Genomic DNA, 57,311 nt, shown 5'->3' with positions numbered 1-57,311 from the left:
TCTGTTTTTCCTGTCGATGCGATGACGTGATAGCCGAGTTTATGAAGTAAAACGATTGAAAAACTGCCAACTCCTCCAGTCGCACCTGTTACGAGTACTTCTTCTCCTGGTCGAACGCCGGCGGACTCGAGCGCATCGATTGAAAGCATCGCTGTCAGTCCAGGTGTCCCGATTGCGATGGCGTCGCGCATTTCCATACCTTTAGGCAGTTTGACCAACCAATTTCCGGGAACTTGTGCAACTTGGCTGAAACCGCCGAAATGTCGTTCACCGATACCGAAACCGGTCGCGATGACCTCGTCGCCGGCTTTGAAATCGAGATGGTCGGATTCGATGACTTTTCCGACGAACTCACAGCCCGGGATGAACGGGAACTCGTTAATGATCGCCCCCGCTCCGGTCAGTCCGAGCGCATCTTTATAGTTGAGCGCGGAGTAATGGACTTCGACTAGTACGTTCCCATCTTCTTCTCGCGGTAGTGCGTCGCGTTTCACTTCGGTCACTTCGGCATGAAGCCGGTTTTCTTCTCTGTTTAAAACGAGCGCTTGAAACGTGTCATGCATCGTCATTTCCCCTTTCGAATCGTAAGGTTTCATCCTCTACTATGATTCCCGTTCGTAGAAAATATATACACAAATGTTTCGTTCTCACGTGGAGTGGAATGGTATAATGGAATAGATTCAACTAGAGTGAGGAGGAATGTAGCATGCGGCACGATGACTACGAGTTTGACGAAGAAGTAGAAGGCGAACTATTTAACGTATACGACATTCTACCGCCCGATGGTACGATTCTCGAGATGGCGACTGCCGAAGAGATGGTCCGAGCGGCGGAGCTTGAAGCGAAGCATCACGCGCTTCAACGCATCCAAGACTCAAACTTTCAGTTATCCGGCGTGACGTTCAAAGAGTTACTCACAGAATTCGAACGATATGAACAAGAATCGATGGAATTCTGGACGGGCGTATATAGCCGATTGCGCATTCCATGGGCATGGACGATTCGAATCGACGTGGCCAACGGTCCGATTCACGTCGTCAATGACCGTGATATTTTTATTGATGAAGAAGATTTTGAAGAATACGACTTCGACGATTTCATCGATGACGAAGACGAAGATTGAATCGAAAACGTCTTTCCCTCATTCAGTAGGGAAAGACGTTTCAGAGTGTAGACAAAGTCATGTTTCAGTTGAACTGAAACATGACTTTGTCGTTTTCTTCAATAGCGCCATCGCAGAAAATCGCTATTTCAAGCGGTTCTATAGTTTGCTTAGATCATGGCTTTAAACAAAAAAGCTGCAGACAAGTAATTTGTCTACAGCCTGAAACGTCTTTCCCTCATTCAGTAGGGAAAGACGTTTTTTTCATGGAGCGGACGTCCGAGCGCATGCGCACGACTTCCGTCGCACCGAACCATAGTCCGACGCTCGAGAGGATGGACACGCCGCTCACCAACGCGCCGACGATAGCTGTGTCGCCAATCATCGTGGACGAGAGAACAAGGCTGAATAAGCCGAAAAACAATAACCCTCCTGCAATCGTCTTCATGACACCATCATCCTTTCTGCTTTTGTCTGACTTCAGTGTAGACGCTTAAGAACAGAAGGGGTGGGTGAATTTTGACCCGGGTTAAAAATTAGACGAGGTCGTAAATCGAATACGTCTTCCCGTTCTCAAACGGCGTATCAATCATATACTCGATCAAGACACGGGCCACGGTTTCCGGAGAACGGAGCCGGCCTTCCGCGACGTATGCCTGAAACTGTTCGACATCTTGGAAAGCGTCTTTTGACGAGGCTCGAATCGTCGCTTGCATCGATGTGTCCATCACGCCCGGATTGAACAAGGCGGCCCGGTGGTGCGTGTCGGTCAGCTCGAGGGCGAGTGTCTCCGTGAAGTGATCGAGACCGGCTTTCGTCGCGCAATACGCGCTCCAACCAGAAATCGGCCGTTTGGCGGCGCCCGACGTCACGTGAATGAACGAGACCGGTAACGTATAACGGAGCACATGGTTGGCGAGGAGCATCGGTGCGAGCAAATTCGCTTGGACGTGTGACATCAATTGGTTGGAGTCTAACTGTCCGACCTGATGAATCGGGTCAATCAGCGCCGCGTTTTGAACGACGAGGAGCGAATCGGCGCGTTCGATGAGCGGACGCATTTGTTCGAGCGCGTGGAGTAGACTCACAGAATCGGAGAGGTCGACGCTCACATGGCGGAACGGGGCATCGCCTTGCGTGCGTGAGAAGTTGACGACCTCGTAATCCCGTTTCGATAGTTCTTCGGCAATGGCGCGGCCGAGGCCGCGTGAGGCACCGGTGACTATGGCAAGTTTCATCATTTTTCCTCCTATTCATGTATCGTTTTACGATAACCGTAAAACGGACGGAAGTTCAATTTCTCATAGTACGTCTGCGATGAGGCGCTCGCAAGCATCTCGAGGCGTGTCGTCGGATAGCGTGAATGCACGTACGTCAAAAGTTGCTCCCCGAGTCCGAGTCGACGATGTGAGGCGGCGACAAGCAGTTCACAGATGTACAGGCTCACGGCCGTGTCGGTCATCCCCCGGACATACGCGACGATTAATCCGTCGACCTCGATGACATAGGCCACGTTTGAATGGTCCCAAGCCTGCCTCGTCTCATCCGAACGTACGACGAGCTGTGTCCAGCCTCCTGTCTCGTTTAATGTTTGGATTTGTTCAAAGTCCTTCTCAGTGTAGGGACGAATAAAGTAGCTCACTATAGAAACCTCCAAATGAACTGACGTGGCACATTGATGACAAGATCTAAAAAAATCATTCCCCTAAATAACGGAGGACGCAAGAGGCATAGGCGTGCTCCATGATACGATAGATGAAGATTTTTTAAGACAGGGGTGTACGTCGTGGTCGAGTTTATTTTAGGGATCCTTATCGGGTTAAGTGTAGCATTCATTGTCTATAAAATCCGTCGTCAAGTGAATCAGGCGGATGAACCGATGACCCGATTCACCGACCAAATGAAAGATGTCATTTACGTCTTTGACGTAAAACCGGTCTTTCGGTTTCGTTATATCAGTCCGTCACTTGATGACTATCTAGGAGAAGGGACGGTTGCGAAAAACTATGACGACCCGAATGACTGTTTTCATCGCATTCATCCAGATGATTATGAGCTACTTGTCCAGAAAGTGACAGGGCAGGTTAACTATGAAGAACCGATTTTGCAGCGGTGGCAAACGAATGATGGCCGTTATTTATGGTTTGAGGAGTATGCGACACCAATCTATGAAGGCGAGGAACTCGTCGCTGTGCAAGGTGTCATCCGGAATGTCGAGGCGGCCGTCACGGAACGAGAAGCGCTTGTGTATGAGAGTCGGCATGATAGTCTAACCGGTGTGTGGAATCGACGGGCGTTCGAAGAGACCGTCGATCGCTTACCGATTGCTTCCACATGCGGCGTCATTGTAATCGATTTAAACGATTTAAAGCAGGTGAATGATACGTACGGGCACTCCGCTGGCGATATGTTGCTCCAACGAGCGGCACACGTGTTGACACGAAAAAGTCCAAAAGTGTACCGGCTCGGTGGAGACGAGTTCGTCGTATTGATGACCGGTTCGGACCAGGAGTTGTCGGAACTTGTTACGGCGATTCATTTCGCATTTAAAGAAGCGGGTATATCGGCTGCGATTGGTTCTTCTTTTACAGAGGACCATACCGATTTCGTCGCCTTATACGATGAGGCGGACCAAGCCATGTATGAACGAAAACGCCGTATGAAACAAAACAACCTCACCGATCCGTTAATGGATCGGTGAGGTTGTTGTTAACTACCGCTTGCTTCTTCTTCAGTCTCTTCACTCGTCCCAAGGTTGTTCAAATACGCTTCATAGCGCGGGAGCCAGTAGCGATACGAGACAAAGACGAGCCCGGCCGTCACGGTGAACAACCCAAGCGTTGCCGGGAAGAACCAGCCTGAGACGATTCCGTCCGCGTAGGCGAGTCCAATCGGTGAGAAGACGAAGTAGACAAAAATCATCGATGCGACAAGAAGAATTGACGTCGAGATGGCGTGACGCCACGGCTTGACACGACCGAGTTCGATGCGAATCGGATTCGCCGTCGTCATCGGACGAACTTTCGCGAACAGGAGCATAATCGATGTCTCGATGACGAACAAGATGCCATAAATATGAATAAAGTTAATCCCAAGGTCAAAGCCAAACCACTGCTCGGTCCCCCAGACAAAAAAATAGTACGTGATGACATGGAACACGATAACAATTTTCGCGGCAATCGGCGGGACACGCTTCACGAGCATCCCAATCAAGACAATGACGAGAATCGGGATGTTGAAGAAGCCGGTGAAGCGACGAATCAAGTCCCAAAGCCCGTCTGGTGCATACATCAAGTTCGGGGCGACGAAGAACGAGATGAGGGCGACGAACGTCCCAAACCATTTACTGACGCGAATCAAATCTTTGTCTGATGCGTTTGGTTTAAACTTCGGTTTATAAATATCGAGCACGAACAACGTGGCGATACTGTTTAACAAGGAGTTAAACGAACTGAACACGGCCCCGAGCAAGACAGCAAGGAAGAAGCCCATCAGCCACATCGGTAACAAGTCGGCAATCAAACTCGGATAGGCGAGGTCGGCCTTGTCGACGTTTGAACCGTACAAGTGAAACGCGATAATCCCTGGAAGTAACATGAAAATCGGAACGAGCAATTTCAAGTAACCGGTGAACAAGACCCCTTTTTGTCCCTCGGCCAAGTTCTTGGCGCCGAGCGCACGTTGAATGACGTATTGATTAAGCGCCCAATAAAACAAGTTGGCGAAGATCATGCCGGTAAAGATAGACAAGAACGGAACCGAGTCGTTACTCGAACCGATAGCATTCAATTTTTCCGGATTCGACGTCGCGATTGTCTTCATTCCATCGACAAGATTGCCATCGCCGAGTGCGATGAAACCGAGTGTCGGGACGAGGAATCCGATGATGATGAGTCCAATCCCGTTCAACGTATCCGATACAGCCACGGCACGTAGTCCGCCGAAGATTGCGTAGATGGCTCCGATAATCCCGATGAACCAGATGACCATCCAGAGCGCCTGTTCGAAACTGACGCCGAGTAGTTCCGGCACATCGAATAGCTGTAAGACGGCAAGGCCGCCGGAATAGAGCATTGACGGAATGGTGACGCACATATAACCGAACAAGAACAAAAGAACCGTCAGACGGCGGACGTCCTCGTCATACCGTTGGCTCAAAAATTCAGGGATGGTCGAAATGCCGATTCCGAGGAAGCGCGGTAGTAAAAAGAGCGCCATAATAATGGCGGCGATCCCGGCTGTGACTTCCCACGCCATGGCGGACATATTGCCGGCGAACGACTGACCGTTCAAACCGATTAATTGTTCGGCGGAAAGATTTGTCAGTAATAACGAACCGGCGATGAACAGGCTGGTCAACCCACGACCCGCAAGGAAATAGTCATCGGCGCTGTCGACTTTGCCACGCGTCATGCGATACGACACGTACGCCACGAGTCCCATAAAGATGGCACCAGTAATCAATATGTAAGCGACTTGCTGAATGGTCATACGAGAGACCTCCTTCGGTTTCTTCTTATTTATAAGTATCTTCATGTAATACCCATTAAAAGTAGGTAATCATTTCCCGTTTTCTCGTCTGTAAACAAAACGTAACAAAAAAAGCCATGTGTACGAGGACACATGGCTTAAAGAAATTGAAGCATGGATGTAGCGACGGTGAAGTAAATGATTAACCCAAGATTGTCCATCAGCGTCGTGATGAACGGCCCCGAAGCGACAGCCGGGTCAAGTTTTAATCGATTAATGAGAAGTGGGATGAGCGTCCCGACAATCGTCGCCACGCTCAGTGCCGCGAAAATGGAAATCCCGACAATGATACCAATTAAGGCGTTGTCATATAGGAACGTGATGACACCGAAGATGACAATCATGCAGACGACCCCGAGGATGACCCCGGTCCCGAACTCGCGTCGCACCATCTTCATGACGTTCTTTCGATTGATCGTGCCGAGTGCAATCGAGCGGACGGCGACGACGAGTGATTGGGTCGCGGCGTTTCCAGCTGAGCCCATGACGAGTGGCATGAAGACGGCGAGGAGCACGATTGTCTCAAGCGTTTCTTCAAATCCGCCAATCGTCGAGGCGGTGATCATACCAAGGAACATCAGGCTGATAATCCAAGGCGCGCGTTTTTTGGCCGCCTCGACCGGTCCCATGTTGATGTCAGATGAACCTTTCGTCGCAGATAGTTCTTCAAAGTCTTCGGTCGTCTCGCGCTCGATCACGTCCATGACATCATCGACCGTGATGATTCCGAGTAGTTTCTCTTCATCGTCGACGACGGGAAGGGCAAGCAAGTCGTACTTTTGCACGGTCCGGGCCAAGTCTTCTTGGTCGGTGAGCACGTTCGCAGAGACGACACGTCGTCCCATAATATCGGCGATCCGAGCATCGAGCCGTGACACGATCAAATCGCGGAGCGAGACGACACCGACGAGGCGACCGGATGCATCGATCACGTACAAATAATAAATCGTTTCGGCGTCCGGTCCGAGGTCACGTAGCTCTTCGAGTGTTTCGCCGACGGTCTTATCTGCCTTTAAGACGACGAACTCCGTCGTCATGACGGCTCCGGCCGTGTCGTCCGGATAGCGCATCAAGTCTTTGACTTCTGTGGCCTCGGTCTCGTCCATCTGTTCGAACAACTCGTTCATAAAGTCGTCAGGCAATTCGTTCATCAAGTCAGCCGCATTGTCCGAGAACATGTCGTTCAAGACACGGACCGCATAAGGCCGCGGCATCTCTTGGATGAATTGCTCCTGGTCTTCGAGTTCCAACTTCTCAAATAAATCCGTGAACGCTTCCGGTGTGAGTGCTCGATAGACGAACTGGCGCTCAGGCTGCTCGAGCTCGATAAATAAATCCGCCTGTTCACCAGGGTGAAGGGTAAGGAACAAGTCGCGGAAATCGACCGGGTCCCCCTTTTGAATGAGCGCGGTCACTTGAGCTTGGTGACGCGCATGTTCTGTACGTTCGATTGCCATCGACTCACTTCCTTTTCCGTAGTAGATTCAGGTACGTCCCTATCATACAGGAAAGGAACACAAAAAAAATAATGAATTTATTTCACAATGTATACAGCGATTATACAGAGGTAAGTGATTGTGTATACTTGTGTAATGATTCACAATTGTTTTTTTCATTCAGTTTTATCGATCGTTCATTCATCTCGATGTGGAATTCGCCACGGTCCCACCGTCGGACTTACCCGTCGCGATATTGGGTAAGTTGATAATGTAAGGGTAGCAACACACCCGAAACACTAGGAGGAAGCGAGATGATAACGATGATGGATCAACAGACCTCACGGGATACTACGCTCAAACATCCAATCCACGTGTATTCAGAAATCGGTGAACTCAGGACGGTGCTGCTGAAACGTCCGGGCCGTGAACTTGAAAATTTGACCCCCGAATATTTAGAACGACTCCTCTTCGATGACATCCCACATTTGCCGGTCATCCAAAAAGAACATGACTACTTTGCGAGCGCCCTGCAAAACCGTGGCGTCGAAGTGCTGTATTTAGAAAAATTGATGGCCGAGACGTTATCGCTTCCGGGCGTAAGGGAACGGTTCGTCGCCGACATCTTGTCCGAGTCAAAGTCGAACATCAACGGATCGTATGAGACGTTGAAAGAATATTTGCTCGCCTATGACAATGAACAGTTAATCGAGACGGTCATGGCTGGGATTCGCAAGTCGGAAATCAAGCCGGAGAAACGACGTCACTTGCATGAGATGATTGAAGACACGTATCCGTTCTACCTGGATCCGATGCCGAACCTATACTTCACCCGCGACCCGGCAGCGGCCATCGGCAATGGCTTATCAATCAACCGTATGAAAGAGCCGGCGCGGCGGCGCGAATCGTTATTCACGCAATATATCATGAAGTACCATCCACGATTCGCCAAACATGACGTCCCGATTTGGTCAGACCGTGACTACCGGTTCGCGATGGAAGGCGGGGACGAACTCGTCTTGTCTAAAGAAGTCGTCGCCATCGGGATTTCCGAGCGGACGACAGCGCAAGGCATCGAGCGGGTCGCCCTTAATCTGCTCAAGCATGGCGGGACGTTTAAAAAAGTGATTGCCATCGAAATCCCCAAATCGCGAGCCTTCATGCACCTCGATACCGTCTTCACGATGGTCGACCACGACAAGTTCACGATTCATCCGTTCATCCAAGGACCGGAAGGAAAGATGAACATCTTCGAGCTGTCACTGAATCAAGACGGAGAACTTCATATCACGCAACATAGCGATTTGTTACAAGTGCTAAAAGCCGCACTCAATCTCGATGACATCGTTCTCATCCCGTGTGGCGGCGGCGATCCGATCGCGGCGGCACGGGAGCAGTGGAACGACGGATCGAACACGCTCGCCATCGCACCAGGGGTCGTCGTCACGTACGACCGAAACTATGTCTCGAACGAGCTCTTGCGTTCGGAAGGTGTCGAAGTCATCGAAATCATGTCAAGCGAGTTGTCACGCGGCCGTGGGGGCCCACGTTGCATGAGTTGCCCGATTATTCGTGAAGATATTTGACGAGGAGGAACCTGAACATGTCCACAACGTACAATGTTGATTTGGTAGGCCGTCATTTTTTATCACTCAATGCGTTTTCTCCGGACGAACTGAACTACTTGATTGATTTGTCGGCCGCGTTCAAGCGACAAAAGAAACAAGGCATCCCACATCGCGTCTGTGAAGGGAAGAATGTGGCTCTCTTGTTTGAAAAGCCGTCGACGCGGACACGGTGTGCATTCACGGTCGCAGCCGTCGACCTCGGCATGCATCCGGAATATCTCGGAAAGTCGGACATTCAGTTTGGTAAGAAAGAATCCGTTCGTGATACGGCCATCGTGCTCGGTCGCATGTTCGATGGCATCCAGTTCCGAGGCTTCGCGCATGCGACGGTCGAAGGACTCGCACGTGACGCGGGCGTCCCGGTCTGGAACGGGTTGACCGATTTGTATCACCCGACGCAAATTTTAGCCGATTTCTTGACGGTGAAAGAGCAAAAAGGCGACCTTGCCGGCATTCGGTTCGTTTACGTCGGGGACGGGCGCAATAACATGGGTAACACGTTGTTGATCGGCGGTGCAAAAGTCGGAATGGATATCCGGATTTGTGCCCCGAAATCACTCTGGCCGTCAGACGAGGTCGTCGATTACGCCCGCTCGGTCGCACAAGAGACGGGCGCGCTCATCACCCTCACAGAAAGCGTCGACGAGGCGGTCGCGAACGCGGACGTCATCTATACGGACGTCTGGGTATCGATGGGTGAAGAGGCCGAGTTCGCAGAGCGGATTCAACTGCTCCGACCGTATCAAGTGAACATGGAGATGCTCGAGAAGACAGGGAACGCAGATGTCATGTTCCTCCACTGCCTCCCGGCGTTCCACGATTTAGAGACAGAGGTGGGCCGGGCCATTTATGAAGAGTACGGCTTGGCCGAGATGGAAGTGACCGATGAAGTATTCCGGAGCCGTCATTCGTTCGTGTTTGACGAGGCCGAGAATCGGATGCACACGATTAAAGCAGTCATGGCGGCGACGCTTGTCGATACAGCGGAATGGCTCGAACGTTGAGGAGAGGGGGGGGATTTGTCCCCTTTAATGAAGCGAAAGGGATGAGTTAAATGTCTACGAAATTAGATCATGACTCAAGCGGTTCAGCTGGCGCAAATCCTAGTCCTAAAGACAAACGGTTGGGGCTCGGGGCCCTGACGGCACTCGTCGTCGGTTCGATGATCGGGGGCGGGGCGTTCAACTTGGCGGCCGACTTGGCCCAAGGTGCGAACGCGGGTGCGATTCTCATCGGCTGGGTCATCACCGGCATCGGGATCATCACACTCGGATTAAGTTTCCAAAACTTAACGATGCGGCGACCGGACCTCGACGGCGGGGTGTATAGTTATGCGCGGGCTGGCTTCGGACAGTTCGTCGGATTCAACTCGGCTTGGGGCTACTGGCTCTCCGCCTGGCTCGGAAACGTCGCGTACGCGACACTATTGTTCAGTTCGATCGGCTATTTCTTTCCAATCTTCGAAGGCGGTCAAAACATCGCCTCCATCATCGGTGCGTCCATCATGCTATGGCTCGTCCACTCCCTCATTTTGCGTGGGATTCACGAGGCGTCGATGATCAACATCATCACGACCATCGCGAAACTCGTTCCGATTTTTGCCTTCATCACCATCACGTTATTCTTCTTCAATCTCGACAACTTCACGTTCGACTTCTGGGGACAGGGCGGCTTCTCATGGAGTAGCATCCGCGATCAAGTCGTCTCGACGATGCTCGTCACGCTCTGGGTCTTTATCGGTGTCGAAGGGGCAGTCGTCTTGTCAGGACGGGCCCGGAAGCGCTCGGACGTCGGGAAGGCGACTGTCATCGGTCTACTCGGGACGCTCATCATTTACTTGCTCATCTCGATTATGTCGCTCGGTTTGTTGAATCCAGAGAACGTGGCGAACGCCACGCAACCGGCGATGGCGTACTTGCTCGAGTCGGCAGTCGGTCCTTGGGGGGCGATGCTCATCAACGGTGGGCTCGTCATCTCGGTGCTCGGGGCGTGGCTCGGTTGGACGCTCCTTGCGGCAGAGATTCCGTACGTGGCAGGGAAAGACGGTGTCTTCCCGCGTTGGTTCACGAAAGAGAATAAAAACAACGCTCCGGCGAACGCACTTTGGCTCACGAATGGTTTAATTCAACTGTTCCTGTTCACGTTTCTATTCTCGGACGCAGCGTATAACTTCGCCTTCTCGCTCGCATCGAGCGCCATCTTGATTCCATACGCGTTCTCGGCCTTCTATCAAGTGAAAGTCGCAAAAAATGGCATCGGCTACAACGCCGGTGAACGTCGGACGCGCGATCTCGTCATTGGGGCGGTCGCTTCCATCTATGGGATTTGGCTCATCTATGCGGCAGGCGTCGATTACTTGTTATTGACGACGCTCCTCTACGCACCAGGGACGTTGCTCTACGTGAAAGCGCAACGTGAGAACGGGATCAAGTCGTTGACGAAGACAGAATGGACTGTCGCCGGTATGTTGACCGTCCTCGCCATTTTAGCGATCGTCCGCATCGTCTCAGGCAACATCACAGTCTTTTGATCGGGGGAATGGACATGAAGAAACGACGCGTCGTCATCGCGCTCGGTGGCAATGCAATCCAACAAGGGAAGGATGCGACCGCGAACGCCCAAATGCGCGCGGTCGAGACGACCGCCGACGCGTTGGCGGGTCTAATTGCAGAAGGAATCGAGGTCATCATCACGCACGGCAACGGGCCCCAAGTCGGAAATTTGATGTTGCAACAAGCAGCTTCCGATAGCGAGGCGACACCGGCGATGCCCTTAGACGTCTGTGGCGCGATGACACAAGGGATGATTGGGTATTGGTTTGAGAACGCGCTGACGAAAGCGCTCCGGAAACATGGACTCGAACGGTCGGTCGCGCCACTCGTCACACGGGCCGAAGTCGATCCGAACGATAGCGCCTTCAGTCACCCGACGAAGCCGATCGGTCCGTTTTATTCGGAGCAAGAAGCGATTCGACTCGAGCGAGAGACTGGCTTCCTGTTTAAAGAGGACGCTGGCCGCGGTTATCGTCGTGTCGTCCCGAGCCCGTTCCCGATTGCGATTTGCGAACATGCCGTCATTCGTGACCTCATCGACAACGGACACGTCGTCATCGCCTCTGGCGGGGGCGGCATTCCGGTCATCGATACACCGGACGGTTATGTCGGTGTCGAGGCCGTCATCGATAAAGACTTTGCCGCCGCAAAATTGGCCGAGCTCGTCGAGGCCGACATGCTCCTCATCTTGACAGCGGTGGATCACGTCTATGTCCATTTTGGGACGCCGGACCAAACGGCGCTCGAAGAGACGACGAAACAACAACTCGAGACGTATATCGCGGAAGGGCAGTTCGCGCCCGGTAGCATGTTGCCAAAAGTTCGCGCCGCCCTCCAATTCGCGGAGACGGGGGAAGGGCGCCTTGCCGTCATCACATCGCTCGATCAGGTCAATGAGGCGGTGCGAGGCCGAATCGGGACGCGTGTTCGCATGGCGGCGACGCTAAAACAATAATCGATTAACCGTGGCCGACCCGGGTCACGGTTTTTTGTGCACCCACATCCTGTCGTTTTCGAAACAGAGACATCGGGAAGGAAGATTGTATGTCGAAACTGACATTGGTATCATTTTTGGTGTAAACGTTTGCACAAACAGAGAGGGAGTGACGAAGAGCGGCAACGCTCGAACCTATGCGCTTATTTGAACAGGATCACGTCTATTCGAAGCAGATGAAACCGAAAGCGGATGAACGAGCCGTCGTGCAGGGAAGCTGTTATCGCTTCACCGTGCTCACGAGCCAATTGATTCGTATGGAGTACGCGGCAGATGGTGTTTTTGAGGACCGACCGACCCAAGTCGTCTGGAATCGCGACTTCGACGTCCCAGATTTTCGGGTCATCGAAGACGAGCACGAACTGCAAATCATCACCGACCACGTCCACTTGTACTATACGAAAGGCCCGTTCGCACCAAACACACTCTATGTCGATGTGAAAGGGAACTTCAGTACGTATTACAGTCGCTACACGTTCAACGGGCCAAAACGGACGCTCAAAGGGACGGCCCGGACGCTCGACCATGTCGACGGCGCGGTCGAACTCGATGAAGGGATCGTCTCAAAACAAGGCTACGCCGTTATTGACGATTCGACATCATTCATCATGACGGACGACCGCTTCGTCGAGCCACGCCGTAAAGACGTCCATGACTTGTATTATTTCGGTTACGGTCACGAGTATCGGCGTGCGCTCCGAGATTTTTATCAGCTGACCGGTCCGACCCCGTTGCTGCCGAGAAAAGCGCTAGGGAACTGGTGGAGCCGATATTGGCGCTACGACGAGACGGAATACAAGGCGCTCATGCGTCGCTTCAAGACGGAGGACATCCCATTTTCGGTCAGCGTCATCGACATGGACTGGCACGTCACCGACATACCGGAGGAGTACGGGAGCGGTTGGACCGGATACTCGTGGAACCGAAACTTGTTCCCGGACCCGAAAGGTTTCTTGAAATGGTTGAAAGAGGAACATCTCCTCGTCACGTTGAACCTCCATCCGGCTGATGGGGTGCGCGCCTTCGAGGACCAATACGAATCGATGGCCGAGGCGATGGGGGTCGACCCGGCGACCGGTGATCGAATCCCGTTCGACTTTTCAAATAAACGGTTCATCCAAGCGTATTTCGAACAGATGCATCACCCGCATGAAGCCGACGGGGTCGACTTTTGGTGGATCGATTGGCAACAAGGCTCGACCTCGAAGATGGAAGGACTCGACCCGCTCTGGATGCTAAACCATTACCACGCCGTCGATATCGCCCGAGACGGGAACCGTCCGCTCATCTTCTCACGGTACGCAGGGCCGGGAAGCCATCGTTATCCAATCGGTTTTTCCGGAGACACGCTCATCTCATGGGCGTCGCTCGCATTCCAACCGTATTTCACCGCGACGGCCTCGAACATCGGCTATGGTTGGTGGAGCCATGACATCGGTGGCCATTATCGCGGGGCGAAAGACGACGAACTCGCCGCGCGTTGGGTCGCGTTCGGGGTGTTCAGTCCCATCATGCGCCTTCATTCGACGTTCAGCATCTTCAACGGCAAAGAACCGTGGCGTTTTGGATTAGAGGCCGAACGCTCGATGCAGTCGTTCCTGCGCCTACGTCACCAGCTCATCCCGTACTTATATACGATGAACTGGCGTAACCATATGGAGGCGACCCCGCTCATCTTGCCGATGTATTATGAACATCCGGATGAGGACGCGGCGTATGACGTGCCGAACGAATATTATTTCGGCAGTGAACTGATTGTCGCGCCGATTGTCGAGCCGATGAACAAGGCGCTACACGTCGCCGCCTCGAACGTCTGGTTACCGAAAGGCGATTGGTTCGACTTCTTCACCGGACATCGTTATGCGGGTGACAAGTCGGTCCGTGTGTTCCGGGGAATAGACGAACAGGCCGTGTTCGCGAAGGCGGGAGCCATCATCCCGATGGCCCCGCACCATTCTGGGCGGAACGACACGGACAACCCGGACGAATTAGAAGTGCTCATCTTCCCGGGGGCCTCGAACACGTTCACGCTTTATGAGGACAATGGGACGGACCGTTCTTATGAGACCGGCGCGTATGCTGAGACGACGTTCACACTCGACTGGGAAGCCCGCCGCCTCGACATTCGTCTGTCTGGAGATGCGACGGTCTTGCCGGAAGGGCGTACGATGACGCTCCTCGTTCGTGGCGTCAAAGCCGAAGGTGCGTACAAGCAGGAGACACAGACGCTCCGTCTCGAGCTCGGAGAAGTTGACCGCGACATGACCGTCGAACTCCCGGTCGACTTGACGAGTAACGACCACCGCCTCGATCGGTTGTACCGTTTCCTCGACCGGGCCGAGATTTCCTATGATTTGAAAGACCGGTTGTATCAGATGTCGGCAGCAAAAACGCGCCTCGAGGCGTGGCTGTTCGATTTGCATGCGCTCGAACTCGAGCGGAATCTCCAAGACGCGATCATGGAACTGATGTTGGACTGAAGAGGGGGCTGTCCCCTCTTTGTCTTGTCAGAAAACTGTCGGGTTTTGAAAGCGTTTACATAAAGCGATTTAGTATATTGAAGGGGGAACGATTCGATTGTGGAAAGTGAGGGATGCGACATGTCGCAGCAATGGACGGTTGAGGACTTGAGACAAATCGACGTGTTCAAGCAGTGTGGGAGTCGAGAACTCGAGGCGCTTTTGCCGCACGTCTATCAACGGACATATCGAAAAGGACAGATTTTGTTTATGGAAGGCGACCCGCGGGAGCGCGTCTACTTTCTCATGGACGGTTACGTCAAGCTTGAGCGCCTCCATGAGACGGCGATGTATCAATACGCGGACTACTTGAAGCCGAAGCAGTTGTTCCCGTACAGCGGGATGTTTTCCACGACGTTCTACCGCCACTCCGCGGAGGCACTTACTGATATCACGGTCATTTATATGCCGGCGGACCGATTCGAACAGCTCGTCAAACGAAGTGCGACGATGCTGTTGAATATCGTCGGGCAGATGAACCGGATTCTCGATTTACATGAACGGCGTCTCCAAGAGATTATTACGCCAAGCGCGACGGATCGCGTGCTCAACACGATTCACTACTTGATTGAAGACTTAGGGGAGCGCGAGGCAGACAGCGTCCGTATCCGCTGCCCGTTCACGACGGTCGAACTGTCACGCCTGTCCGGGACATCACGGGAGACGGTGTCGGGTATTTTGTCGCGGCTACGGAAAGAAGACATCCTGCAATTCGATGCCCGACAACTCGTGACGGAGCATCCGGAATATTTTGAACAAGCGACGCATTGACACCGTACGGACGTACGGTGTTTTTTGCATGCTCTCGTAAGCGAAGCGTTCGCTATGGAGCGATGCATGCGATATAATTAGTGAGAATCATCACAAAGAAATGATGTTATGACTTGTTAGAAAGGATGAACGCAGTGAAACGACTGCAAGCCCTCGCGTTAGCTGAAAAGCGGCACATCATCGGCCTCGTCATCGCGGCCGTCATGATCGGTTTGTCGATTTTAGCCCAAGCCTATTTAATCGTCGACGTCGTCGACCGTGTCTTCTTACAAAATCAATCGTTTGAAAGCGTCCTTCCGGCGCTCGGTTGGCTCGTCGTCGCGCTTCTCGTCCGGGCGTTGTTCGGTTACGTCTCGGGACGCATCGGTGCGAGCCTGTCAGAGAAGGCGAAGCGGTCGCTTCGACGTCAACTCTTGGATCGTTATACGTCGAACCCGGTGGAGACGTCGCTCTCGGGACAATCCGGTAAGAAAGTGAGCGTATACATGGACGCCGTCGACGAGGTCGACGCCTACTTCAGCCACTATTGGCCCCAAGTGATTCAGACGTCGATTATTCCGCTCCTCATTCTCATCGTCGTCTTCACCCAACATTGGATCTCGGGCGTCATCATGATGGTGACGGCGCCGTTCATCCCGATTTTCTTCATCATCATCGGGATTGCGACGCAGAAGAAATCGGAACAACAGATGGAGAAGATGAATCAGTTCTCTGGTAAGTTTTTAGACGTCTTGCAAGGACTGACAACGCTGAAGCTATATGGACGGACGGAGCGAGAAGCGCAAGCCATCGAGAAGAGCAGCCTCGACTTCCGAGACGCGACGATGGTCGTCTTGAAGACGGCGTTCTTGTCCGGACTCATGCTCGAGTTCATCTCGATGCTCAGTACCGGTGTCGTCGCCCTTGAAGTGGCGCTCCAAATGGTCGTCTGGCAGAACTTGACGTTTTTCGCCGGCTTTCTCATTCTCGTCTTGGCCCCTGAATATTACTTGGCCATCAAAGACCTCGGTGGCGCGTTCCATACGGGACGTGGCAGCATGGGTGCGGCCGATCGAATCTTTGAAGCGCTCGACGCCCCGGATGATCGCATCGTGTGGGGTGAGCGCGTGCTGACGAACCGGACCCCTGAGCTTCGACTCGAGGAGGCGTCGTTCCAATATCAGGGCGGTCGCTTCACCTTGCAGCCGCTCAACGCTACGATTCCGGCGCGGTCACATATCGCATTGGTCGGGGCGAGCGGGTCAGGGAAGACGACGGTGTTAAATCTTCTTTCCGGGCTCGTCAATCCCGATACGGGTCGCGTCCTCGTCGACGGGGAGCCGCTCCACTCGTACACGGACACGTCGTGGTACGGCACGGTCGGCTATATCTCGCAGACCCCGTACTTGTTCGCTGGGACGCTCGCTGACAATATCGCTCTCGGCGAGGCGGCTGACGAAGCGGCGATCATGCGCGCGGCCGAAGCGGCCGGCCTCGTCGACGTGATTCGCCATTTGCCGGACGGGCTATACACCGAACTCGGTGAGGGCGGCTACGGCTTGTCTGGCGGCGAGCGGCAACGGCTCGCGTTGGCCCGCGCCTTCTTGAAACGGCCGGGCATCATCTTGTTCGATGAGCCGACGACCGGTCTCGACTTGATGACCGAGCAAATCGTGCGCCGCTCGATCGAAGAGTTGTCGCGCGACGCGACGCTCGTCACGGTCGCCCATCGTCTGCATACGATCAAGCAGGCGGATGCGATTTGGTTCATGGACAACGGGACGCTCGTCGCGAGCGGGACGCATGAACAGATGCTCCATGTCCCGGCTTATGCCGACTTATTCACGTTACAGAAAGGAGTGAGAGGATGAGTTCCCTTTGGACGATCACGAAATGGATGATGCGAGAGAAGAAGGATATCGTCCTCTCCATCTTCTTTGGATACGTGGCGGGACTTGCCGCCGTCGCCTTATTCGCGGCGAGCGGATACCTCGTCGCGCGGGCCGGCCTCGTACCACCGCTCTATGCGCTTATGATTCCCGTTGTCTTAATCAAACTGTTCGGTGTCATCCGAGCGAGCGCGCGGTATCAAGAGCGACTCGCCTCGCACCGGGCGACGTTCACCATTTTGAGTGAGCTCCGTGTCCGGTTTTATCGACAGCTCGAACCACTCGTCCCGAATATCTTCGCGAAATATCGAAGCGGTGACTTACTCGCGCGCGTCGTCGGGGACGTGGAGAGCTTACAGAACTACTTTTTACGCGTCTTCTATCCACCAATTATTTTAGTGCTCGTCTTCTTGAGCACCATCTTTTTCGTCACGTACTTCTCAATTTTCGTCAGCCTCTGGATTTTGTTCGGTGTCTTCGTGACCGGCTTCTTGATCCCGGCTTTCTTCGCCCGTGCCCGTGTCCGAGCCCGACACGACCGCAAACTGCGGTCGCTTCGTGGTGATTTGTCGAGCGGGATGACGGAGATGATGTATGGCTATCGTGACTTGTTGCTGCATCAACATCTCGGAAAGACGAAACAAGACTTGATGGAGCGGAGCGACCGCTACGTGGCGGCCGAGCGTGAAGATGTGACGAGCCAGTTCTTCAACTCCTCGCTCGTCGTCGGTGCGTCATTGCTTGTCTCTTGGGGTGTGCTCGCGATTGGTGCTTACTTGGTCGTCGGTGGAGAGCTTGACGGCTTGTTCCTCGCCATGCTCATCATGATGTCGCTCACGGCGTTTGAGAACGCGACGCCGATGGCCGTCTTCCCAGGTCACTTTGCCGACAGCAAGCAGGCGGCCGACCGCTTGTTTGAGGTCGTGGCACCGAGTGAAGCAATGGAGCAAGCTGAAGCGGCAAGACGCGACATCTCGCTTCAAGGGGCACCTGAGATTACTATCAGCCGTGTGAACTATCGGTATCCGGACACGTTCCGCGACGTCCTCGTCGACGTCGATGCGGTGTTCCCGAGCGGGTCGAAGACGGCGATCGTCGGGCCGAGCGGCTCGGGGAAATCGACGCTCCTCCAAATGCTCCTCGCTTTCATCCGTCCAGACGAAGGCGACGTCTTCATCGACGAGGCACGACTCGACGACATCGCACAGGCGTCGATTTGGGAGCATGCGAGCGTCGTCCTTCAAGAGAACCACTTCTTCTTCGGGACGGTGCGCGACAATTTGGCGCTTGCCGGTGAACACACGGACGAGGCGATGACGAGAGCGCTCGGCAGCGTCCGGCTCGGCTTCTCGCTCGATGAACCGGTGCTTGAGAAAGGCGCCAACTTGTCGGGTGGGGAACGCCAGCGGCTCGCGATTGCCCGGGCGCTACTCAAAAACGGCTCGCTCTGGCTACTCGACGAAGCGACGTCAGCGCTCGATGCGCGGACCGAGGCGGACGTGTACGCCGAGATGTTCGACACAGCACAGGCTTCGACGCTCGTCATGATCAGCCACCGTCTGAACGGGCTCGAGGCGTTCGATCAAATCATCGTTATGGAAGCCGGGCGCGTCATCGAGACCGGTTCATTCGATGAGTTGATGCAGGCGCGCGGCACGTTCTATGCGTTGAAGCAAATCGAACAAGATGTATTCGCCTAAACGAAAAGCGAGCGGCTCCGTCGGAGAGCCGCTCGCTTTTTCATATGGCAAATCTGGGTGCAACAAATGGGGGTTGTCGCATTGCTTTCAAAAAGAGTGTCATGGAGGGGAATCCACGTGACGCATGCGTTTGGGGAACGAGCGCGTCAAGCTTTTGGGAGCTACAAGTCGAGTATAAGTGATAACGATTCTCATTGTCAATTAGTAATAAAATAAAAACTGCAACCGAGATCCGATTGCAGTGTCGAGGGTCAGTTTGACGGGACGCCTTTACTGAGCGTGAACCGGAGCAAGCTGAACAGATAGCGGATATAAAATAACGCGAACGCGTAAAAGACGGCGATAATTGGAGAGGCGATATTGACGCCTGGAATATTCAATAGAAACTCGAAGACGAGAATCGAGAGTAAGAAGACATAGAGGCCTGCATCGAGATAGAGCGGCATCACGTTTCCGCGCTGGTGCCAGAACGTGCGCACGAGCGGAGCGACAATCATGCCGATGATGCGTTCGGCGAACCCGATGCTCAAGACGGCGATGAGGAAAGATGCAACCGCATCGAATCCGATGAGACGCGGGAAGGCGAACATCGAAATGAGCAAGAGCGGTCCGATAAAAATCATCATGGAGATTGAGGTGCGTAAAAAGATGAACAAGTTCCGCTTTAACGTATCGACTCCCCCAAAGAGCGATTGGCGGAACGTCTTACCGCGTTGATAATCGAGGACGAAAGATCCCACGAACATCAACCCAAATAGTGATAACAAGACTGTCATGAAATGTGTTTCCCCTTTTTCTAGTCAAATCGATGATTACAAAAAGCTTACGAACCAAAGTCTAGCCTAGTGTACCGATTCGACTAGGGAAAGTAAAGCAGGAAAACTGATGAACGTGTTAAACTTTTACGAACGCTTTTTGGCTTCATGAAGCCAAAATGAAGCGATTGCGTCCCGATTCTTTTGCGTGATATAACGCTTCGTCGGCATGTTTCAAGACACTGTCGACCTCGATATCGTTCGAATGGCAGGCACCGAGCGAAACGGTGATGTGGAGCGTCCCGGCACTCGTCTCGAACGGGAACGTCGAGACTTTTTCTCGTATAGATTCGGCGAGGCGTGACACCTCGTCTTTTTGGGCGTTCGGCATGATGATTAAAAATTCTTCTCCACCGAAACGTCCGACGAGGTGATCTTCGCGACTCTCGGCGACAAGAAGCATCCCGAGCTCACGCAACACGTCGTCGCCGACGTCATGGCCATACGTATCATTAACGCGTTTGAAATGATCGATATCGACGAGGATGAGCGCATACTCTTCTGCCTCGACCGTCAAGTTTGCCATCGCCTCGTTCAACAGGCGACGATTGGCGATCCCCGTCAAAGCGTCCGTGCGCGCGAGCTGTTGCTGATGCTGGACGTTCTCAAAGTGCCGGCGCAACTCTTGGAGCAGACGATAGGCGGCGCAAGCGCCGACGTACGACATGACGAGATAGACGAGTAAAATCGGATAGAACAAGTCGAGTGGCAGCGCGTAATAGATTGCCGCACCGAAGACGATGGCGCCGATTGTCGTGAAGACGAGCAACGTGCTCCGCGTGTTATCAAGTTTGAGCCGCAACAGGCTCGCCGGAAGAACGAGCGCGACCATCGTGGCGATCGCCAAGTAAAACCCGACGTACTCGCCGTTCGTGATCATGAAAAAACGACCGATCAAAAACAAGACAGCTGCGACGGCGCCGCTCACCCAACCACCAAACAAGACGGCGAGCGTGATCGGGATGGCTCGTAAATCGATGAGCACCCCTTCGAGATGAAGGGCGTTCCCGAGTAAAATCGTGGCGGTGAACGCGCTCTGCACCCCGAGCAGGACACGGGCCTTCAGCGGCGAATGCGGCGTCAGTCGTGGTCGATTCCGAAAAGGTAGGAACGAGATTGTGAACAGCGTGAACAAGATGCATAGGTCGATGAAAAATGAGTTGATGATGGTGAGCATGGACACAGTCCCCCTGTGTGGAAATGGAAATAACTAGTTTAAGTGTAGCATAATTCAAGTGACTGGCATCGTTTCAATCGGCTCACCATTCGCGCCACTCTTCCGTCACGTCGTCGTCGGTTTCGTAGCCGACGAGTGCAGCCGCAGCGACGATGAAATCATACAGTTCCTCGCGTTCCATCGTCTCGATGAAGTAGTCATGTTCCTCATCGAGTTCGTTTAGCCGCAAGACGAGATCGCGGACAGCCGCTAAGACGCTCGCCTCTGACTTGTCGGAACGGGTGAGCGTGTTCGCGTATTGTCGAAGCGCGGCATCGACGGCGAGGATGGCCGGGAGGGTATAGATGTCATCTCCCTCGTTCAACCGTTCTTCCCAGATGAGGGTCGGGCGGTTCGCCCATAATGTTTCCATGGTCATCTCTGTTGCTCCTTTCAAATCGTCTCCAGCTTTTCTTCTATCCCAGTCGAGATGTTTGGTATGATAGAAAAAAGGGGGACTGTCCGTGCGTTATTGGGATCATTTTAAACGAGCGTTCATTCCGATTGCGCTCATCTTGATTGGACTTGCGATCTTTTATACATTATCGGCACGAAACAACCCGGCGTTGACCATTCTTGGGGCTGTAATCGTCGGTGTGATTTTATTTTTAGTGATGCGGCATATGAACCGCGTCGAGGATTGAAGACGAGAACACGTTCGGGGTTCTCGTTTTTTGTTGCTTCCGCATTTTTTTGGGTACACTACTTAATAAGGAGGGATTGATAATGGCAAAAGCTACGTTTGCGGGAGGCTGTTTTTGGTGTATGGTCAAACCGTTTCATAAATACGAGGGAGTCGAGCATGTCATTTCCGGTTATACGGGCGGGCATGTCGACAATCCGACATATCAACAAGTCTGTTCGGAGACGACGGGACATTTAGAGGCGATCGAGGTCACCTATGACCCGGACGTCATCTCGTACGAAGAGTTATTAAACATCTACTGGCGTCAAATCGACCCGACGGACGGCGGCGGCCAGTTCAACGACCGCGGTGAGTCGTATCGTCCGGCAATCTTCTATCACTCAGAAGAACAGCGAGCGGCGGCAGAGCGGTCGAAGCAAGAAGTCGAGGACTCAGGACGGTTCGACCGACCGATTGAGGTCGAGATTCGTCCGGCGAAGACGTTTTGGGAAGCCGAGGACTATCATCAAGACTATTATAAGAAAAATCCGTTCCGCTATGAGATGTATCGCGTCGGCTCCGGTCGCGCGAAATTCATTAAAGAGGCGTGGAGCGATAAGAAGCAGCAGAAAGAATTGAAGGAACGGCTGACACCGATGCAGTTTAAAGTCACGCAAGAGAATGGCACCGAGCCGCCGTTTCAAAACGAGTATTGGGACGAGGAGCGCGAAGGGCTATACGTCGACATCATCGACGGGACGCCGCTCTTCACGTCACGCGACAAGTTTCAGTCAAACTGTGGCTGGCCGAGTTTCTCACGGCCGATTGAAGAGCAACGGCTCGATATGAACATGGACACGTCCCATCACATGGTGCGGACCGAGGTCCGTTCGAAGCGGGCCGACAGCCACCTCGGTCACTTGTTCGATGATGGTCCGAAAGAGCTCGGGGGCTTGCGCTACTGCATCAATTCGGCCTCGCTCCGGTTCATCCCGAAAGAAGAGCTCGACTCGGCCGGGTACGGGGAGTACAAACACTTATTCGACGCGTGAAGGGGAGAAGGCGATGTTCACTTCAGTCAAGCAACAAATCCGCCGGGAGACGATTGCGACCGTCCTCGACTACTATGATACGTCGATTCGACATCTGTCTGAAGAAGCGCGGCGCGAAAAGTACACGAAGATGAGCGTGAGCCCGTTCTCGTTCTTCCGGGGCAGCTCCCACTTGTTTTACTATGACTTCGCGAAAGTTCCGCTCGCGTTTGATACGGGTGACGCGCATCCGACGTTCATCCAAGGGGATTTACACTTCGAGAACTTCGGCGTGTTCGAGGATGAGGCCGGTACGATCATCTATGACGTGAACGACTTCGATGAGGCGTATATCGGATCGTATTTGTTCGACGTGTTACGGATGGCCATTTCGGTCGACTTGTTCGCCGAAGAGGCGGGGTTCGATGCGACGGCGGCCATCGAGTCGTATGCGAAGACGTATGCCAAAACGATCGACCGTTACGCGAACGGAAAAGACGAGGACGTGCAGTTCACGAAAGCGAACACATGCAAGGCGATTAAAAAAATCATCAAAAAGGCAGAGGCGAAAAAGGATGCGTTCATGGCCGAACGGACCGAGGTGCGCGATGAGGAGCGCTATTTCGCGACGAGCGAAGATTTGATTCCGGTAAGCGAGACGATGGCATCGAAGATTAAAGCGGCCTGGCCCGACTATTTGACGTCGTTGAAAGCGGACCATCGCCATCACGCCGACCATTATGAAGTGAAAGACATCGCCATCAAGCTCGATAGCGGGACGGCTTCGATCGGTTTGGAGCGTTACTACATCTTGATTGAAGGGGCGGACGCGGAACATGACGAGGACGTTATCCTTGAGATGAAAGAGGCCCAGTCGGCCGTTCCGTCCCTCTTTCTGCCGACGCACCCTTTGTTCGAGGATGGACTCTCCCATCAAGGGGCGCGGGTGACGGCGGCGCAACGGGCGATGGTGCATAGCCGTGACCCGTATCTCGGCTATTTGACGATCGCTGGTCACGAATACTACGTGCGACAGCGTTCGCCTTATAAGCGAAAAGTGAAAGCGAAGCACATCAAGGACGAGGCGTCGCTCATTGAGACGTTGAACGTTCAAGCCGAGATTACGGCCAAAATCCATGCCCGTGCCGACGCAGACGCGAATATTCTCGATTACGAGGCGAGCGAACGGATTGCCGCCGCCATCGGGGACGCCAAACCACTGTTCATCCGACAAATCGCGCGCTGGGCTCGATTCTACGGGAATCAAGTCCGATTCGATTTTGAGGCGTTCCAGACGTGGCTCGATACCCGTGACGGTCAAGCGTGACACTTGCGGGCTTGCCGCGTTTTCCGGCACAATGATGGGGTAAAGGATGTGGACGTATGATTACCGAACAACAACTCATCGCCCAAATGAAACATGTGATGACCGAAATCGAACAGTCGAACGGAGAGACGCAGAAACGGCATGTCGCCAAGCTGATGGGGTACTGCGAACTGTTACTTGCGGATCCAGCAGTCTCGAACCCTTCCGTCCAACCGTCTGCTCCTGTGACGGTGACGCCGGCACCGGATCAGCCGCCGCTCGATCGTCAAATGGCGGCATTTCTCGGGATTCCGCTCGAAGAGGATGAAGAGCCAAAAACCGATTCATTGCTCGACTTTTAAGCTGCGCCTGAGGGCGTGGCTTTTTTTGAGGCGTCTTCATTGACTTATATACCTAAGGGGGTATAATTGAAGCAACAAAACTCATCGATAATGGAGGCGGACATATGCTTGATTTCTTATTTGTGGCGGTAGTAATTGGATTGATTTACGTGTGGTGGTCTAAGCGGAACAGTGTGAAGACGGTGTCGACGGATGAACTGAAGCGCAAGATTGCCGAAGAGCGCAACATCCAGCTGCTCGACGTAAGGGAGCCACAAGAGTATCGAGGCGGTCATATTAAGCAGGCGAAAAACGTGCCCCTATCTGGCTTCGGGAACGCGAGCGCGCAATACCCGAAACAGAAAGACCGTCCCGTCTATGTCATCTGTCAAAGCGGGATGCGCAGCCAGCGAGCAGCCGCGATGCTTCAGAAGGCAGGCTATACAGACGTCTATTCGGTCAAAGGCGGGATGAGCTTCTGGCGTGGATCATGAAAAAACCGGCTGAAACCTTTTTCAGCCGGTTTTTGTGTCTCACTTTAATAATTTCATCGCCTGTAAAATATGTTTTGGAACTTCCGTGTTGTCGAGCAGTCCGTTGAATCGCTCTTGTTGCGGCCCGTACGCGTAGAGCGGGACGTCGACGCCCGTATGTTGAGTCGTCGTCCAGCCGACGTATGCCCGCTGACTAATGATTTCATTCAAAGTCATGACACGCTTTGATTCATCCGCCGATCGGATTAGTTCAGCCTCTTTCGGTGTGAGTTTCATCGATGTATACTGCTCGACGACGTCCTCGACGTTTGTCAGCTCATCATTGAACGCGTCGACCATGAAGTCCCCGGTCGCTGTGACAGAGCGGAGTACTTCAGGTTTTGCGATGTATTCGCCGTAACCGCCGACGGACATGCCACCGGTGTCGTGATCTCCGGCCACAACGACAAGCGTCTGTTTGTCCTTCATCGCGAACTGGAGGGCGGCTTTAAACGCCTCGTGGAACGCTTCTGAATCTTTCATCGCCCAAGCGGCATCATGGGCGTGACCGGCCCAGTCGATTTGACTTCCTTCGACCATGAGGAAGAAACCGTCTTGATCTTGTTTGAGTGAAGTGAGGGCCGCGTCGGTCATCTCGGCCAAGCTCGGTTCGTTCGTTTGATCGCGGTCGAGTTCAGGTGCCATCGCATCGTCCGCGAAGAGGCCGAGTAGTTTAGCAGACTTGGCGGCTCTTAACTCGTCTCGGTTCGTCGCATAGGAGTAGCCGGCTTCTTTTGCCTGTTTAATCAAATCCTCTTTTTGTAACCCGCCGTTCGCTTCAGCGGTGAAATATTTTTGACCACCGCCGAGGAGGACGTCGACCTCGAGAGCGTCCATATACTGTTTGGCAATCTCAGCTTCGCTTGCTCGTGAAGCGACGTGAGAAGCGAATACGGCGGGTGTCGCATGCGTGATGGTCGACGTGGCGACGAGCCCGGTCGCTTTCCCGTTCTGGCTCGCTCTCTCGAGCACGGACGTCAACTCGTTTCCGTCTGGGTCCATGCTGATCGTCCCGTTGTTCGTCTTCACACCGGTCGCCATTGCCGTGCCGGCTGCAGCCGAATCCGTCACTTTGGAATTTGCGGAGTAGGTGCGCATCATGCCGGTCAACTGCTTGTCGAGCGCCGTCTCTTCCTCGCCCGCATACCAGCGATAGTTTGTCGCATAAGACGCGGAATAGCCGTCCGGAATCATGAGGATGACGTTTTTGACTGTCCCTTTCCCGTGCTTCCCGTTTGCTTCGGCCGTTTCATGGTTATGTAGCCCGGTTGTCAACGTTCCCGCCGTCAAGCCGAGGGCGAGCGCCCCAATCATCCATGTTCGTTTCATTTGTTTGCCTCCTCGAGTGATGAATCTTACAAACCGAACTATAACGGACGTACATTGCAGTCTCGTTTCCCTCATTTTGAGAAAATGTAAAGACTTGTAGGTCCGAGGTACATAGGTCGACTTTTGGCCTAGCCACGTTTCTGCTTTAGCTTTTTCGGGCATTCTGCTACGGTAAGGGAAGTAGAAGAGAGAGGGGTAACGATTATGGCAGTGATTTTATTTGATATCGATGGAACGCTTGTCGACACGACCGTTCCGATGACAAAAGCGATTCACGAAGCGCTCGAACAGCTTCCGCATTTACCAAAACCGAGCGAGGAAGCGGTCCGTTCCGGTTATGGGCTTGCCGGGAATGCCTTTTGGGAGCATGTGATTCCGGAAGCGACGATTGAAGAGATTCGCCAAATCCGAAAGCTTCGTCATGAGACGCTCGAACGCGCGATGGAAGGACAGCATGTGTTGTTCGACGGCATCTATGAGATGCTCGAGACGCTCCATGCGGACGGGCACACGTTGACGACGGCGAGCAATTGCGGCGTCCATTATTTGAACTTGATTTTGGACTCGCAACGGATTCGTCCGTTCATGACGGCGCCGGAATGTCTCGAATCGGTGAGCGGGGAGAAGAAGGCGGACATCTTGACGGCACACCGTCTCCGTCATGGGGATGGGAACTACGTTATGGTCGGGGACCGCAAATCGGACGTCGAGGCGGCGCGGGCCCATGACTTCCCTGTCGTCTTGACCGGATTTGGTTTCGGGAACGAAGAGGAGTGGGCGCTTGCCGATCACGTGATTGAAGCGCCGGCTGATTTACTGGACATCGTAAACGCATGAGAAAGACCGGTTGAACAAACGTTCAACCGGTCTTTGTTATAGGCCGAGCGAGATGTACTTCACTTCTAAGAACTCTTCGATGCCGTGGTGACCGCCTTCACGTCCTAGGCCGCTCTCTTTCCATCCGCCGAACGGGGCCTGCGGCGTCGAAGGGAGGCCATCGTTGACGCCGACGATGCCGTATTCGAGCGCTTCGGCTAAGTAGAGCGCCTCGTTGATGTCTTGCGTGAACACGTAAGCGGCGAGCCCGAACGGGGTCGCATTCGCCCGTTCGACCGCCTCCTCGAGCGTATCAAACGAGGCGATTGGGGCGACGGGACCAAACGTCTCTTCGTTCATGCAGAGCATATCCTCGTTCGCATACCGGACGACGGCCGGACGAACGAACAACCCGTCGAGCTGCTCGCCGCCGAACACTTCGCCGCCGCGAATTTGCGCATCCTCGAGATGTTTCATCACTTTGTCGACGGCGGCCTCATCGATGAGCGGACCGATGTCGACGCCGTCCTCGAGCCCGTTGCCGACCTTGAGTTCCTCGACCGCCTCGATGAACTTCTCTGAGAACGCGTCGACGATGGAACGTTCGACGTAGATTCGGTTGGCGCACACACACGTCTGGCCCGCGTTTCGGAACTTCGTCGCGATCGCTTGCGGGACGGCTTTCTCCAAATCGGCTTTCGCGGTGACGATGAGCGGGGCATGGCCACCGAGCTCGAGCGAGATTTTCTTCATCGTGTCGGCGGCGTCACGCATGAGCATCTTCCCGACTTCGGTCGAGCCGGTGAACGTCAATTTCCGGACGCGCGTGTCCTGTTGCCATGCTTTGACGATATCCGAGGCCGTCCCGGTCACCAAATTGATGACACCGGGCGGGAAGCCGGCCTTCTCTGAAAGCTTGACGAGGTCAATCGCGGTCAACGGCGTGGCCGACGCGGGCTTGATGACGACGGTGCAGCCCGAGGCGAGCGCCGGACCGACTTTTCGGGTGATCATCGCCGCTGGGAAGTTCCACGGGGTGATGGCCGCCACGACGCCGACCGGTTGCTTGATGGCGAAGATACGTTTGTTGTTCGCCGAGGCCGGGATCGTCTCGCCGTAGACGCGGCGTCCTTCGGCAGCGTACCATTCGATGAAGCCGTTCGCATAACGGATTTCCCCGATTGCTTCTTTTAGCGGCTTGCCTTGCTCCTCGACCATCGTCCGGCCGAGTGTTTCCGCCTCCTCTTCAATCAAGCGATGCCACTCGAGTAAAAGCGCCCCGCGTTCCTCGGCCGTCTTTTGTTGCCACTCCGCCAACGCCGCATGAGCGGCATCAACGGCACGACGGGCCTCCGTTTCTCCGCTCTTCGTGACCGTTGCCATAATATTTCCGGTCGCCGGATTTCGGACTTCGATTGTTTCATCCGTCTCGATCCATTCCCCGTTAATCCAGTTATGTTCAGCTCGCATCTTGATTTCCCCTTTCATCTAGGTGCACAGTAAGAAAGTACCCGTTTTCAAAAATCATACACAATTTTACAAAGGGGAGACGAATCATGTGGATGATTCTCATTGGTTATCTCGTGGGCAGTGTGCTCGGGGGACGCCTCTACGGTTTAATAAGTGGACACGACCTCTCGAAGAGTGGATCCGGTAATACAGGGGCGAGAAACGCGTTTCGCGCAGGTGGAGTCAAAGCGTTTTTATTTGTCTACGGGTTCGACGTCTTGAAGACGGTCCTCGTCTTATCGTTTAGCGGAACGTATTTTTGGGAGACCGCCCTCGCTTTGACGGTGGGGCACATTTATCCTATCTGGCAGATGAGACGTGGTGGGAAGGGATATGCCGTTTTTTCTGGAATTATTTTAGCGTATAGCCCGCTTTGGTTTGTGGCAGGTCTTTTGCTTTTACTCGTCTTCATCAAACTGACGGGCAACTCTCGGGAGACGGGGCTCGTGATGCTCAGCTTGTTGCCTCTTGCGGCACTTGGTGAATGGAGCGACGTGATGATTTCATGTGTCATCCTAAGCATCATCTGGTGGCATCATCGAAAGGGGAAAACGACATGATTGAATTTCGACAAGCAACGCCGGAAGATGCACCGGCGATTCATCGGTTGAATTATGAGACGTTCGTGGAAGAGATTCCACAGCACCAACCGAACGAGGAACGACGCCTCGTCGACCGGTTTTATGACACGAGTACATATTGGGTCGGGGAACAGGATGGCCATCTTGTCGCGATGTGCGCCTTACGTACAGCGCATCCTTTTTCATTGGAACAAAAAGGGGTCCGGCTACCGCCGGGGGAATGGATGGAAATTCGTTTACTCGCGGTGACCCGTTCTTATCGAAATACGCGTACGTTCGCCGGCTTGATGCGCGCCGTGATGGAAGACGCATTAGCACGAGGTGTCGAGGGCGTCGTGATTAGCGGGACGACACGTGAACAAAAGCTGTATCGCCGTTTCGGATTTGTTCCGTTCGCCCCTCCAGTCGGTCCGGTGGAAGCCCGATACATTCCGATGCTGTTGACGCGCGCTGGTTTCTTTGAGTCGGAGACGTCTGCAGTTTTACGGCCGAAATTGCTACTTGCCGGTCCGGTCGAACTTTCTTTGAACGTACGTCAAGCCCTCACGTCACAGCCGATGCCCCATCGTTCGAACGAAGCGAAGCGATTATTGCAAAACGTGCAGGCGAAGTTATCCCGTCTCGTGAAGTTGCCATACATGTATACATTACTCGGTAGCGGGACCGTCGCGAACGACGCGGTGGCGGTGCGTTTAGCGGGACGCGGGCTCATCTTGGATACGGGCGAGTTCGGAAAACGGCTCATGGATCATGCGAGACGTGCCGGCCTTTTATTTGACGTGCTCGCGATGCCCCATTCAGAGGCAGATTGGCGCGAAGTGGAACGGTATGCACCGAAATGGATTTGGACCGTTCACTGTGAGACGTCGACCGGAGAACTCGTCGACATGGAACGCTTGCGTCGCTATGCAGGCGAACACGACACAATCGTGGCGATCGATGCCATCAGTGCGGTCGGAACGTTTGAGATCGACTATTCGTTTGCCGATCTGGTGACATTCGTTTCTGGAAAAGCGCTCCGGGCCGCTCCGGGCCTCGCTTTTGTCGCCATGAAGAAACGAGCTGAACCGATTCGAAGGATTCCTCGCTATCTGGATTTGGCACAGTATGATCCCATCGCGTTCACGCAGTCGATGTCTTTAATCAAAGCACTCGAGGTGGCGTTGGATGAAATGACCGAGGCAGAGATTGAGACACATCAACGAAAGATGGACGTTCTGCAGGAGACGTTCGCAAAGCACGGTGTCCCTTTCAAAAAGAAACCGAATCAAGCGCCTGGGATTTTAGCTCTTCATTTACCCGATCCTCTCTCGTCATCTGAACTTGGGAACCAACTGCACTATCATGGTTACCGCGTCCAATTTGAAAGTGACTACTTGAAGGCGGCGAACTGTCTGCAAATTTCAACGATGGGCTGGACGACAACGCGCGACGTACGAGCGGTCGCCACGCTCGTCGCGACATGGATGCACAAAAAAACCGCCACGATGGAACGTGACGGTGTTAAACCCGAAAGTCTTGCCGGGCCAAATGACGAATCTTACGACCGAGGCGTCTTGAGTTGAAGTAGGCGACGACGGCGACGACACCGCCGGACCAGAACAACCATTCGTCAGGACGGATGTAGCCGAGAAGACCGACGAGCAGGCCGAGGAGAATCAATCCTGAATTGAACAGCTGACGGTGCAACAGTTCCTTCGATTCGAGCTGACGCTGGAACATCGCTTGTTCGGATAAACGTTTACGGGTTGGCTCTTTTAAAAAGTTGTCGAGTAACGGTGGCACGTTCAACAACTTTTTACCGTAGTTGAGTGCCGTCATGACATACCGGTTTTGAATCGTCGTCCCGTCCGCTTCGAGCCACTGGATGACGATTGGCTTCCCGAGCGTAAAGAGGTCGATTTTTGAGTCGAGGATTTGTAAGATCCCGAGTAACGTCGAGGCGGCCCGACCGAAGAAAGCGAACTCGGCCGGCAGCTGAATCGGCTCGTTTTTGACGAGCAACTGGATGTCTTGCAACACTTTCTCGATGAGCTTCGTGTCGACCGTGTCGATGTCGGTCTCTAAGTAGAACGTGACGGCTTTTTCGAGCGCTTGACGAATGTTATGTTTGTTCGCCGTCGGCAAAAGGAAGCGTAAATCCTCCAAACCGTCGACGACCCCGTCATAATCGAGGGAAATGAACGCCTGCAAGATTTTTCGAATCGTCGCCATGTCTTGTGGTGTCGTCGAACCGACCATTCCGAAGTCGAGCAAGATGATGGTCCCGTCGGCCCGGATTTGAACGTTGCCGGGATGCGGGTCGGCGTGGAATTTTCCGCCGAACAACAGTTGTTCGGCCGCCATCGTAAACAATCGTTCGGCGAGCGCGGAGCGGTCGATGTTGTTCTCTTTCAAGAAAGCGAGGTCGGTGATGCGGCGTGCATCGACCCAGTCCATCGTCAAGACACGATTCGTACAGAGGTGGTCGTAGTAGTCCGGGATGTATACGTCCGGATTTTCAGCATATTTCGCTTTGAAATAGTGCGCATTTTTTAATTCGGTTTGGAAATTTAACTCATCCCCGATGACAAAAATCATTTGGCGATATAAGCTATCTAAGTCGGTCGATTTTGCGAGCGCGGTTCGTTTGAGCATCGTCGTGACGATACGCATCGCTTTGAAGTCCGTCCGGATAATCTTTTCGATGTCCGGGCGCTGGATTTTTAGCGCGACTCGCTTGCCGTTCTCGAGCAATGTCGCGCCGTACACTTCGCCAATTGAGGCTGAGGCGACGGCGTCGACGTCGACGTCTTTGACGACTTGCGTGTACGGGACGCCCCAGTCGGCTTCTAAGATCGCGCGTGACTTCTCCCAGCCGGACGTCGGGACACGGTCGACAAGTTCGGACAGCTCGTTTAAGACGGACGTCGGCAACAAGTCGGCCCGAATCGACAAGAATTGGCCGAGCTTGATTAAGAGGCCTTCTAACCGCAAGGCGTTCCGTTTATACTCGCGGGCGAGACTGAGCATGAGCGCCTCGTATTCTTCTTGATTCGTCAGGCCTTGCTGTTGCTTGCGCGAGAAGGCGTAAATTTTAATGATGAATCGGGCGAACATTGTGACGATAATCCATATGCGGAACAAAGCGATTCGTTTCATAAAAGTACCGACATCCTTTACAAGCAGTCGCGTGACTGATCTGATTTTTTGTATCTTTACTGTACCATACAATGCTTAGGAGAAAGGGCCAGGGATGTTCATGGAATGGGAATTACTCAACGTCGTCGGAACGGTTGCGTTCGCGGCGAGCGGTGCCATCATCGCGATGGACGAAAAATACGATATCTTTGGGGTTTGGCTGCTCGCGTTTACGACCGCGTTCGGCGGCGGGGCGATTCGAAACGTCCTGCTCGGTAATCCCGTCAGCTTGATTTGGCAACAAAATGATTTGTTTATTCTCTGTTTTCTCGTCGCCTTGCTCATCTTCCTGCTGCCGAGCGTCGTCTTGCCGCACTGGGAACGCTGGGGCGTCATCGTCGATGCGATTGGGCTCGTCGCCTTCGCTTTCCAAGGAGCTCAAGTCGCAATCAAGCTCGACTTGCCGTTATCAGCGGCCATCGCGGCGGCCGTGTTGACCGGGGTCGGAGGCGGCGTCGTCCGTGACTTGCTCGCGGGGCGGAAGCCGCTCGTCTTACAGTCGGAAGTATATGCGATTTGGGCAATCATCATCGCCGTCGTCACGTACTATTTCCGTCTCGAGAGCGGGTTTCCGGTCTATGCGTTACTCATTGTCGTCGCGACCCTTCGAGTGATATCCTACTATCGAAAGTGGAATTTACCAGCACGGCAAGTCAGATAAGGGGGAACGATTTATGAAAGTCTTACTCATCATCGGCGCGGCGCTCATGGCGCTCGGCGTCGCACTCGGTGCGTTCGGTGCGCACGCGTTAAAAGAACGTCTCACGCCGAACATGCTCGCGAACTGGCAGACGGGTGTGCTCTATCACATGATTCATGCGATCGGCATCATCGCGCTTGCCTCGATATTAATGCGGGTCAGCATCAGTCAGTTTAGTACGGCAGGTTGGCTCATGTTCGCCGGAATCATCTTCTTCTCGGGGAGCCTTTATGTCATGGCGCTCACAGGCATTACGAAGCTCGGTGCCGTCACGCCGATTGGTGGCGTCCTATTCATCGCGGCCTGGGTATTCGTTATCCTTGGCGCCTTGAAGTTGTAATCAAAAATCCACAGTCCGTTAACACGAGAGCGGTATACTTCAACTTGTAAGACCCTCGTGTTCATCACAACGAACCACTCGGTCGTCTTTCACCTTTCCTTTGGGCCGGTGAAAGGCGGCCCCTTTTTACGTTTTCTGGGATTGGCGAAATGTAGAAATCATGAGAAGAAGTTTTTTGAATATAAGGGGAATGTGTCGTTATTTCCAACTATTATTACAAGAACATTTCGAAATAAAACAAATGGGAAAACCGTTGAAATAAAGCAAAAGTGGGCGTACCAAGGGCACACCCACTTTTTCGTCGTAATAAAAGTGAAATATAACTTTAACAGGAAAACATTAAACACTTCGATATAATTAGTCGTGTTGAAACTGAAAAATTAATCGTTTTTGTTACATAGCAAAACGACAGATAAAAGACCGTACGTATAACCTGTTTATTTTAGAAAGGATGTCCGCATTGATCAACTGGAAACGCACCGTCTCGACACTGACGCTCAGCGCCTTGCTCCTCGGATCACACTCGGTGGCCGATGCCTCGACGACAATCAAAGAGAAACAAGAGCAGCAGAAGAAAGTTCAAGACCAACGTAAAAACGTAAAAGACAACCAAGCGAACACGTCTTCAAAGATCCAAGAGAACAATCAAGAAATCTCGAAGGTACAAGAAGAAGTCAACAAAATGGACGCCCAGCTCCAAGATATCATCTATGACGTCGCAGCGAAGCGCCAAGAAATCAAGCGTACCGAGATGAAGATCGAGGACCTAGAGGCGGACATCAAAGCGTACCAAAAGAAGATGGAAGCACAAGAAGCGATGATGCGTGAACGAATGGCCACGATGCAAATCAATGGCGGAGGCTCAATCAACTGGGCTGAGTTCATTTTCGGTTCAAAAAACTTCTCTGACTTGATTACTCGTATGATCACGGCGGGGACGATTCAACGCAGTGACCAAGAGCTGTTCGACGACTACGAAGCGACACGCCAATCCCTTCAAGAGGCACAGGCCGCATTGAAAGAGCAACGTGCATCGCTTTTAGAACAACAAAAAGCGCTCGAAGCGCGTCAAGCCGACCTCGAGAAGAAAATGAAACAGCGCGAAGCACGGATTAAAGAACTTGAAGAGAAAAACATCGAGTTCGAGACGCAAATCTTCGACCTTCAAGAAATCGAAGCGACGTTAATCGCGCAAGAAGAAGCGATTGCCGCCGAAATCGAGGCACAACGTCGTGAAGAAGAAGAGGCACGTCGTCGCGCTGAAGAGGCAGCTCGTCAGGAAGCAGCGCGTAAGGCAGAAGAAGCGCGTCTTGCCGAAGAAGCCAAAGCCGAAGCGGCTCGTCAAGAGGCAGCCCGTCAAGAGGCGGCTCGTCAGGAAGCCGCACGAGCAGAAGCAGCGCGTCAAGCTGCAGCTCAGCAAAAGCAGAACAATAGTAATAGTACCCAGTCGTCAGCATCTTCAAACCAGACGACACAAAATGCGACGCCGGCACCAAAAACGGCTGCGCCAGCACCGAAGCCAGCTGCACCAGCTCCAAAACCAGCAACACCAGCACCAAAACCGGCGCCAAGCACGCCGACTGCGTCGACGCCTGCGCCATCTGGTGCGATGTTCATCCAGCCTGCGGCAGGACGTTTCACGCAAGGATGGGGACCGGCAAGCGGTCAGTTCGGCTACACGTTCCATAACGGTGTCGATATCGCTGGACCTGTCGGAACGCCAATTCGCGCGTCAGCAACCGGTACGGTCATCCGTGCAGGATGGGGTGGGGCTTACGGGAACCACGTCATGATCGCGCACGTCATCAACGGTCAAGTGTGGACAACAGTTTACGCCCACATGAACTCGGTGTCTGTTAGCGCCGGACAGCGTGTAACGCAAGGTTCGAACATCGGGACACTTGGAAACACTGGGAACTCGTCAGGCCCGCACCTCCACTTTGAGATTCATAGAGGGAGCTACTCGTACTCGTCATCGAGCGCGGGGAACACGGTCAACCCACGTCAGTTCTTCTAATCAAATGCCACGAGCACCTGTCGATTGCGATAGGTGCTCGTTTTCATGAAAAAATCGCTCCTACCGATTAATGGTAGGAGCGATTTTTTAGTTCGCCTGTTCGATGTCATCGGATTGGTCATCGGATTTCCGGAAGCGTTCCCGGACGAAGTAGACGATTGTCAATCCGACCAACCATGGAATCCCAAACTTGAGCAAGATATTAAAGTCGGTGAACCATGTCGTGATCATCAAGCTAAGGAGCAAGACGGCCCCGAGGAGCGGCAAGACCGGATATCCGATCATGCGGACCGGGAGCTTGCGTCCCGTCCATTTCTTGCGGAAGAACAAGTGAGAGACGAATACCATGAACCATGTGAAGATCGCACCGAACATCGAGATGCCCATGAGGAACGGATACGACGTCTCCATGAAGATTTGCAGGAGTGCCGCGAGGACGATTCCGCCTGTTGAGACGAAAAGCGCATACGTCGGGATGCCGTTCTGGCTCACTTTTTTAAACACACGTGGTGCGTCGCCAGCTTCGGCGAGCGAATACATCATCCGAGTCGAGGCATACAATTGGGCGTTCATCGCCGAAAGTGCCGCAATCAAGATGACGAAGTTCAAAATACCGGCTGCGCCAGGCACGTCGAACTGTTGCATGACGAGGACGAACGGGCTTTGATCGATGCCCGCCTGCTGCCATGGGATGAGCATGAGCATAATCGCAATCGTGACGAGATAAAAGAACGTCAAGCGGAATACGGTCGCCCGTAACGCTTTCGGGACGGCGCGGTCCGGATCTTTCGCCTCGCCCGCCGTGACGGCGACAAGCTCGGTCCCGAGAAAGCTGAAGAGCGAGATGAAAATCGTCACCCACATGCCGTAAAAGCCGAAAGCGAAGAACCCTTCGTCCCCCGTCGTGATCGATTCAATCGGAGAACCGGGCTGACCGAACAACGTGGCCGCCCCGAGAATGATGAACAAGAAAATGGCGCTAACTTTGATGAATGATAACCAGTATTCTGTCGTGCCGAACGTGTGGACTTGCCGGGCGTTGATGTAGATGAGCAGTCCACCAAACAAGGCGACCCAGACGAAGCCGTTCACATCCGGGAACCAGTAGCGCATATAGATGGCGATCGCGCTCACCTCGACCCCGATGGCGAGGACGTTGGCGACCCAGTACGAATAACGGACCAAGAAGCCGGCGAGCGGGTGCACGTAACGTTCGGCGATCGTGCCGAACGATCCCGAAGTCGGATGGGCGACCGTCATCTCAGCGAGACAGCCCATGAGTAAGAGGACGATAAACGCCCCGATGGCGTAGCTGACGAGCACGCTCGGTCCCGCTGTCTGGATGGCGAGCCCGCTTCCGAGGAAGAGGCCCGTCCCGATGGCGCTCCCGAGCGAAATCATCGTGAGTTGCCGGGTCGACAGCTCACGTTTTAGTTTGCTTGTTTCCAATTGTCTTATCTCCTTTAGCCAAGTGAAGTGTTGTTGGGGACGACTATAGCAGACGAAAAAAACGTATGTCAACTTGCCGGGTTGCGAAAAACGTCGCCTTTTTCGTGTCACCTTATAGAAGCAAACTTTTTTTGCACGCTTTTGTTTGACAGGGGAGTCCGTCCCCTGTATAGTACGAGTTAACTTAATTGAAACGAACAAAGGCGTTGACGAAGAGGAGTAACGACAGGCCCCGCATGACAGAGAGCTGATGGTTGGTGTGAATCAGTATGTGGGACGTCGCGAATGGACTTCCGAGCTCTAAACCGAAACTTTGAGTAGGCTTTAGCGGGTGACCCACCGTTATCATGGGGAAGCGGATGATCGTCCGTGAAGCGGGTTCTACGGAACCAACGAAGGTGGCACCACGGGGTTACTCGTCCTTCTCATAGCGTAAGCTATGGGTAGGCGAGTGACCCTTTTTTCGTTTCACATAGAAAATCGATGATTGAGAAGAGTAGCATGGAGCAGTCTCGTCCAGAGAGTCAGGGGTGGTGAGATCCTGACCGAGACCTTTATGCGAATGGGCTCATGAGAGCACGGCCGAATGCAGTAGGTCGTGACGGTTTCCCCCGTTATCGGGATACGATGTGATTGCATCGGAAAAAGCGGGATCTATGCATGATCCAACGAGAGGTGGCACCGCGGTCCATACCGTCCTCCATACGACAGACGTCGTATGGAGTTTTTTTGTACCGAAAATTAGAGGAGGAACTATACATGTTGACACGACTACTGACGAACCGAGTGACAGCGACAGAGATGAAACAAGCCGCGGAGGAACTGTTCACGGCGGACACGGCCCGCATTAAAGAAGTGCTACTCACGTTAAAAGCGCGAGGTGAGACAGCCGACGAGATGGCAGGACTCGCCGCCTACATCCGTGAAGCGGCGACATTCCCCGAGACGACGTTGCCTGTCCTTGACGTTTGCGGTACAGGCGGGGACGGCGCCCATACGTTCAACATCAGTTCGACCGTCGCGTTCGTCTTGGCGGGGCTCGGCATCCCAGTCGCAAAACATGGGAATCGGAGCGTGTCGAGTCGTTCGGGCAGCGCGGACGTGCTTGAGGCGTTAGGTGTCCCGATCGTCCGGACAGCGGAAGATGTACTAGCGGACCTCGAACGAGCCAACCTCAGTTTCTTGTTCGCCCAACACGTCCATCCGATTATGAAACATGTCATGCCGGCACGAAAAGAGCTCGCGACCGCCACGATCTTTAACCAAATCGGGCCGCTCACGAACCCGCTTAAACCGAGACGACAATTGATTGGCGTGTATCATCCGTCGCTCCTCGAGAAGATGGCGGCGGCGATGAAGCAACTTGGCGTCGAACGCGGCATGGTCGTCCACGGCGCCGGCGGTCTCGATGAAGCAAGCCTTGCCGGTGAGAACGACGTATTGTTCTTTGACGGCGATCAGACGGCGCGCTATAAAGTTGACCCACGCGACGTCGGGTTGATGCGGGCCCCGCTCTCGGCACTTCGCGGCGGAACACCATCAGAAAACGCGGAGACGCTCGTCGCCGTGTTGAACGGACAAGAAGGACCTGCCCGGGACGTCGTCCTCTTGAACGCGGCACTCGCCTTATGTACGTATGGGGCAGTAAAGACACTACGTGAAGGAGTCGCAAAAGCGAGCCATAGTATCGATGAGGGCCTCGCGCTCGGCGTACTCAACCAATTACAACAAACGGAGGTTCGACTATGAGCTACTTGACGAAAATCATCGGGACGAAGCTAGAAGAAGTGAACGAGATGAAGGCGATGGACGTCGTCCGGACCGAGCCGATTCGATTGCTCGACGTGATGAACGACGGCTTCCACGTCATCGCCGAAATCAAGCGGGCGTCCCCCTCAAAAGGGTTGATTCGGGACCGAGTCAATGTCGCGGAACGTGCCCGAGCGTATGAAGCGGCCGGGGCGACGATGATTTCCGTCTTGACCGATGCGACGTATTTCAAAGGATCGTTCGACGATTTAAAGCTCGTCGCGGAGGCGGTCGAGATTCCAGTTCTCTGTAAAGACTTCATCATCGACGAACGACAGCTCGACCGGGCGAAAGCGGCCGGTGCGAGCGCGGCGCTTTTAATCGTCGCGGCGCTTCATCCGAGTCGGCTCACCGCGCTCACAGCATATGCCCGAGCGATTGGCCTCGACGTTCTCGTCGAGGTGCATGATGAGACGGAACTCCAAACGGCGCTCGAACTCAAGGACGTATTGATTGGCATCAACAATCGTAACTTGAAAACGTTCGAGGTCACGCTCGAGACGTCAATCGACTTGATGCAGAAATATCCGAACGTCACGTTCGTCAGTGAGAGCGGCGTCGACCGAAAAGAAGCGGCGGAGCGGCTCCAAGCGGCCGGTGCGAGCGCGATCCTCGTCGGGGAGGCGCTCATGCGTGAAGAAGACCCGACGTCACTCATCGAGGAGTTGACAGCATGTTCGTTAAAATATGCGGAGTGAAGACTGAAGGTGCCGTCCGTGCCGCGGTCGAGGCGGGGGCTGATGCGATTGGGTTCGTCTTCGCCGACAGTTCCCGACGCATCGATGTGAAGACGGCGAAGCGGTTACGGCGGCACATCCCGGAATCGGTGCGCGTCGTCGGCGTGTTCCTCGACCCGACGCTTGAAGAGGTCGAGACGGCACTCACGAGCGGAATGACCGATATTCAACTGCATCGGCGCACGTTGTCGCTCGAAGCGTTCCGACGTTTCGGGTTACCGATTATCGAAGCGGGTCGTGAGACGGAAGCGGAAATCGTGTTGTTGGATGCACCCGTCCCGGGGAGCGGGGAAACGCTCGACTGGGAGACGTTAGGACGCCCGAGTCGGCCGTTTTGGCTCGCCGGAGGGCTTGACCCAGATAACGTCACCACGGCGATTCAAATCGTAAGACCAGATGGGGTCGACGTCTCGAGTGGTGTTGAGACGAATGGAGAGAAAGATCTTGAGAAGATTCGCGCGTTCATCAGGCGTGCCAAGGAGGAGTTTACATGTACAACCAACCAGTGAACGGGAAGTTTGGCCCGTATGGCGGAAAATATATACCGGAGACGCTCATGCAGGCGGTCGAAGAATTAGAGGTCGCTTATGAGGAGGCGCGGCAAGACCCGGCGTTCCATGAGAAGTTCGACGAGCTTCTAAGCGAATATGTCGGTCGTGAGACACCGCTCTACTACGCGGAGAACATGAGCCGCCGCCTCGGGACGAACGTCTACTTGAAACGGGAAGATTTGAACCATACCGGGGCCCATAAAATCAACAACACGATCGGCCAAGCGTTGCTCGCCAAACGGATGGGCAAACAGAAGATCGTCGCCGAGACCGGGGCGGGACAACACGGTGTCGCGACCGCGACGGTGTGCGCGCTACTTAACCTCGAATGTACAATCTTCATGGGCGAGGTCGACGTCGAGCGTCAACAGTTGAACGTGTTCCGGATGGAGCTGCTCGGCGCGACGGTCGTGCCGGTCAAATCGGGGAGCCGGACGTTGAAGGATGCGGTGAACGAAGCGCTCCGTTACTGGGTCAAACACGTCGACGATACGCACTACGTCATGGGCTCCGTGCTCGGACCGCACCCGTTCCCGGCGATGGTCCGTGATTTCCAAAGTGTGATCGGCATGGAGACGCGTCGTCAAATGCTCGACAAGACCGGTCGCTTGCCGGACGCGGTCATCGCTTGTGTCGGCGGCGGCAGTAACGCGATGGGTATGTTTTATCCGTTCTTGAATGATGAAACGGTCGCCTTATACGGTGTCGAGGCAGCGGGGAGCGGAATTGACACACCGGAGCATGCGGCGACGCTCACAAAGGGTGAGGTCGGCGTGCTCCACGGGTCGCTCATGTACGTGCTCCAGGACGCGGCCGGGCAGATTCAAGAAGCGCACTCGATTTCAGCCGGACTCGATTATCCTGGCGTCGGGCCGGAGCATAGTTTCTTGAAAGACATCGAGCGGGTTCGCTACGCTGCCGTCACGGATGATGAGGCGCTTGCGGCTTGCATGTCGCTCAGTCGGAATGAAGGCATCATTCCAGCGCTCGAGTCATCGCATGCACTCGCCTATGCCGAGACGCTTGCTGAAACGATGACGGAGGATGAGATTCTCGTCATCTGCTTATCGGGACGAGGAGACAAAGACGTACACACGATTCGAGAAAGGGTGACAGGATGATGCGCTTAGATGAAGCGATTCGGGAGCGGAGTGAAGGGACGGCGTTCGTCCCGTATATCATGGCAGGAGACGGCGGACTCGACAACTTGATTCCGACGATTGAACGGCTTGAAGCGATGGGGGCGACAGCGATTGAACTCGGCATCCCGTTCTCGGATCCGGTAGCGGACGGACCAGTCATCGAGGCGGCCGGTATGCGCGCCCTCGCCGAAGGCGTGACGCTCGCACAAGTGCTCGACCATTTAATAGAAGGAACTGGACGTTTTTCAGTCCCGATTGTCCTCATGACCTACTTGAATCCGGTGTTTCGCTTCGGAGTGCAACCGTTCTTTGAAAGAGCGGCAGCATGTGGAGTGAGCGGGGTGATCATCCCGGATTTACCATTTGAAGAAAGTCTCGAACTGTTCGCCGAGACGGATCGCCACGGCGTTGCCGTCATCCCGCTCGTCACATTAACGAGTAGCGCGCAGCGGGTCGAGACGATATTGAATCAGACCGAGGGATTCGTCTACGCGGTCACGTTGAAAGGAACGACTGGGAAGGCGGATGTGTTTCCAGACGAGTTGCTCGGACATTTACAGGCGCTCACGGCTCGTTCGCCGGTGCCCGTGCTTGCCGGATTCGGCGTTCATCTGGCCGAACAAGTCCGAGTACTCGGCGAGGCGTGTGATGGCGTCGTCGTCGGCAGTTTTATCGTCGAGGCGCTCCACGAAGGACGAGACGAGGAAGTGGCAGCTTTGATTCGAGCGGCGAAGACAGTGGACACAAAAAGGTAAGGAATGTGCCGAGGCACACCCCTTACCCTTCAATTTCAATCGTACGTGTCGTCGACCCGTCATCAGCTTTTGGAATCGTCAAATGCAGCACCCCGTCCGCGAGCTTCGCTTTGATGCCGTCCTCTTTCACGTTCGGCAGATAGAGTGAACGTTGCATTGAGGTGACACGGCGCTCTCGGTACACATAATCTTTGTCTTCTTCTTTTTCTTCGCGTTGATCGACCGAGAGGACGAGGTGGTCTTTGTCATAACGGACGTGGATATTCTCTTTTTGAATGCCCGGCATCTCAGCTTCGATGACGTATTGGCTTTCTTGGTCTTTGACGTCGAGTTTGAACGAGTCGAGGAACGAGGTCGCCCCTTCTTTTGGGTCGAACAATTGATTCATCCGTTCAAACATATCGCCGAACAAGTCTTTGCGGAGCCGATCGAGTTCATTCTTTCGAAATGGGGTCAAGTCGAACATATGAATCCCTCCTCCATTAAAAAACGAACATGGCAGAAGTGTTGTCACTTCTACTATGTTCGTTTTTTATATGGTCTAAACCTGATTCACGTGACGAAATGATGAAAAGAAATCGTCATAACTCGACACGTTCGAGCCCGTCCTCCCCGAACTTGCGGTCGAGTTGGTCGTGGCGGTATGTCGAGGCGAGGACGTATAACAAATCGCCCGGCTCGATTTTCGTCTGGCCCGTCGGCGGGATTAGATAGTCTTGGCGCACAATCGCGTTCACGACCGTGTTAGGTGGAAGCGTGATGTCGGCGAGCGTCTTCCCAATCATCGACGACTCTTCCGTCGCGACGTACGGAACGAGTTGATGTTGCGACTGTTTGCTCGAGACGAGCGCAATCGAGTACGGAGACCGAATCTTATCGGGTCCGAGTAAGTCGAGTTTCGCCGCAAGCGGGGTGAGCGTCGTGCCTTGAATCAAGGCGCTCGTCACGACGACGAAGAAGACGGCGTTAAAAATCAATTGGGCGTTATCGATGCCTGCGATGAGCGGGAACGTCGCGAGGACGATCGGGACCGCGCCTTTTAGCCCGGCCCATGAGATGAACAGCTTCTCTTTATTCGTAAACGCCATACCGAGCGTCGACAAGTAGACGGCGATCGGTCGTGCGATGAACATTAAGATGAACGAGATGAGCAAACCTTTCCAAATCAGTTCGAGGTCGAGCAACTGTTTTGGGAAGACAAGCAAGCCGAGGATGACGAACATGATGATTTGCATAATCCAGGCGAGCGCCTCAGAGAATTGGACAATCGTCACTTCGTGAGCCGTATGCGCGTTTCCGACAATCATCGCAGCGATATAGACGGCGAGTAGTCCACTGCCTGCAAAGTATGCAGCAGCCCCGTACGTCATGAACGCCATCGAAATCATGAGGACGGCGTGTAGTCCGCTCGAGTCAAGTTTCAAATGGTTGAGCATGAGGCGAGAGACGTTTCCGAGGAGATATCCAAGGAGTGCCCCGACGACAATTTGCAAGACGAACATCCAAATGCCGTCCCAAATGGTCGTGCCCGGTTTCATCATGAAATCGAGGGCAAGAATCGTTAAGAACATCGCCATCGGGTCGTTCGTGCCGGACTCGGCTTCGAGTGTCGCACCGACGTTCGGTGCAATGTTTTTCCCTTTGAAGGCGGCGAAGACGGCCGCCGCATCGGTCGAACCGATGATGGCACCAAACAGGAAAGATTCAATCCAATCTAAACCAAATACGAAACGAACGGCAACCGCGACGACAGCCGTCGTGAGCAAGACGCCAATCGTGGCAAGCGAGGCGGACGGGGCGAGGACGCTCCGAATCGAGGACCATTTCGTTTGAAGTCCCCCCTCAAACAAGATGACGATCAGCGCCGCTACCCCAATCATCTGTGCAAGGCCCGTATTGTCAAAGAAGATGATACCGGTGATATCGCTCCCGATCACCATGCCGATCCCCATGAACAAAATCAAGGCTGGAAGGCCGAAGCGGGTGGAGACGCGCGTGGCGAGAACCCCTGCAACGAGGAGCAGGCCGAACAATAAAATCAAACTGTCTGTACTGATTACCGAACCATTCAAACACATCACTTCCTTATAAAATTTGTCGCTTTTCTCAGTTATTATTAAGTTCATTATACCATGAAATCATTATTAATTAAGAAATAACGCATTGTAAGTTATGCACATTGGAATAATCGGATATGGCTATGGTAAAGTGAGGATACGAAAAAAGGGGAGGTACGTATGGCTAAAATTTATGTCTTACACGAAAACAATGAATGGACAGACCATCTCGTCAAACGACTGGACGAATTAGCTTTACCTTACGAATTGTGGCATTTGGATGAGGGAATGATTGATCTCGAGGCGACCCCGCCCGAAGGTGTGTTTTATAACCGGATGAGCGCCTCGTCCCACACGCGCGGACACCGTTACGCCCCGGAGCTTACGGAAGGGGTGCTCGCTTGGCTTGAGGCGAATAACCGGACTGTCTTTAACGGGACGCGTGCGATTCGTCTTGAAGTGAGCAAAGTGAATCAGTATACGGCACTTCGCCGCGAAGGAATCCGTGTACCGAAGACGATTGCGGCCGTCGGGAAAGAACAAATCATGAACGCGGCAGAGACGCTCGGGATGACGCCGTTTATCACCAAGCATAACCGAGCCGGCAAAGGGCTCGGTGTCCAGTTGTTTCATTCGATTGAGGCGTTACGTGAATATGTATATGGACCGCAGTTCGAAGACTCGGTCGACGGCATCACGCTCATTCAACAATATATTGAGGCGCCACAACCTTTCATCACACGCTGTGAGTTTATCGGCGGGAAGTTCGTCTATGCCGTACGCGTCGACACGTCGGAAGGATTCGAGCTGTGCCCGGCTGACGCTTGCTCGATTGAAGATCAGTTTTGCCCGGTCGGTGAGACGCCGCCAGCGAAGTTCGAGATCGTCGAAGGGTTTACGCATCCGATGATCGCGCAACTTGAGACGTTCCTCGCTACGAACGACATCGCCGTCGCCGGCATCGAGATTATCGAGGACCGAGACGGTAACGTTTACGCCTATGACGTGAACACGAACACGAATTATAACTCCGACGCTGAGGCGAAAGCGGGCACGTACGGTATGCTCGAACTCGCGACGTTCCTCGGGGACGCTCTTCATGCGAAGGCAAAATAAAGGGTCAGGCTTTTGCCTGACCCTTTCGCTGTGTATGTTTTAATTGTTGTTCAAATCGAAGTTGGACTAGCTCGGCTGTCGGTGCCATTCGCTCAATAAACGAATCTAAACGTTCCGCAGTGTCTCGATCTGATTCCTTGAACACGCGCATCGTTGTTCACCTCATTGATCATAATTTATGGAGTTGCCTCTATAAACTATGGTTCCCGAGGGAGCGTTTGCATAAACCTAGATTTAGCCTAGGAATGTGCCGAGTTCTTCTTTTGGTAAGATGTTTCCTACATAGAATTCGCCGAACTCGCCGTACTTCGCGCTTACTTCATCAAAGCGCATCTCGTAAACGATTTTCTTGAACTGGAGCGAGTCTTCTGCGAACAAGGTCACGCCCCATTCCCAGCCGTCGAATCCAGTTGAGCCGCCGATAAACTGTTGAATCTTGCCGGCGTAGCTACGGCCGATCATGCTGTGACGATACATGAGGTCTTTCCGCTCATCCATCGATAGCGTATACCAGTTATCCCCGTCACGGCGAGCCTTGCTCATCGGATAGAAACAAATATGCGCCGCTTTCGGGAGCGTCGGATAGAGACGAGCCCGGATATGCGGGTTCTCATAAGGGTCCCCGTCACCGGAACCACGGTACATCCCGAGTTCAATAACTGAAACGTAAGAGTATGACGGAATCATGTAATCGTACAATTTCGTCTTCCGGAGCGCGAGTTCGACTTGTTCAAGTTCTTTGAACGTCGGACGAAGGACCATCAAGACGATATCCGCTTTTTGTCCGAGAATCGAATAAAACGCGTGGCTTCCTTCCCCGCGCGCTTCGACCTCTTCGAGTGAAGCGAGGAAGGCAACGAACTCCTCGATCATCTCTTGGCGCGCTGTTGCGTCAACGGTTTTTAAGCGAGTCCAATCAATCGTACGAAAATCATGGAGCGTATACCAGCCATCCAAAGTGGCGGCGGCATGCTGTGTCTCTGTAGTAGGTGTTGGTGCAGGGCGTTCAGACATAAAAAAACTCCTTTCAGGAACTTAGGCTTCGCTGTTTATTTTACCATAGTCGCTTCACGGCCTGGCAAGTTTGACGTCACGTGTGAGCGTAATCACACGTGAGACCGGGTAAAGGGAAGACGACACAAAAAAAGAAACGGCTTCATATCTAACTGTATCAGTCATTTCTGTTTGACTGTTCTATTCGTATAATGATTGATTTCAAGCGATTTATGACGAAACGGGCAGAATAGTTTATTTTAAAAAAGGTCCTGTGTATAATTGAAATCGCATAAAGATAACAGTCGGTCACACAAACGTGACACTTACTTCAAAAAAAGGGGTTCATTCGTTATGAAACTATTTGATACGTTGAAACAAAAAGTCAGCCCAATCCGTCCTACAATCGTCTTGCCAGAAGGTGTCGACGAGCGTGTGCTCGGCGCCGCGGTCCGTTTGAAGAACGACGGCATGGTCGAACCAATTGTCATCGGACCAAAAGCTGAACTAGAAGCGGTCGCGACGAAGCACGGCTTTGACATTTCGCAGTTGACGCAATACGATCCGGCAACGTATGAAGACATCGAGACGCTCGTCGAAGCGTTCGTCGCGCGTCGTAAAGGCAAAGCGACACCAGAACAGGCTCGCGAATTGTTGACGTCTGACGTGAACTACTTCGGGACGATGCTCGTCCACACAGGCAAGGCAGAAGGTCTCGTCTCGGGTGCGATGCACGCGACAGCGGACACGGTCCGTCCGGCCCTTCAAATCATCAAGATGCAAGAAGGTATTAAGAAGACGTCTGGCGTATTCATTATGGTACGCGACAACGAGCAGTATGTCTTCTCAGACTGTGCGATCAACATCGCCCCGGACGCGGCCGACCTCGCGGAGAATGCGTACTTGTCAGCTTTGACGGCGAAGACGTTCGGCATCGAGCCACAAGTCGCGCTCCTCAGCTTCTCGACGAAAGGTTCAGCGAAGTCGCCTGAAACCGAGAAAGTCATTGAAGCGACACGTCTCGCGAAAGAGAAGGCTCCGAACCTTTCAATCGACGGTGAGCTTCAGTTTGATGCCGCGTTCGTCCCGAGCGTCGCAGCGAAGAAGGCACCGGGCTCTGACGTGGCCGGTAACGCCAACGTCTTCGTCTTCCCGAGCCTTGAAGCCGGGAACATCGGCTACAAGATGGTTCAACGTTTCGGCGGGTTCGAAGCGATCGGACCAATCCTTCAAGGACTCAACAAGCCGGTCAACGACTTGTCGCGCGGCTGTAACGAAGAAGATGTCTATAAATTGACGCTCATCACAGCAGCACAAGCCATCGACGAACGCAACGAAGCGTAAGTCAAAAAGCATCCTTCCTGAGCGGAGGATGCTTTTTTCAGGAGCAAGAAGCGTTTGTATGAAGAAAGTCTGAGGTAAACTAGTAGAGGATAACATTGAAAAGGGGGAACCAATATGCAACATATCCATGCAACCGAATTACGTGAGAAGCTCGAGAACGGCGAATCGCTCCACATCATCGACGTACGCGAACAAGACGAGTATGACGCAGGTCACATCCCGCACGTCCCGCTCTATCCGCTGTCCGAGTTCCCGGAAGTGACGGAGAAGCTCGCCAAGGACAACGTCTATCACATCATCTGTCGTTCGGGCGGCCGCAGCGTGACAGCAGGCGACTATTTGGAGTCTCAAGGTTATAAGGTCGTCAACGTCGAGGGCGGTATGCTCGCCTGGGACGGTGACATCGAAGCGTGATGCTTGAGAATCCATGGGTCGTCATTCCACTCCTTATCGCGCTGTATTTGACCGTGTACGCGTTCGTCAAACGGCTCGATTGGGCCAAATGGCGTCTCGTCTGGGCGGTATGGGTCATCTTGATTGTGATTTTGTTGACGATTCGGCTCATCCGGAGCCTATGAAAAACGAGTGAAGCCGATGGTAATCTGTACCCCTTGTAAAGGACATTAATAAAAAAACTTATGCTGATTCAAGGAGATGATTCCTGTACTGTACGGGAGTCATCTTTTTCATGTTCCATTGATAACGATGATGGTTGTAATAGTTAATGGTTTTTCGGATTTCACGCTGTAGTGAATCGAACGTGGTACAGGCCTTTAACTCGACGATATCCTTGAAATGTCCAAAGAATGATTCCTGGACAGCGTTATCCCAACAGTTGCCCCGTCGGGACATGGATTGACCTAGCTTCATACGCTTCACCTCTTTCTGGTAGGTCGGGCTCGTGTAGTGCCCTCCTTGATCTGAATGGATGAATGCGTCCTTGTCCAAGCGAATCCTCCGGTTCTTCCGTAAACGCTTCAACGTATCCAATACAATGTCGAGATTGATGTTCTCAGAGAGTTGATGCGCCAGTACCTCATTGGTCGAACCGTCCACGATGGTCGAAAGATAGGCTCGCTTACCGTTCCCGTAAAATATGTAGGTGATATCGGTGAGAAGCACCTTGTAGGGAGTGCCCTGTTTGAATTCGCGTTTGAGGCGATTCGGCACCACCCGGTGCTCGGCCGTCGCCTTAATGAGCCGTTTGTATGGCTTCGCCTTGCGGATTGGACACACGATGTTGTATTTCCGCATGATACGTCGGATACACTTCAGGTTCATCGTCACACCGAAATGACCAGACAGCACCATCTTGATCTGCCTAGCACCCTTCTTGCGCTTCTTGAAGTGGAACGCCTTCAGAACGAAGTCACGAAGAGCCATGTCTCTCGATTCGCGCTCCTGTCTGATCTGTCTCCTCCGTTCCGAGAAATAGGCGTGGTATCCCTGACGTGACACCCCGGCCACCTGGCAGAGATGGCTGACCATCCCCTTCATTTTGTGCTTGATGATGACACCTTGAATCAGCTCATACTTTTGCGATGCGTTAAGTCCAGCTTTCCTCTCCCTTCCGCCAGGCGGATCTCCTTTAATAGTTCGACCTCTGCTTTCAACAGTTTGTTTTCGGCCTCGAGCTTCGCGTACCGTTCTTCTGTCGACAGCTCTTTATCTCTCCAACGTCCTGAATTACTTGATCGTGTATCGCGCAGCCCCATTACCCCATCTTTTCGGTAAGCTCGTGTCCAGCGATTTTTACAAGAACTCATACGCCGTTCACCGAGTACCTCCACATCGAATCCACATCCCCGGAAGATTTCCACAGGGAACTTTCCTTCCAACGTCTGTGCTATAAAAAGTTCCTTAAACTCATCGGTATACGTGATCCCTTTCGGGCTCACAGATTTAACGTAAAGATTTGCGGCTAGCGCATCTATTTCTTTTGACGTAAATATCTTCTTCGACACTCGAATTCACTCCCAATATGATTTAGTCCAGTGTACACAAAAACCCTGAGCAGTAGACTTTTTTTTAGTGTCTACTACTCAGGGTACAGTTTATGGGGCTTCACTCGTTTTTTTAGTTCTCGCGCTTATCGAACGTGATCGAGGCGATCGCGTCGTGTTGGTGAATCGATTCTTCGTTCCGGCACTCGACGAAGAAGTTGACGACTTGTTTCATCTCATACAAATCGGCTGCGATCAAACGGACCATGTCTTCGACGAAGCGTGGGTTCTCGTAAGCGATCTCTGTCGCGCGCTTCTCGTCTGGACGTTTGAGGACAGGGTGAAGCGGTGCTGAGGCGTTTGACTCGGCTGCATCGAGCAACGCGACGCGCCAGTCGAAACCGTCGAGCGACGTCTCGTCGAGGCCGGCCTCGATCGTGATGTAGCCGCGTTGGTTGTGGGCACTGTATTCACTGATTTCTTTTGAGCATGGGCAGAGCGTTGTCACGTTGATGACGAGCCCGACCGTGACGCTCGCTGTGCCGGTTTCGAGGTTATACGACACGCGGTGCATGACGTCGGCGTTCATAAGCCCGCTGAGACCGGTCGCCGGTGCTTTTCGGCTGAAGAACCACGGGTAGCGGATTGTGAGCTGACCTTCCGTTTGTTCCATCCGCTCGGCAAGTTCTTGCGCGAACTCGATGAGCGACGCGTTCGATACGGTCCAACCTTGGTTATGGTATGCGTCGAGTTGCTCGGTGAGACGCGACATGTTGATGCCTTTCCGGTCTTGGACGAGTGACGTCGTCAATTCAAACGTCGCGACCGTCGCTTGAATCCCGTCCGGCGTCTCGATGTTGACCGGGTGCTTTACGTTTGAGATGCCGACGCTGTCGAGCGCGAACAAGAAGTTTTTTGGTGTGTTTTGTAGATCGACCATTTTATCTTTTTCTGTCGGTTTCGTTCCTTTGATCGGTGGGACCGAACCGAATAATTTATGTCGTTCTGCTTTAGTAGGTAAAGCGACATGGCTTGTAGACATAATCGGATTCTCCTTTTTGAGAGGGTGGGGACCACCACTCGTTCTTGTTAGGATTTTATCACGAAACGTACGTGAACCGGGTATCAATTTGCTCTAGGAACATGCTTTGAACCTGTTTTTAGTGAGAAACTTCATAGTGTGAAAAAATAACGATTGCTTTTAAAAAGAAATCGGAATAGAATGTTCTCGTGAACTTAAAAAAACAGTCACTATTAAATATGAAGGAACACAATAAAAAGGAGATGGATTTACATGGATTGGCAGTTAATTCTGCAGTATGCTTGGATCGTCGTCGTCCTCATCGGTCTTGAAGGGCTATTATCTGCAGACAATGCGCTCGTCTTGGCTGTCATGGTCAAACATTTGCCGCGCACGGAACAAAAGAAAGCATTGTTCTACGGCTTGCTTGGAGCGTTCGTATTCCGCTTCCTCGCACTGTTCCTTATCTCATTCTTAATCAACGTCTGGCAAGTGCAGGCGCTCGGGGCCCTCTATTTGATTGGGATGAGTGCGAGACATCTGTATATGACGTACAAGGCGCGCCACATGGCGCCGCATCAAGACCTGGCGGCAGAGGCGAAAGCCGAGACGGCCGTCACCGAGAAACCGGTCTCGCGCAAAGAGTTTTGGTGGACGGTCGCGAAAGTCGAGTTCGCGGACATCGCCTTTGCGGTCGACTCGATTTTGGCGGCGGTCGCGCTCGCGGTCAGTCTTCCGGCGCTCGGTCTCGGTGAAATTGGTGGCATCGACTCCGGTCAGTTCTTCGTCGTCTTGCTCGGTGGTCTCATCGGTGTCGTCTTAATGCGTTTCGCCGCACGAATCTTCGTGAAACTGTTACACCAGCGTCCGACGCTCGAGACAGCAGCCTTCATCATCGTCGGTTGGGTCGGGGTGAAGCTGACGGTTCTCGTCTTGGAGCACGAAGGCTTCAAACGATTAATCGAAGGAACACCGATCGAATTCATCGGACTCCCGCACGGGTTCGTCCACTCGACCGGTTGGACGCTCTTCTTCTGGTCGGTCATGGTCGCCATTGCCCTTTGGGGTTGGTTCTCTTCGAAACCGTCGGCGGTCAAACATTAAAAAATCCTGCTCTCCTTTAACGGGAGGCAGGATTTTTTGTTAGGCGGTCACATCTTCTTTCTCGTAAATCGGCACCCAGCCTTCCGTCGTCACGAAGATTCGGACGGCGACGACTTTGCGGTCGTCTTGGAGGGTGAAGTAGTGTCGTGTGTTCACCGGAACCGAGATGAGATCGCCTGGGTTCAGTTCGATGTTGAAGTAGCCACGCTCGGCGTCATCGATTGCGAAGATACCGTGGCCGCTGACGATGAAGCGAACTTCGTCGTCCGTGTGGTGGTGTTCTTTTTGGAAGTTGACGAGTAATTCGTCCAAGTTCGGCGTCGCATCCGAAAGCGAGATGACGTCGGCCGTCTCATAGCCACGGCGTTCCGATACATCTTTAATCTCGTCACGGAACGTCGCGAGAATCGCCTGTTTGTCCTCGTCCGTCAACTGGTAGTTCTCTTGCAGGTTTACTGGGAGCTTGTTGATGTCCCACTGTTCATATAGAATGCCGCGTGACTCTAAAAAGGCGCTCACTTCAGTTTGGTCGACGTAACGTTCTTCGGTTTGTTGGAAATAGATTGTAGCCATGGATGGTTCCTCCTTATGAATGCACGCCTAAGGCGCGTAGTTTTAACGTGTAGCTGAATAAAAACTCATATGCTTCTAAATAGCGTTTCGTCGCCGCCGGTGTCTCGCCCCAGACGGTGATGCCGTGGTTGCGGATGAGGACGGCACCGGCGCTTGAACGGACATGAGGGGCGAACGCCGCGGCAAGCGTCGGGATGTCGGCATGGTTGTCGATGATCGGGACACGGACGATAGCATCTTCTTCCCAATAATCGAGCGCCTTGATGATCTCTTGACCGGTGAAGACGACCTCGCCTCGAGCGGCATAAAGCTCGGAGATGACGTTGTTGTCAATCGTATGGACATGGAGCGAGCACGTTGCTTCGGTCCGGTTGAACACCTCCAGGTGGAGCAACGTCTCAGCGGACGGTTTTCCTGTCTGTTCGCCGATCAAGCGTCCGAAAGCATCGACGAGGACGAAGTCGTCCGGTGTTCGTTTTCGCTTGTCACGTCCGCTCGCAGTGACTAAAAAGGTGAGCGGGTCATCTTCGACGCGAATCGCCAAATTCCCACTCGTTCCGGGGAACCAGTCGCGGGCGGCGAGCTCATCTTTAATGTCGGCTAGTTCGAGCCAACGGGCGGTCACACTCATACGGTCACCTCCTGCAGATGATGGGTGATGTCATGGAACGTCTCGAACGGGGCGAATGGGATGCCTTCCGCCTCGCAGAGCGTGATGAGTTGTCCACGGGCATAGACGAAGTCCGCCCGTTTCGCAATCTCGAAATCGGTCACCGAATCCCCGATGACGATCAACCGGTCATTGGAATCGACGATGCGGCGGGCGATCGTCGGTTTACAGCAACCGCAATCGTTCGTGCACTGGTCGTCACACGCGTGTGGCCACGCGACGGTCACGGTCTCACCCGAGAAGTCGGCGACGTTACAGAAAATATGTTCGGAATCGACAAGGCCGTCTAAAATTGGTTGAACGAAGAAGTCCATCCCGCCGCTGACGACGTCAAAGTGCCATCCGTTTTGACGCACGTCGGCCAAAAAGGCAGTAAACCCAGGGCGTAACGCGATACGTTCCACCAAATAGTCTCGATATGCGGTACGTTCGCTACTTGGCAACAAGTCGAACAGTTGGCCGACGCCGGAGCGAATCGAGATGTCTTGGGCGAGGATCGCGTCTTTCAGCTCGATCCATTCGGGAGGGGCGAACGCCTTCATCAAGGCGATGATGTTGTCCTCGGCTGTGATGGTCCCGTCGAAATCGCAGAGGATATGGACCGTCATCGCGTCGTCCACGCTTTCAATGCCGTCTCGAGCTCGGTCGTCTGGCCGTCTCGTTGTCCGAGGACGTGCGCGATGGCCTGTTTGAACGCCCGGGCCCCGGCTGCGGCGCCGTCTGGGTGTCCGTGGATGCCACCACCGGCATTGATGACGACATCGGTTCCGAAATCACGGATGATGTCGGGAACGAGCCCTGGATGAATCCCGGCTGACGGGACCGGGAGAATCGCTTTTCTTTCGCTCGGTTCCGCGCTTACATCGCGGATGAGGAGCGCCTCGTCACGCGGCGTCGCGAGCGATCCGTACGGCGATGGAAAGAGCGTCAAGTCGGCACCGGCGAGTCGAGGAAGCTTCCCGAGTAGGAGTGCATGGCTGATTGAACCGGTCAAGGCGCCGGCGAACGCCGGGTGCGCTAAAATCGGCACGTTCACGTCCGGGTCTTTCGCCAGCTCACGCAAGGTATCGAGCCCGTATGTATAGACGTTGAAGAGGAGGGCCGTTGCCCCAGCGTCAATCAACCGTAGCGCTTGGTCACGTAACGTGAACACCGGTCCGCTTAGCGTGACGGCGTACAGGGCACGTTTTCCGGTCGCCTCGTAATGCTCGTCTAAGACGGTGCGGCCGATCTGCGCCCGCTCAAGTGAAGGGGTGAGCGGATTGTCATATAAAATCTCGTCGTCTTTGACGATATCGATGCCCCCGTCGAGCTGGTCACGGAGCTGTGCTTCTAAAAAGGTCAAGTCTCGGCCGATGACCCCTTTGAAGATGCTCATGACGAGTGGCCGGTCGTAGACGCCGAGTAGCTGACGGACGCCTTCTGTCCCGAACTTGGCGCCGGGAAACGTGTCGCGCAACGCTTCAGGTAAATCGAGGTCGACGAGCCGGACCGAGTCGTCGAGTGATAGCTTTCCGAACGTCGTCGTCAAGATGGATGAGAAGTCCGCACTGACGTTATGGAGCGGGTAGCGGATTTTGAAGCGGCTCGTCGTTTCCGTATGTGACGTCGAGACGACTTCGGCGCGATACGCTTGTAACTGTGCTTGTTCTAGGTGTGGTAAGTCCGTCCACGTGCCGACGGTCAACTCGAGCGCGATTTTCGCGGCGAGGTCGGCCACGCGGTCCGTACGGTTAATTTCATAAGTGGCGATGATGCCCATGTTCGTTCCTCCTTCCGGTCAAACAAAAAATGACCCCATGCCGAGGCAAGAGGTCATCATAAAAAATGAACTCTTATCTCTCAGCGTCTGCTGCAAGAATTAGCACCGTGCCCAATCGGGTCGGTTGCTGCGACATCATCGGGCTTGTCCCTCCGTCTGCTCTTGATAAGAATATGATTTGAAGTTGTGAAATTTAATTGAATTTTTGCACAGAATCGTCACAGCGTCAATTCCTTTTTTGAAAATTTTTTATTTTAGAAATTTGTTTCCATATATGCAAACAAAAAGTGACTCGATGCTCAAAAAAACAGCGTTGACAACCAGGGCGTCGACTCCGTAATATTCAGCTCATAGTCACACAAATCGAATAACACACTCTTATCGCGAGTTGGCAGAGGGAATTGGCCCGATGACGCCGCAGCAACCGACCAGTACGGCACGGTGCTACATCCACCAGACGAATGTCTGAAAGATGAGAGGAACAACCAATCTGGCTGTGCCTCTTTCTCGCGGAGAAAGGGGCTTTTTTTGTGGAAATCATCGAAAGGGGAAATAGACATGGCATATCAACCATTTACTGAACAGACGGTCGTCGATCACGTCCGGGCACTCGGACTGATTGAAGAAGGAGGGATCGCCCAATGCGATGAGATTGGGGACGGAAACTTGAACCTCGTCTTCCGCATCCGTCAAGGCGAACAGCGTCTTATCGTCAAACAAGCGCTCCCGTATGCGAAAGTCGTCGGGGAAAGTTGGCCGCTCACGCTTGAACGGGCCTGGATCGAGCAGCTCGCGTTGCGTCAGTTCGCAGAAGTCGTGCCACGTTTCGTGCCGAACGTGCTCGGGAGCGACCGGACGCTCGCGTACACGATTTTAGAGGACTTGTCCGATTATGAAATCGTCCGCACCGGTTACCTCGAAGGGAAGACGTATCCTGAACTGGCCCGTCACGTCGGTGAATTTTTAGGCGAGACGTTGTTCGCCACGTCCGACTACGCGGCCGGTCCAATCGAGAAGAAGCGGAAGGAACGGGAGTATTACAACCCGGAGCTGTGCGACATCACGGAAAAGCTCATTTTCACCGATCCGTATAAAGACACCGAGTCGAACAATATCGAGGCGGCGCTGCGTCCTGACGTCGAACGCCTCTGGCATGACAAGGCGCTCAAAGTCGAGGTGGCGAAACTGAAAGTCGGATTCGTCACGAAACATGACGCCTTGCTTCATGGCGACTTACATACAGGAAGCATCTTTGCGACGACGCAGGAGACGAAAATCATCGATCCGGAGTTCGCATTCTACGGACCGTTCGGCTTCGACGTCGGACAGATTATCGCGCATTTGACGCTCTCCACGTTCCACGATCCGCTCAAGCGATTCGAACGGTTCACGGACGTCCTCACGGTGTGGGAGACGTTTGAGAAGACGTTCCGCCACAACTTCACGAACGCCGTCGAGCCGTTCGACACGGAAGGATATGTCGACGACTTGTTACAAACGATTTTCGCCGACACGGTCGGCTATGCCGGTTGCGAACTCATCCGCCGCGCCATCGGCCTCGCCGGCGTCGCAGACCTTGAGACGTTACCCGAAACGACACGTCTCGAGCGGAAACGCGATGCGCTCGCGCTCGGTACGGCGCTCATTAAAGAACGTCACGAAGTTGACTCGATTGACGGCCTCGTCACCTTGTTATCGGGGGTACGCGTATGACGGTGCAAAACATTCGCTTTGACGTCTCGACCAATGAGTTGATTCTCTTAGACCAGACGCTCCTTCCGCATGAGGCACGTTACGTGACGATCGAGACGCTTGAAGAAGCGGAGCACGCGATTGAGACGCTCCAAGTCCGAGGCGCACCGGCGATCGCGTATTTCGGGGCGTTCGTCCTGGCGAAAGAGGCAGAGCGTCTCGTCGACGACCCAGATTTCACGCGTCGTCTCGAGATTGTCGGACGCCGTTTGATCGCGACACGGCCGACGGCGGTCAATTTACAAAACGTGATCGAGTCGCTTCTCGAATTGAACAGCGGGGACGATTTCGAACAGATTGCTGGGGAAATAAAACGGCGCGCGGTCGCCCTCTATGAACGTGACGTCGACACGTATCGGTCCATCGGAGAGCACGCACTGACCGTGTTGCCTTCAGGCGGGAACGTCTTGACGATCTGTAACGCCGGCGCTATCGCGACGTCGCGTTACGGGACGGCACTCGCACCGTTTTATGTTGGGAAAGAGCGCGGTGTCACGTTCAACGTCTTCGCCTGTGAGACCCGTCCACTTCTGCAAGGGGCACGCCTCACCGTTTGGGAACTCGACCAAGCGGACATCGACGTCACGCTTATCACCGATAATATGGCCGCGTGGACGATTCAAGCGAAAGGCGTCGACGCGATCATCGTCGGAGCCGACCGCATCACACGGACGGGACACGTCGCCAACAAGATTGGGACGCTTCAACTCGCCGTGCTTGCCAACCATTACGGCATCCCGTTCTATGTCGCAGCACCGCATTCGACGTTCGATTTGACGGTGGACGATGCGATTGAGATTGAGGAGCGGGACGCGAAAGAAGTGACACACATCGGTGGCCAGCCGACGGCACCTGTCGGCATCACGGTCTTCAATCCGGCGTTCGACGTCACACCACCCGAGCTCATCACGGGGCTCATCACCGAGGCGGGCGTGTTCGAGGCGAACGAGACGGCTATCACACATCATGTAGGGGGAACGATTCATGTCTAAAAAACTATTGATTTTACAGATTATACGAGCAGGAAAGCCCATACCGGGCATAGCCCGCCTTTAGGCATGGGATGAACGTGAGTTCGGATGTGAAAAACATCC

Annotated in this window: 55 protein-coding genes, 2 riboswitches and 2 other annotated features (1 of these 59 running past the window's edge); of the genes, 33 read left to right on the top strand and 22 right to left on the bottom strand. The window is 53.6% G+C overall.

Going from position 1 to position 57,311, the window contains the following annotated elements:
• Window positions 1–563, bottom strand: the 5' portion of a protein-coding gene (locus KNP76_RS07505) for an MDR family oxidoreductase (protein ID WP_214843882.1). 433 nt of this gene lie to the left of the window's left edge; the window shows 563 of its 996 coding nt (coding positions 1–563); the start codon lies at window positions 561–563; the stop codon falls past the left edge of the window.
• Window positions 564–706: 143 nt separating this feature from the next.
• Between KNP76_RS07505 and KNP76_RS07500 the strand changes: the two genes are divergently transcribed.
• Window positions 707–1,123 carry a hypothetical protein gene (locus KNP76_RS07500; RefSeq protein WP_214843880.1) on the top strand — a complete coding sequence of 139 codons (417 nt, stop codon included), beginning with the start codon at window positions 707–709 and terminating at the stop codon, window positions 1,121–1,123.
• Between the two features lie 217 nt (window positions 1,124–1,340).
• On the opposite strand, the gene KNP76_RS07495 is transcribed toward KNP76_RS07500, so the two are convergent.
• The 3 genes from KNP76_RS07495 to KNP76_RS07485 all read right to left on the bottom strand — a co-directional run bounded on the left by KNP76_RS07495 (window position 1,341) and on the right by KNP76_RS07485 (window position 2,744).
• Window positions 1,341–1,550: a hypothetical protein gene (locus tag KNP76_RS07495; RefSeq protein ID WP_034807692.1), complete on the bottom strand. Its 210-nt coding sequence runs from the start codon at window positions 1,548–1,550 to the stop codon at window positions 1,341–1,343.
• An 88-nt stretch (window positions 1,551–1,638) separates the two neighbouring features.
• Window positions 1,639–2,340: an SDR family NAD(P)-dependent oxidoreductase gene (locus KNP76_RS07490; RefSeq protein WP_214843879.1), complete on the bottom strand. Its 702-nt coding sequence runs from the start codon at window positions 2,338–2,340 to the stop codon at window positions 1,639–1,641.
• 11 nt (window positions 2,341–2,351) lie between these two features.
• Window positions 2,352–2,744 (bottom strand): GNAT family N-acetyltransferase, encoded by a 393-nt coding sequence (locus tag KNP76_RS07485; RefSeq protein WP_371816177.1) that lies wholly within the window; start codon window positions 2,742–2,744, stop codon window positions 2,352–2,354.
• A gap of 144 nt (window positions 2,745–2,888) precedes the next feature.
• Between KNP76_RS07485 and KNP76_RS07480 the strand changes: the two genes are divergently transcribed.
• Complete coding sequence (locus KNP76_RS07480) at window positions 2,889–3,803, top strand: GGDEF domain-containing protein (protein ID WP_214843864.1); 915 nt, start codon at window positions 2,889–2,891, stop codon at window positions 3,801–3,803.
• Between the two features lie 8 nt (window positions 3,804–3,811).
• Here the strand turns inward: KNP76_RS07480 and KNP76_RS07475 are convergent, their stop codons facing one another.
• Together KNP76_RS07475 and mgtE are read right to left on the bottom strand one after the other, a co-directional pair.
• The gene (locus tag KNP76_RS07475; protein WP_214843862.1) at window positions 3,812–5,593 is read right to left on the bottom strand and encodes a solute:sodium symporter family transporter; all 1,782 of its coding nucleotides are present in this window, start codon (window positions 5,591–5,593) and stop codon (window positions 3,812–3,814) included.
• A 137-nt stretch (window positions 5,594–5,730) separates the two neighbouring features.
• On the bottom strand, window positions 5,731–7,089 hold the full coding sequence (mgtE, locus tag KNP76_RS07470; RefSeq protein ID WP_034817485.1) for a magnesium transporter: 1,359 nt from the start codon (window positions 7,087–7,089) through the stop codon (window positions 5,731–5,733).
• A 302-nt stretch (window positions 7,090–7,391) separates the two neighbouring features.
• Between mgtE and arcA the strand changes: the two genes are divergently transcribed.
• From arcA to cydC, 8 genes are all read left to right on the top strand, one after another.
• Complete coding sequence (gene arcA / locus KNP76_RS07465; protein ID WP_081852706.1) at window positions 7,392–8,654, top strand: arginine deiminase; 1,263 nt, start codon at window positions 7,392–7,394, stop codon at window positions 8,652–8,654.
• Between the two features lie 17 nt (window positions 8,655–8,671).
• Entirely contained in the window at window positions 8,672–9,700 is a 1,029-nt protein-coding gene (argF, locus tag KNP76_RS07460; protein ID WP_034817486.1) for an ornithine carbamoyltransferase, read from the top strand.
• A 50-nt stretch (window positions 9,701–9,750) separates the two neighbouring features.
• Window positions 9,751–11,226, top strand: a complete 1,476-nt coding sequence (gene arcD, locus KNP76_RS07455; RefSeq protein WP_214843860.1) for an arginine-ornithine antiporter — start codon at window positions 9,751–9,753, stop codon at window positions 11,224–11,226.
• A 14-nt stretch (window positions 11,227–11,240) separates the two neighbouring features.
• Window positions 11,241–12,203, top strand: a complete 963-nt coding sequence (gene arcC / locus KNP76_RS07450) for a carbamate kinase (protein WP_211780367.1) — start codon at window positions 11,241–11,243, stop codon at window positions 12,201–12,203.
• Between the two features lie 176 nt (window positions 12,204–12,379).
• Window positions 12,380–14,722: a glycoside hydrolase family 31 protein gene (locus tag KNP76_RS07445; protein WP_214843858.1), complete on the top strand. Its 2,343-nt coding sequence runs from the start codon at window positions 12,380–12,382 to the stop codon at window positions 14,720–14,722.
• 120 nt (window positions 14,723–14,842) lie between these two features.
• Window positions 14,843–15,532, top strand: a complete 690-nt coding sequence (locus KNP76_RS07440) for a Crp/Fnr family transcriptional regulator (RefSeq protein WP_034817495.1) — start codon at window positions 14,843–14,845, stop codon at window positions 15,530–15,532.
• Between the two features lie 125 nt (window positions 15,533–15,657).
• Window positions 15,658–17,382 carry a thiol reductant ABC exporter subunit CydD gene (gene cydD / locus KNP76_RS07435; RefSeq protein WP_214843856.1) on the top strand — a complete coding sequence of 575 codons (1,725 nt, stop codon included), beginning with the start codon at window positions 15,658–15,660 and terminating at the stop codon, window positions 17,380–17,382.
• Window positions 17,379–19,100 carry a thiol reductant ABC exporter subunit CydC gene (cydC, locus tag KNP76_RS07430; RefSeq protein ID WP_214843840.1) on the top strand — a complete coding sequence of 574 codons (1,722 nt, stop codon included), beginning with the start codon at window positions 17,379–17,381 and terminating at the stop codon, window positions 19,098–19,100. Before cydD ends, cydC begins: the two co-directional genes overlap by 4 nt.
• Before the next feature lie 251 nt (window positions 19,101–19,351).
• Here the strand turns inward: cydC and KNP76_RS07425 are convergent, their stop codons facing one another.
• The 3 genes from KNP76_RS07425 to KNP76_RS07415 all read right to left on the bottom strand — a co-directional run bounded on the left by KNP76_RS07425 (window position 19,352) and on the right by KNP76_RS07415 (window position 21,504).
• A complete protein-coding gene (locus KNP76_RS07425; RefSeq protein WP_214843826.1) occupies window positions 19,352–19,867 on the bottom strand; it encodes a hypothetical protein in 516 nt (171 codons plus the stop codon).
• Window positions 19,868–20,021: 154 nt separating this feature from the next.
• Window positions 20,022–21,092, bottom strand: a complete 1,071-nt coding sequence (locus tag KNP76_RS07420) for a GGDEF domain-containing protein (RefSeq protein WP_034807665.1) — start codon at window positions 21,090–21,092, stop codon at window positions 20,022–20,024.
• A gap of 82 nt (window positions 21,093–21,174) precedes the next feature.
• Complete coding sequence (locus KNP76_RS07415; protein ID WP_214843917.1) at window positions 21,175–21,504, bottom strand: hypothetical protein; 330 nt, start codon at window positions 21,502–21,504, stop codon at window positions 21,175–21,177.
• A 91-nt stretch (window positions 21,505–21,595) separates the two neighbouring features.
• Between KNP76_RS07415 and KNP76_RS07410 the strand changes: the two genes are divergently transcribed.
• From KNP76_RS07410 to KNP76_RS07390, 5 genes are all read left to right on the top strand, one after another.
• Window positions 21,596–21,775, top strand: a complete 180-nt coding sequence (locus KNP76_RS07410) for a hypothetical protein (protein WP_034817509.1) — start codon at window positions 21,596–21,598, stop codon at window positions 21,773–21,775.
• Window positions 21,776–21,857: 82 nt separating this feature from the next.
• Entirely contained in the window at window positions 21,858–22,808 is a 951-nt protein-coding gene (gene msrA, locus KNP76_RS07405; protein WP_211780372.1) for a peptide-methionine (S)-S-oxide reductase MsrA, read from the top strand.
• A 13-nt stretch (window positions 22,809–22,821) separates the two neighbouring features.
• Window positions 22,822–24,114 carry a DUF2252 domain-containing protein gene (locus KNP76_RS07400; protein WP_214843824.1) on the top strand — a complete coding sequence of 431 codons (1,293 nt, stop codon included), beginning with the start codon at window positions 22,822–22,824 and terminating at the stop codon, window positions 24,112–24,114.
• Window positions 24,115–24,170: 56 nt separating this feature from the next.
• Window positions 24,171–24,455, top strand: coding sequence for a DUF5327 family protein (locus tag KNP76_RS07395; RefSeq protein WP_214843823.1), 285 nt, complete (start codon window positions 24,171–24,173; stop codon window positions 24,453–24,455).
• Between the two features lie 122 nt (window positions 24,456–24,577).
• Entirely contained in the window at window positions 24,578–24,928 is a 351-nt protein-coding gene (locus tag KNP76_RS07390) for a rhodanese-like domain-containing protein (RefSeq protein WP_371816175.1), read from the top strand.
• A gap of 39 nt (window positions 24,929–24,967) precedes the next feature.
• On the opposite strand, the gene KNP76_RS07385 is transcribed toward KNP76_RS07390, so the two are convergent.
• Window positions 24,968–26,296 carry an alkaline phosphatase gene (locus KNP76_RS07385; protein ID WP_251137394.1) on the bottom strand — a complete coding sequence of 443 codons (1,329 nt, stop codon included), beginning with the start codon at window positions 26,294–26,296 and terminating at the stop codon, window positions 24,968–24,970.
• Window positions 26,297–26,500: 204 nt separating this feature from the next.
• Here KNP76_RS07385 and KNP76_RS07380 point away from each other — a divergent pair, with 204 nt between their 5' ends.
• On the top strand, window positions 26,501–27,133 hold the full coding sequence (locus tag KNP76_RS07380) for an HAD family hydrolase (protein WP_034808734.1): 633 nt from the start codon (window positions 26,501–26,503) through the stop codon (window positions 27,131–27,133).
• Window positions 27,134–27,169: 36 nt separating this feature from the next.
• On the opposite strand, the gene KNP76_RS07375 is transcribed toward KNP76_RS07380, so the two are convergent.
• On the bottom strand, window positions 27,170–28,582 hold the full coding sequence (locus KNP76_RS07375; RefSeq protein WP_214843820.1) for an NAD-dependent succinate-semialdehyde dehydrogenase: 1,413 nt from the start codon (window positions 28,580–28,582) through the stop codon (window positions 27,170–27,172).
• An 86-nt stretch (window positions 28,583–28,668) separates the two neighbouring features.
• On the opposite strand from KNP76_RS07375, the gene KNP76_RS07370 reads away from it, so the two are divergent.
• A complete protein-coding gene (locus KNP76_RS07370) occupies window positions 28,669–29,181 on the top strand; it encodes a glycerol-3-phosphate acyltransferase (protein ID WP_034808729.1) in 513 nt (170 codons plus the stop codon).
• Window positions 29,178–30,767, top strand: coding sequence for a GNAT family N-acetyltransferase (locus KNP76_RS07365; RefSeq protein ID WP_214843818.1), 1,590 nt, complete (start codon window positions 29,178–29,180; stop codon window positions 30,765–30,767). The genes KNP76_RS07370 and KNP76_RS07365 overlap by 4 nt, the downstream gene beginning before the upstream one ends.
• Here KNP76_RS07365 and KNP76_RS07360 read toward each other — a convergent pair.
• Window positions 30,706–32,343: an ABC1 kinase family protein gene (locus tag KNP76_RS07360; RefSeq protein ID WP_214843811.1), complete on the bottom strand. Its 1,638-nt coding sequence runs from the start codon at window positions 32,341–32,343 to the stop codon at window positions 30,706–30,708. The genes KNP76_RS07365 and KNP76_RS07360 overlap by 62 nt on opposite strands.
• Window positions 32,344–32,437: 94 nt before the next feature.
• Here KNP76_RS07360 and KNP76_RS07355 point away from each other — a divergent pair, with 94 nt between their 5' ends.
• From KNP76_RS07355 to KNP76_RS07345, 3 genes are all read left to right on the top strand, one after another.
• Window positions 32,438–33,043, top strand: a complete 606-nt coding sequence (locus KNP76_RS07355; RefSeq protein WP_214843809.1) for a trimeric intracellular cation channel family protein — start codon at window positions 32,438–32,440, stop codon at window positions 33,041–33,043.
• A gap of 13 nt (window positions 33,044–33,056) precedes the next feature.
• Window positions 33,057–33,422: a DUF423 domain-containing protein gene (locus KNP76_RS07350; protein WP_034806934.1), complete on the top strand. Its 366-nt coding sequence runs from the start codon at window positions 33,057–33,059 to the stop codon at window positions 33,420–33,422.
• Window positions 33,423–33,873: 451 nt separating this feature from the next.
• Window positions 33,874–35,439 carry a murein hydrolase activator EnvC family protein gene (locus KNP76_RS07345; RefSeq protein ID WP_214843807.1) on the top strand — a complete coding sequence of 522 codons (1,566 nt, stop codon included), beginning with the start codon at window positions 33,874–33,876 and terminating at the stop codon, window positions 35,437–35,439.
• 87 nt (window positions 35,440–35,526) lie between these two features.
• Here KNP76_RS07345 and KNP76_RS07340 read toward each other — a convergent pair whose 3' ends face one another.
• Window positions 35,527–36,888 carry an amino acid permease gene (locus KNP76_RS07340; protein WP_214843805.1) on the bottom strand — a complete coding sequence of 454 codons (1,362 nt, stop codon included), beginning with the start codon at window positions 36,886–36,888 and terminating at the stop codon, window positions 35,527–35,529.
• 197 nt (window positions 36,889–37,085) lie between these two features.
• Window positions 37,086–37,315: a binding site (T-box leader), on the top strand.
• 47 nt (window positions 37,316–37,362) lie between these two features.
• Window positions 37,363–37,592, top strand: a binding site (T-box leader).
• 55 nt (window positions 37,593–37,647) lie between these two features.
• Here KNP76_RS07340 and trpD point away from each other — a divergent pair.
• From trpD to trpA, 5 genes are read left to right on the top strand one after another with little or no spacing between them, the layout of a single operon-like run.
• Entirely contained in the window at window positions 37,648–38,637 is a 990-nt protein-coding gene (gene trpD, locus KNP76_RS07335) for an anthranilate phosphoribosyltransferase (protein WP_214843795.1), read from the top strand.
• Entirely contained in the window at window positions 38,634–39,395 is a 762-nt protein-coding gene (trpC, locus tag KNP76_RS07330) for an indole-3-glycerol phosphate synthase TrpC (protein ID WP_214843793.1), read from the top strand. The genes trpD and trpC overlap by 4 nt, the downstream gene beginning before the upstream one ends.
• Complete coding sequence (locus KNP76_RS07325) at window positions 39,371–39,943, top strand: phosphoribosylanthranilate isomerase (RefSeq protein WP_214843785.1); 573 nt, start codon at window positions 39,371–39,373, stop codon at window positions 39,941–39,943. The genes trpC and KNP76_RS07325 overlap by 25 nt, the downstream gene beginning before the upstream one ends.
• Window positions 39,925–41,106 carry a tryptophan synthase subunit beta gene (gene trpB, locus KNP76_RS07320; protein WP_214843783.1) on the top strand — a complete coding sequence of 394 codons (1,182 nt, stop codon included), beginning with the start codon at window positions 39,925–39,927 and terminating at the stop codon, window positions 41,104–41,106. The genes KNP76_RS07325 and trpB overlap by 19 nt, the downstream gene beginning before the upstream one ends.
• A complete protein-coding gene (gene trpA, locus KNP76_RS07315; RefSeq protein WP_214843781.1) occupies window positions 41,106–41,882 on the top strand; it encodes a tryptophan synthase subunit alpha in 777 nt (258 codons plus the stop codon). The genes trpB and trpA overlap by 1 nt, the downstream gene beginning before the upstream one ends.
• Window positions 41,883–41,904: 22 nt before the next feature.
• Here the strand turns inward: trpA and KNP76_RS07310 are convergent, their stop codons facing one another.
• Window positions 41,905–42,348, bottom strand: coding sequence for an Hsp20/alpha crystallin family protein (locus KNP76_RS07310; RefSeq protein WP_034806948.1), 444 nt, complete (start codon window positions 42,346–42,348; stop codon window positions 41,905–41,907).
• Window positions 42,349–42,463: 115 nt separating this feature from the next.
• Window positions 42,464–43,954 (bottom strand): potassium/proton antiporter, encoded by a 1,491-nt coding sequence (locus KNP76_RS07305; protein WP_371816174.1) that lies wholly within the window; start codon window positions 43,952–43,954, stop codon window positions 42,464–42,466.
• Between the two features lie 165 nt (window positions 43,955–44,119).
• Here KNP76_RS07305 and KNP76_RS07300 point away from each other — a divergent pair, with 165 nt between their 5' ends.
• Complete coding sequence (locus KNP76_RS07300; RefSeq protein ID WP_029334170.1) at window positions 44,120–45,055, top strand: ATP-grasp domain-containing protein; 936 nt, start codon at window positions 44,120–44,122, stop codon at window positions 45,053–45,055.
• A 234-nt stretch (window positions 45,056–45,289) separates the two neighbouring features.
• On the opposite strand, the gene hemQ is transcribed toward KNP76_RS07300, so the two are convergent.
• On the bottom strand, window positions 45,290–46,069 hold the full coding sequence (hemQ, locus tag KNP76_RS07295) for a hydrogen peroxide-dependent heme synthase (RefSeq protein ID WP_214843779.1): 780 nt from the start codon (window positions 46,067–46,069) through the stop codon (window positions 45,290–45,292).
• Between the two features lie 333 nt (window positions 46,070–46,402).
• Here hemQ and pta point away from each other — a divergent pair, with 333 nt between their 5' ends.
• From pta to KNP76_RS07280, 3 genes are all read left to right on the top strand, one after another.
• On the top strand, window positions 46,403–47,392 hold the full coding sequence (gene pta, locus KNP76_RS07290; protein ID WP_214843777.1) for a phosphate acetyltransferase: 990 nt from the start codon (window positions 46,403–46,405) through the stop codon (window positions 47,390–47,392).
• Window positions 47,393–47,506: 114 nt separating this feature from the next.
• Window positions 47,507–47,806 carry a rhodanese-like domain-containing protein gene (locus tag KNP76_RS07285; RefSeq protein ID WP_034806958.1) on the top strand — a complete coding sequence of 100 codons (300 nt, stop codon included), beginning with the start codon at window positions 47,507–47,509 and terminating at the stop codon, window positions 47,804–47,806.
• Window positions 47,806–47,970: a hypothetical protein gene (locus tag KNP76_RS07280; RefSeq protein ID WP_034817679.1), complete on the top strand. Its 165-nt coding sequence runs from the start codon at window positions 47,806–47,808 to the stop codon at window positions 47,968–47,970. The genes KNP76_RS07285 and KNP76_RS07280 overlap by 1 nt, the downstream gene beginning before the upstream one ends.
• A gap of 58 nt (window positions 47,971–48,028) precedes the next feature.
• Here KNP76_RS07280 and KNP76_RS07275 read toward each other — a convergent pair.
• Window positions 48,029–49,356, bottom strand: a protein-coding gene (locus tag KNP76_RS07275) for an IS3 family transposase (RefSeq protein ID WP_214843775.1) whose coding sequence is annotated in 2 segments (ribosomal slippage) — window positions 48,029–48,957 and window positions 48,957–49,356 — 1,329 coding nt in all. Because the reading frame shifts where the segments join, the coding sequence is not laid out codon by codon here.
• A 112-nt stretch (window positions 49,357–49,468) separates the two neighbouring features.
• A complete protein-coding gene (gene folE2 / locus KNP76_RS07270; protein WP_034817558.1) occupies window positions 49,469–50,377 on the bottom strand; it encodes a GTP cyclohydrolase FolE2 in 909 nt (302 codons plus the stop codon).
• 252 nt (window positions 50,378–50,629) lie between these two features.
• On the opposite strand from folE2, the gene KNP76_RS07265 reads away from it, so the two are divergent.
• On the top strand, window positions 50,630–51,460 hold the full coding sequence (locus KNP76_RS07265) for a TerC family protein (protein ID WP_034806965.1): 831 nt from the start codon (window positions 50,630–50,632) through the stop codon (window positions 51,458–51,460).
• Between the two features lie 39 nt (window positions 51,461–51,499).
• Here KNP76_RS07265 and KNP76_RS07260 read toward each other — a convergent pair whose 3' ends face one another.
• Genes KNP76_RS07260 through KNP76_RS07245 form a run of 4 tightly spaced genes read right to left on the bottom strand, consistent with a single transcriptional unit; the run spans window position 51,500 to window position 54,465 of the window.
• Window positions 51,500–52,033 carry a 1,2-dihydroxy-3-keto-5-methylthiopentene dioxygenase gene (locus KNP76_RS07260; RefSeq protein WP_211780389.1) on the bottom strand — a complete coding sequence of 178 codons (534 nt, stop codon included), beginning with the start codon at window positions 52,031–52,033 and terminating at the stop codon, window positions 51,500–51,502.
• Between the two features lie 13 nt (window positions 52,034–52,046).
• Window positions 52,047–52,664 (bottom strand): methylthioribulose 1-phosphate dehydratase, encoded by a 618-nt coding sequence (locus KNP76_RS07255; protein WP_214843773.1) that lies wholly within the window; start codon window positions 52,662–52,664, stop codon window positions 52,047–52,049.
• The gene (locus tag KNP76_RS07250; RefSeq protein ID WP_214843913.1) at window positions 52,661–53,311 is read right to left on the bottom strand and encodes a 2-hydroxy-3-keto-5-methylthiopentenyl-1-phosphate phosphatase; all 651 of its coding nucleotides are present in this window, start codon (window positions 53,309–53,311) and stop codon (window positions 52,661–52,663) included. Before KNP76_RS07250 ends, KNP76_RS07255 begins: the two co-directional genes overlap by 4 nt.
• Complete coding sequence (locus tag KNP76_RS07245; protein ID WP_034817565.1) at window positions 53,308–54,465, bottom strand: 2,3-diketo-5-methylthiopentyl-1-phosphate enolase; 1,158 nt, start codon at window positions 54,463–54,465, stop codon at window positions 53,308–53,310. The genes KNP76_RS07250 and KNP76_RS07245 overlap by 4 nt, the downstream gene beginning before the upstream one ends.
• A gap of 70 nt (window positions 54,466–54,535) precedes the next feature.
• Window positions 54,536–54,637: riboswitch (SAM riboswitch) on the bottom strand.
• Window positions 54,638–54,840: 203 nt separating this feature from the next.
• A riboswitch (SAM riboswitch) is annotated at window positions 54,841–54,944 on the top strand.
• A 79-nt stretch (window positions 54,945–55,023) separates the two neighbouring features.
• On the opposite strand from KNP76_RS07245, the gene mtnK reads away from it, so the two are divergent.
• Both mtnK and mtnA read left to right on the top strand, forming a co-directional pair.
• On the top strand, window positions 55,024–56,178 hold the full coding sequence (gene mtnK, locus KNP76_RS07240; RefSeq protein ID WP_214843771.1) for an S-methyl-5-thioribose kinase: 1,155 nt from the start codon (window positions 55,024–55,026) through the stop codon (window positions 56,176–56,178).
• Complete coding sequence (gene mtnA / locus KNP76_RS07235; protein WP_214843769.1) at window positions 56,175–57,209, top strand: S-methyl-5-thioribose-1-phosphate isomerase; 1,035 nt, start codon at window positions 56,175–56,177, stop codon at window positions 57,207–57,209. The genes mtnK and mtnA overlap by 4 nt, the downstream gene beginning before the upstream one ends.
• Window positions 57,210–57,311: the final 102 nt, after the last annotated feature.

The sequence above is a fragment of the Exiguobacterium sp. s150 genome (genome assembly GCF_018618435.1).
Taxonomy (GTDB): Bacteria; Bacillota; Bacilli; order Exiguobacteriales; family Exiguobacteriaceae; genus Exiguobacterium; species Exiguobacterium alkaliphilum.
This window is presented reverse-complemented; position numbering and strand designations above follow the sequence as displayed.

Coding starts and splice junctions, on each gene's coding strand:
- KNP76_RS07500 (WP_214843880.1), top strand. CDS start 707: ATGCGGCACGATGACTACGAGTTTGACGAAGAAGTAGAAGGCGAACTA.
- KNP76_RS07495 (WP_034807692.1), bottom strand. CDS start 1,550: ATGAAGACGATTGCAGGAGGGTTATTGTTTTTCGGCTTATTCAGCCTT.
- KNP76_RS07490 (WP_214843879.1), bottom strand. CDS start 2,340: ATGAAACTTGCCATAGTCACCGGTGCCTCACGCGGCCTCGGCCGCGCC.
- KNP76_RS07475 (WP_214843862.1), bottom strand. CDS start 5,593: ATGACCATTCAGCAAGTCGCTTACATATTGATTACTGGTGCCATCTTT.
- mgtE (WP_034817485.1), bottom strand. CDS start 7,089: ATGGCAATCGAACGTACAGAACATGCGCGTCACCAAGCTCAAGTGACC.
- arcA (WP_081852706.1), top strand. CDS start 7,392: ATGATGGATCAACAGACCTCACGGGATACTACGCTCAAACATCCAATC.
- argF (WP_034817486.1), top strand. CDS start 8,672: ATGTCCACAACGTACAATGTTGATTTGGTAGGCCGTCATTTTTTATCA.
- arcD (WP_214843860.1), top strand. CDS start 9,751: ATGTCTACGAAATTAGATCATGACTCAAGCGGTTCAGCTGGCGCAAAT.
- arcC (WP_211780367.1), top strand. CDS start 11,241: ATGAAGAAACGACGCGTCGTCATCGCGCTCGGTGGCAATGCAATCCAA.
- KNP76_RS07445 (WP_214843858.1), top strand. CDS start 12,380: ATGCGCTTATTTGAACAGGATCACGTCTATTCGAAGCAGATGAAACCG.
- KNP76_RS07440 (WP_034817495.1), top strand. CDS start 14,843: ATGTCGCAGCAATGGACGGTTGAGGACTTGAGACAAATCGACGTGTTC.
- cydD (WP_214843856.1), top strand. CDS start 15,658: ATGAACGCAGTGAAACGACTGCAAGCCCTCGCGTTAGCTGAAAAGCGG.
- cydC (WP_214843840.1), top strand. CDS start 17,379: ATGAGTTCCCTTTGGACGATCACGAAATGGATGATGCGAGAGAAGAAG.
- KNP76_RS07420 (WP_034807665.1), bottom strand. CDS start 21,092: ATGCTCACCATCATCAACTCATTTTTCATCGACCTATGCATCTTGTTC.
- KNP76_RS07415 (WP_214843917.1), bottom strand. CDS start 21,504: ATGGAAACATTATGGGCGAACCGCCCGACCCTCATCTGGGAAGAACGG.
- msrA (WP_211780372.1), top strand. CDS start 21,858: ATGGCAAAAGCTACGTTTGCGGGAGGCTGTTTTTGGTGTATGGTCAAA.
- KNP76_RS07400 (WP_214843824.1), top strand. CDS start 22,822: ATGTTCACTTCAGTCAAGCAACAAATCCGCCGGGAGACGATTGCGACC.
- KNP76_RS07395 (WP_214843823.1), top strand. CDS start 24,171: ATGATTACCGAACAACAACTCATCGCCCAAATGAAACATGTGATGACC.
- KNP76_RS07385 (WP_251137394.1), bottom strand. CDS start 26,296: ATGAAACGAACATGGATGATTGGGGCGCTCGCCCTCGGCTTGACGGCG.
- KNP76_RS07380 (WP_034808734.1), top strand. CDS start 26,501: ATGGCAGTGATTTTATTTGATATCGATGGAACGCTTGTCGACACGACC.
- KNP76_RS07375 (WP_214843820.1), bottom strand. CDS start 28,582: ATGCGAGCTGAACATAACTGGATTAACGGGGAATGGATCGAGACGGAT.
- KNP76_RS07370 (WP_034808729.1), top strand. CDS start 28,669: ATGTGGATGATTCTCATTGGTTATCTCGTGGGCAGTGTGCTCGGGGGA.
- KNP76_RS07365 (WP_214843818.1), top strand. CDS start 29,178: ATGATTGAATTTCGACAAGCAACGCCGGAAGATGCACCGGCGATTCAT.
- KNP76_RS07360 (WP_214843811.1), bottom strand. CDS start 32,343: ATGAAACGAATCGCTTTGTTCCGCATATGGATTATCGTCACAATGTTC.
- KNP76_RS07355 (WP_214843809.1), top strand. CDS start 32,438: ATGTTCATGGAATGGGAATTACTCAACGTCGTCGGAACGGTTGCGTTC.
- KNP76_RS07350 (WP_034806934.1), top strand. CDS start 33,057: ATGAAAGTCTTACTCATCATCGGCGCGGCGCTCATGGCGCTCGGCGTC.
- KNP76_RS07345 (WP_214843807.1), top strand. CDS start 33,874: ATGTCCGCATTGATCAACTGGAAACGCACCGTCTCGACACTGACGCTC.
- trpD (WP_214843795.1), top strand. CDS start 37,648: ATGTTGACACGACTACTGACGAACCGAGTGACAGCGACAGAGATGAAA.
- trpC (WP_214843793.1), top strand. CDS start 38,634: ATGAGCTACTTGACGAAAATCATCGGGACGAAGCTAGAAGAAGTGAAC.
- KNP76_RS07325 (WP_214843785.1), top strand. CDS start 39,371: ATGTTCGTTAAAATATGCGGAGTGAAGACTGAAGGTGCCGTCCGTGCC.
- trpB (WP_214843783.1), top strand. CDS start 39,925: ATGTACAACCAACCAGTGAACGGGAAGTTTGGCCCGTATGGCGGAAAA.
- trpA (WP_214843781.1), top strand. CDS start 41,106: ATGCGCTTAGATGAAGCGATTCGGGAGCGGAGTGAAGGGACGGCGTTC.
- KNP76_RS07310 (WP_034806948.1), bottom strand. CDS start 42,348: ATGTTCGACTTGACCCCATTTCGAAAGAATGAACTCGATCGGCTCCGC.
- KNP76_RS07300 (WP_029334170.1), top strand. CDS start 44,120: ATGGCTAAAATTTATGTCTTACACGAAAACAATGAATGGACAGACCAT.
- hemQ (WP_214843779.1), bottom strand. CDS start 46,069: ATGTCTGAACGCCCTGCACCAACACCTACTACAGAGACACAGCATGCC.
- pta (WP_214843777.1), top strand. CDS start 46,403: ATGAAACTATTTGATACGTTGAAACAAAAAGTCAGCCCAATCCGTCCT.
- KNP76_RS07285 (WP_034806958.1), top strand. CDS start 47,507: ATGCAACATATCCATGCAACCGAATTACGTGAGAAGCTCGAGAACGGC.
- KNP76_RS07280 (WP_034817679.1), top strand. CDS start 47,806: ATGCTTGAGAATCCATGGGTCGTCATTCCACTCCTTATCGCGCTGTAT.
- folE2 (WP_034817558.1), bottom strand. CDS start 50,377: ATGTCTACAAGCCATGTCGCTTTACCTACTAAAGCAGAACGACATAAA.
- KNP76_RS07265 (WP_034806965.1), top strand. CDS start 50,630: ATGGATTGGCAGTTAATTCTGCAGTATGCTTGGATCGTCGTCGTCCTC.
- KNP76_RS07260 (WP_211780389.1), bottom strand. CDS start 52,033: ATGGCTACAATCTATTTCCAACAAACCGAAGAACGTTACGTCGACCAA.
- KNP76_RS07255 (WP_214843773.1), bottom strand. CDS start 52,664: ATGAGTGTGACCGCCCGTTGGCTCGAACTAGCCGACATTAAAGATGAG.
- KNP76_RS07250 (WP_214843913.1), bottom strand. CDS start 53,311: ATGACGGTCCATATCCTCTGCGATTTCGACGGGACCATCACAGCCGAG.
- KNP76_RS07245 (WP_034817565.1), bottom strand. CDS start 54,465: ATGGGCATCATCGCCACTTATGAAATTAACCGTACGGACCGCGTGGCC.
- mtnK (WP_214843771.1), top strand. CDS start 55,024: ATGGCATATCAACCATTTACTGAACAGACGGTCGTCGATCACGTCCGG.
- mtnA (WP_214843769.1), top strand. CDS start 56,175: ATGACGGTGCAAAACATTCGCTTTGACGTCTCGACCAATGAGTTGATT.